This is a genomic window from Achromobacter sp. RW408 (genome assembly GCF_003184165.1).
GTDB lineage: Bacteria > Pseudomonadota > Gammaproteobacteria > Burkholderiales > Burkholderiaceae_B > Achromobacter > Achromobacter xylosoxidans.
The window spans coordinates 804,632-846,263 of sequence record NZ_QHHO01000022.1 but is presented as its reverse complement, the minus strand read 5'-3'; the positions used below and the strand labels follow the sequence as shown (position 1 = coordinate 846,263).

The window sequence follows — 41,632 nt, the reverse complement described above, 5'->3', positions numbered from 1 at the left end:
CCGTCCCTTCGCCCCCCCTGTCGCGCACGCCACCGCGTCGACGCTACGACTAGCGCGCGGTTGCCGGGCCTTGCGCCCCGTGGCCGCCCGGCAGCCACGGTCCCTCTGAAGGGTCCGTTCGCCACCTCCCTTGCCCGCCCGCCGCCGCAGACCGGCGGCCACAGACGCCGCGCGCCGCGCGGCCGGAGGTTTCCATGCTCGACCACCCCCAACACAAGTACCGCCCCGTCCAGCCCTTTTCGCGCGACTACGCCGAACGCCAGTGGCCCACGCGTCGTCCGAGCGCACCGCCGATCTGGATGAGCACCGACATGCGCGACGGCAACCAGGCGCTGATCGAACCCATGGACGCGGCCCGCAAGCTGCGCTTTTTCGAGCAATTGGTAGCGGTGGGCCTGAAAGAGATCGAAGTGGCGTTTCCCTCGGCGTCCGACACGGATTTCAATTTCGTGCGCAAGCTGATCGAGGAAAGCCGCATCCCCAGCGACGTCACCATCGAGGTCCTGACCCAGTCGCGGCCCGACCTGATCGCGCGCACCTTCGAATCGCTGCGCGGCGCGCCGCGCGCCATCGTGCACCTGTACAACCCGATAGCGCCGCAATGGCGCCGCATCGTGTTCGGCATGAGCCGCGCCGAGATCAAGGAGATCGCGCTGGCCGGCACCCGCCAGATCCGCGCGCTGGCCGACGCGCATCCGGAGACGGAGTGGATCTACGAATACTCGCCCGAGACCTTCAGCCTGGCCGAGCTGGATTTCGCGCTCGAGGTCTGCGATGCGGTCAGCGCCATCTGGCGGCCGAGTCCGGCCCGCAAGATGATCATCAACCTGCCGTCGACGGTGGAGTGCACGACCGCCAACGTGTACGCGGACCAGATCGAATGGATGCACCGCCGCCTGGCGCGGCGCGACAGCATCGTGCTGAGCGTGCATCCGCACAACGACCGCGGCACCGCCGTGGCCTCGGCGGAACTGGCGGTGCTGGCGGGCGCCGACCGCGTCGAAGGCTGCCTCTTCGGCAACGGCGAACGCACCGGCAATGTCGATCTGGTGACGTTGGCGCTGAACCTGGACCGGCAGGGCATCGCCAGCGGCCTGGACTTTTCCGACATGGCCGCCGTGCGCGACTGCGTGCAGGCATGCAACCAATTGCCGGTGGACGTGTTCCACCCCTACGCGTTCACGTCCGCAGCGCCAGCAATGCCTCCTGCAGGTGCCGCAGCCCGCGGCTGAGCGGCTTGTCGCGGCGCACCACCACCGCCAGGGTGCGCGCCAGGCGCGGCGCCAGCGAACGCAGCGCCAGGCTGCCGCGCTGGCCCGCGCCGCTCACCGCCATCCTGGGCAGCACCGCGCAGGCCAGGCCGGCGGCCACGATTTCCTTCATGGCCTCGGTGCTGCCCAGCTCCATGACCGGCTTGACCGCTACTCCGGCCTCTTCGAACCAGTCGTCCACCAGGCGGCGGGTGCGCGCGCCCGGCTCGAACAGCACCAGCGGCAATGCCGCCAACGCCTGCGGCGTCACCGCGTCGGGAATCGCCAGCGGCCCCCGCGCGGGGAAGATGGCCACGAACTCGTCTTCAAGCACCGGCGTGGCCTCGATCATGCGCCCCGGTGCGGGGAGGGTCACCAGGCCGATGTCCAGCGTGTTGTTCTCCAGCCCGCGCAGCATGTCGGCGGTATTGCCGGTGCTGGCCACCACGTCCAGCGCCGGAAAACGGCGCCGCAGATCGGCCAGCAGCGGCGGCAGCAGGTAGGTGCAGGCGGTGGCGCCGGTGCCCAGCCGCACGCGGCCCGTCACCTGTGAAGCATGCGCGGTCATGGCCTGCTCGGCCTGCGCCAGCGCCGCGTCGATGGCGCGGATGTGGGTCAGCAGTTCCAGTCCGGCGGCGGTGGGACCGGCGCGCCGGCCGACCCGCTCGACCAGCTTCAGGCCGAAGCGGCGCTCGAGCTGGCGCACCTGCAGGCTGACCGCGGGTTGGGTGATGCCGCCGCGTTCGGCGGCCGCCGAAAAACTGCCCAGTTCGATCACCTGCGCAAACGTGCGCAGGGCGTCCAGATTGAGGCCGCGCATGGGTCCGCCCGTCATCCAAAGTTTTGCTTATGTAAACCATAACAGACCAAAGCTTTATTTATGCATGGGGCTGCGCCACACTGGCGGCTGCTTTCCATCGATCCCCCACCGCCGAAAACACCGCCATGCCGCCCTCCGCCGCTCCCATCCTGATCCGCGACAGCGTCGACGCCGACCTGCCCGCGATCAAATCCATCTACGCGCATCACGTGCAGCACGGCACCGCGTCGTTCGAACTGGACCCGCCGTCGATCCAGGAAATGCGCCAGCGGCGCGCCGCCGTGCTGGAAAAGGACATGCCCTACCTGGTGGCCGAAATCGACGGCGAAGTCGTGGGCTATGCCTACGTGACCCCCTATCGTCCGCGTCCCGCCTACCGCCACACCGTCGAGGATTCGGTCTACGTCAAGGCCGGCCGCGCCGGCCAGGGCATCGGCGGCAGGTTGCTGGCGACGCTGGTCGAACGCTGCACCGCGGCCGGCTGGCGGCAGATGCTGGCGGTGGTGGGCGACAGCCGCAACGCCGCCTCGCTCGCGGTGCATGCGCGCCAGGGCTTCCATCCGGTCGGCACGCTGCGCTCGGTGGGTCACAAGCATGGCGAATGGCGCGACACCGTGCTGATGCAGCGCGCGCTTGGCGAAGGCGACGGCACGCCGCCGCAACGCCCGTGATCGCCGCCCGCGCGGTGGTCTGCCTGGGCCTGACCCAACTGGTCGGCTGGGGCGTGACGTTCTACCTGATCGGCGCGCTTGGACCGGACATGGCCGCCGACCTGGGCTGGAACCCCGCCACTATCTATGGCGGCTTCTCCTGTGCCATCGTCGTCATGGCGCTGGTTTCGCCGCTGGCTGGCCGGGCGGTGGACCGCTGGGGCGGCCACCGCATCATGCCGACCGGCGCCGTCGTGGCCGCGGCCGGCTGCATCCTGCTGGCCGCCGCGCACGGGCCGGTGGCGTACTTCGCCGCCTGGACGCTGTTGGGCCTGGGCATGCGGCTGTGCCTGTATGACGCCGCCTTCGCTTCGCTGGCGCGCGCCGCGGGTCCCGCCGCGCGCCGGCCGATGTCGCAGATCACCCTGTTCGGCGGACTCGCCTCGACGGTGATGTGGCCGGTGGGCCATGCGCTGTCGGATTGGCTGGGCTGGCGCGGCGCGGTGCTGGCGTACGCCGCGCTGGCGCTGGCGACGCTGCCGTTGTACCTGGCGCTGCCGCGCACGCGCTACGCCGCGCCGGCGCAGGCACCGGGCCAGGGCGGAGCCGGCCTGGCGCGCAATGCCCGCGAGCGCCGCCTGGCTGGCGCGCTGTACGCCACGATCGCCATGCTGACCAACTTCCTGGCGGCCGGCAACGCCGCCCACCTGATCCCCCTGCTGTCCGGCCTTGGCCTGGCCAAGGCCCTGGCCGTCAACGTCGCCGCGCTATGGGGCATTGGCCAGTTCGCCTCGCGGCTGGCCGATGTCGCGCTGGGATCTCGCCTGCATCCGCTGACCCTGACCCTGGCGGTGGCCGCCCTGCTGCCGCTGGGCTTCATGCTGGCGCTGTTCTCCGGCGGCCATCTCGCCGCCCTGGCCGCCTATGCCTCGCTGTACGGTGCCTGCAACGGCCTGCTGACCATCACGCGCGGCACGCTGCCGCTGGCACTGTTCGACTTCCGCAGTTACGGCGCGGTGACCGGCGCCCTGCTGATGCCCAGCTTCCTGCTGACGGCCGCCGCGCCGGTGGCGTACGCCTACGTCGTGCAACGGCATGGGGCGCATGCCGCGATGGGCATGTCCGCCGGCGTGGCCGGCGCCATCCTGGCCGCCGCATTGGCGCTGCGGTGGCGCTTCATTGCCCGGGCACGGGGCTGAACGGCGCGCCGCCGTCGCAGACCGCCGTGGCGGGCGCACCGCGGTCGCGCGCCCAGGCCACGTCGTCACGGCGTTGGCATTGCGCGTTCAACGCGGTGGCCAGTTCGTCGGCGGTGCCGGGCCGAAAGAACAGGAAGCCCTGCAACAGGTCGCAGCCGGCTTCCCGCGCGGCCCGGCAATGCGCCTCGGTTTCTACCCCTTCGGCCACGGTGACGATATCCAGATCCCGCGCCAGCTGGCAGATCGAGGCCAGCACTTTCTGCGCATCGGCCTGCCGCGCCGCGCTCCAGACGATGGACTTGTCGAGTTTCAAGCCCGCCAGCGGTAGCGTCGACAGCCATTCGAGGTTGTTGTAGCCCTTGCCGAAATCGTCCAGCCACACCTGGATGCCGCGGCTGGTGAACTCCTCCAGCATGCAACGGATGTCCGCGCTGGCCGCGTGCAAGGCCGCCTCTTCGGTAAGTTCGATACGGATATCGCGCGGCGCCAGTCCACACACGGCGATATCGCGCAGGATCACGCCGACGACGTCACGGCGGGCAAAGCTCTGGGGCGAGATATTGATATTGACCGCCGGTCCGCAGCCGCGCGCAGCCTGCCGCCAGCGCGCCTGGTCGCTCGCAATGGTGCGAATGCCCCAGCTGATCAGGGCTTGCGCGACCTCGGGCGCCCCGGCCTCGCGCAACAGGCCGTCGATGCCCAGCGTTTCGCCGCCGGCCGCCCGCCACCGCAACAGCGCCTCGGCGCCCACGATCTCCAGGTCCGAAGCGGCGACGATGGGCTGGTAGTGGAATTGCAGCCGGTCCCCTTGGATCGCGGCCAGCAACGGCGAGACGGGCCCGCCCTCTTTCCGGGGCGCCGCCGGTTCGCGGCCGTCGCCGGCGGCGCTATCCTGCGCCAACGCGGCGGAGAACGAATATCCCTTGCCGCGCAAGCTGCGGATCGGAATGCTCAGCCCGGCGGCTGCGCCCTTGCGCTTGAGGCGGCTGATGACCAGGTCCAGCGCGCGGCCGTTGCCGGGGATATCCAGGCTGGCGACCGCGAAATCGGCGCGGCGGATGAGCCGTTCGGCATGCGCGTGCATGCCTTTGAGCACCGCGCGCTCCATGGGCGTGAGGCTGACGCCCGGCCCCGCGGGCGAGACCAGCGTCCATTCGTTGTCGCACAGCCGCCAGCTTTTTTCGGCCGCGGTCGGATCGGGCGGCGCGTCCGGCCGCCGCGGCCCGACCGCCGCGGGCGGTTGGCACAGGGTCAGTTTGCGTTGCGCCGACTGGATCGCGGCCGCCACTTCGCTATAGCTGATGTTGGCGCCATAGCAGCTGTCGGCGCCGGCCAGCAGCGCATTGATCCGCACCGCCGGGCTTTCGATGTGGCGGATGGCGATGATCGTGGAATGGGCGAAGCGCGCGCGCAACTGGCCGATGGTGATGTCCAGATCTCGCGGCAGGCACAGGTGCACCTGGATTTCGCCGGCCTGGCACGCCGGCGCCGGTTCCTGGAGCGATACGGGATTCAGGACGAAACCGATCTGCTCGAGCGAATCGGAGATGCCCTGCTTGGCGAATTCGTTGTCGAAAATAAGGATAATGCGCGACCGATTCATGATGATTGAGCCCTGGGTGAAACCGCTTTCCATCGAACGGTATTGAAATGTTTGTTTGCATCTCCATACCGGGAACAGGGTCGCAAAAAAAGGGCGCTCAATCGTTCACGTCACTGCGCAAAGTCGAAAATAATTGAATTCCATTCACTTTTAAATGAATGGAATTCAATATATCGAAATAAAAATCACTGATCGGCGAAACGTAGCGACACGCGCCTGGCTACCGTCGCGCGAGTTCTGACGCCATTGCGGCGCAGGTCGACAATGCGCCGCGGCCTGTCGCCGGCGCAATGTGAAGCCAGGGGTTATCGGTGGGGGGACGGGCGGACGCCTCAGGCCCCGCCCTGCGCCTGCCATTTGTCCCAGCCGGCGCGGCGCAGCTTGCAGGCCGGGCATTCGCCGCAGCCATAGCCCCAGGCATGGCGCGCGCCGCGCTCGCCCAGGTAACAGGTGTGGCTTTCCTCGACGATGGTCTCGACCAGCGCGTCGCCGCCCAGGCTCCTGGCCAACGCCCAGGTTTCCGATTTGTCGATCCACATCAGCGGCGTCTCGATGGTGACGCGGCTGCCCAGGCCCAACCCCAGCGCCACCTGTTGCGCCTTGATGGTGTCGTCGCGGCAATCGGGATAGCCCGAAAAATCGGTTTCGCACATGCCGCCCACCAGCACGTCCAGCTGACGCCGGTAGCCCAGCGCGGCCGCCAGCGTCAGGAACAGCAGGTTGCGGCCGGGCACGAAGGTGTTGGGCAGGCCATTGGCCTGCATCTCGATGGCGCGGTCGCTGGTCATGGCGGTGTCGCCCACCTGGCCCAGCACCTTCAGGTCCAGCAGATGGTCTTCGCCCAGTCGCGGCGCCCATTGCGGAAAGCGCGCGCGGATGTCGCGCAGCACGTTCAGGCGCGCATCCAGCTCGATGCGGTGGCGCTGGCCGTAATCGAACGCCACGGTTTCCACATGGGCATAGCGGTCCAGCGCCCAGGCCAGGCAGGTGGTGGAATCCTGTCCGCCCGAAAACAGCACGAGCGCGCGACGTTGGTGATTCAGCATAAAAGGGGGTTTCTGCAAAGACTAAGGGATAGGCCAGACTTTACCGCAGCTGGCCGTCTTCCCCCGTAAGGAAGCCTGCGTAAAATCGGTGCCGTTCTCGTTTACGGTTTACCCGCAGTGCGCATCACCTGACCCTTCCCCTTTTCCAGCAGCCCGACGGATCTCCCGCCCGATGAATGCCAGCCGCCCGCAGTCCGATTCAGCAGAACCCTTGCGTCACGATATCCGGCTGTTAGGCCGATTGCTCGGCGAAGTCATCGCCGAATGCGAAGGCAAACGCGTCTTCGACACCATCGAGACCCTGCGCCGCACCGCCGTCAAATTCCGCCGCGAAGGCAATGCCGCCGACGGCAAGCTGCTGGAACAGCGCGTCAAGCACCTGCAGGGCAGCGACCCCAACTCGGTGGCGCGCGCCTTCAGCTATTTCCTGCACCTGTCCAACATCGCCGAGGACCGCGACCAGAACCGCAGCCAGCGCGCCCGCGCGCTGGCGGGCGACGCGCCGGCCCGCGGCAGCCTGCACGATGCCGTGCAGACCCTGGGCCGCCAGGGCGTGACGCCCGCGCGCATCCGCCGCCTGCTGGCCGAGGCCTGCGTCATGCCGGTGCTGACCGCCCACCCCACCGAGGTGCAGCGCAAGAGCACGCTGGACGTGCATCGCGAGATCGCCGCGGCATTGACCCAGCGCGACCAACCCCTGACTCCCGAGGAACTGGCCGAGCTCGACGCCGCGCTGCTCGGCCGCGTGGCCACGCTGTGGCAGACGCGCATGCTGCGCTACACCCGCCTGACGGTGGCCGACGAAATCGAGAACGCGCTGTCGTACTACCGCAGCACCTTCCTGCAGGTCATCCCGCGCGTCTACGGCGACCTGTCCAAGCTGCTCAACCGCGACGCCAAGCCCTTCGGCGCCCCGCCCGCGCCGCTGGAGCCGTTCCTGCGCATGGGCAGCTGGATCGGCGGCGACCGCGACGGCAACCCCAACGTCGACGCCGACACGCTGGAGCGGGCCCTGCTGCGCCAGGCCACGGTGCTGTTCGAGCACTATCTGCAGGAAGTCCACGCGCTGGGCGCCGAACTGTCCATCACCACGCTGCTGATCGCGGTCGACCCGGCGCTGCTGGCGCTGGCCGAACACAGCGGCGACGACTCGCCGCATCGCAGCGACGAGCCCTACCGCCGCGCGCTGGTCGGCGTCTATGCGCGCCTGGCCGCCACCGCGCTGCGCCTGACCGGCCAGAACCTGGCCCGCCGCAGCACCGTCGCGGCGCAACCCTACGACACGCCGCAGGAATTGTCGGCCGACCTGGCCGTCATCGCCGCGTCGCTGGCCGCGCACCATGGCGCGCCCATCGGCCGGCTGCGGCTGGCCGGCTTGCAGCAGGCGGTCGAAGTGTTCGGTTTCCACCTCGCCACGGTCGACCTGCGCCAGAGTTCCGACGTGCACGAGCGCGCGCTGGCCGAATTGTTCAGCCGCGCCGGCGTCACGCACGCGGGCCAGCCGCTGGACTATCTGGCGCTGGACGAGGACGCGCGCGTGGCCCTGCTGCGCGCCGAACTGGCGCAGGCGCGGCCGCTGGCCTCGCCCTGGATCGCCTACAGCGAGGACACCACGCGCGAGCTCGCGGTGCTGCGCGCCGCCGCCGCCGGCCGCCAGCGCTATGGCAGGCAGGCCGTGCGCCAGACCATCGTCTCGCACACCGAAACCCTCAGCGACCTGCTGGAAGTGATGGTGCTGCAGAAGGAAGCGGGCCTGATCGCGCCCGCCGGCCAGGACATCCCGCCGGAAGACGGCCTGATGGTGGTGCCGCTGTTCGAGACCATTCCCGACTTGCAGCGCGGCGCCGACATCATGGCTGCCTGGCTCGACCTGCCCGAGATCCGCGAGCGCGTGAAGCGCGCCCAGAACGGCGCCCAGGAAGTCATGCTGGGTTATTCCGACAGCAACAAGGACGGCGGTTTCCTCACCTCCAACTGGTCGCTGTACCAGGCCGAGCGCGCACTGGTCGACGTGTTCTCCAGCCGCCACGTGCGCCTGCGCCTGTTCCACGGCCGCGGCGGCTCGGTGGGCCGCGGCGGCGGTTCCAGCTTCGACGCCATCCTGGCGCAGCCGCCCGGCACCGTGGCCGGCCAGATCCGCCTGACCGAACAGGGCGAGGTCATCCAGAGCAAGTACAAGGACGCCGAGGTCGGCCGCTGGCACCTGGAGCTGCTGGTCGCCGCCACGCTCGAATCCAGCCTGGCGCCACGCGCCCAGGCCACCAGCGCCGAAGACGCGCACATGGCCCACCACGGCCCCGCCATGTCGTTCATGTCCGAGGCCGCGCAGCGCAGCTACCGCGGCCTGGTGTATGACACGCCGCGCTTTGCCGAGTACTTCTTCGCCGCCACGCCCATCGCCGAGATCGCCGGCCTGAACATCGGCTCGCGCCCGGCCTCGCGCAAGAAGGGCCAGCGCATCGAAGACCTGCGCGCCATCCCCTGGGGGTTTTCCTGGGCCCAATGCCGCCTGATGCTGACCGGCTGGTACGGCATGGGCTCGGCCATCGAGGCCTATCTGGAGACCGGCGCGCCGGGGGCGCCGCGCTCGCAGCGCGGCCGCCTGGCCCAGTTGCGCGAAATGGCGCGCGACTGGCCCGCCTTCCGCACCCTGCTGTCCAACATGGAGATGGTGCTGGCTAAGTCCGACCTGGCCATCGCCGCGCGCTATGCGCAGTTGGTGCCGCAGCGCGCGCTGCGCGAGAAGATCTTCGGCATGATCAGCGCCGAGCACGCCCGCACCCTGGCCATGCTCAAGCTGCTGACGCGGCGCGAGCTGCTGGCCGACAACCCCGCGCTGCAGGCCTCGCTGCGCGAGCGCTTCGCCTACATCGACCCGCTCAACTACCTGCAGGTCGACCTGATCCGCCGCCACCGCGCGGCGCAGAAGTCGCCCGCCGCCGAGGCCGACGAACGCGTGCAACGCGCCATCCACCTGACCATCAACGGCATCGCCGCCGGGTTGCGCAATTCGGGCTGAGGCGAAAGACCAACGCCGCGCCGGGGCCTCGCGCTCCGGCGCCCTCTTTGCCCCCATCCCCTCGAATCGGCCCTCCGTGCGGAACGCGACGACCCCGGCAGGCGGCCTGGTGGCGCCCCGCACTGTCCACCTGTCGAACACCGCAAAAAGGCCATTTGTCCACCCCCGGCAACTTTTAGTACTATCTTTTCCAGAAATTCTATATACGCACAAATGTTCGTATATAGAACACAACGATTTTTCTGGCCCGCGCACAGGAAGACACCGACGGAAGAGACAGATCGCAGTTCCCTGGTTCCGCCTGTGCCGCCCGCCGCGCGCGCCATGTAAGGCAAGCGAACCCTCATGGATACTCCCCTGCAGAATCTGGCCGTCATCGGCGCCGGCGCCATGGGCAGCGGCATCGCCGCGCTCTTCGCCTCGAAGGGATTGGACGTGGTCCTGGTCGATCCGATGGACGGCGCCCTGGATCGCGCCCGCGCCGTCATCGAACGCCAGTTGAACGTGTACGCGCCCGGCCAGGTCGACGCCGTGATGCAACGCATCCGCATGGCGCCCGGCCTGGACGCGGCCGCCAGCTGCGACCTGGTGATCGAGGCGGTGCCCGAGAACCTGGAGCTCAAGCGCGGCCTGTTCGCGCAGCTCGATGCGCTGTGCAAGCCCGCAGCGATCTTCGCCACCAACACCTCGGGCCTGTCGATCAACGCCATCGCCAGTGCTGTCGCGCGCCGCGACCGCTTTGTCGGCACGCACTTCTTCACCCCCGCCGACGTCATCCCGCTGGTCGAAGTGGTGCGCAACGACGCCACCTCAGAAGACACCGTGGCGCGCGTCATGGCGACGCTGCGCCTGGGCGGCAAGCGCCCGGTGCTGGTGCGCCAGGACATCCCCGGCTTCATCGCCAACCGCATCCAGCACGCCCTGGCGCGCGAGGCCATCTCGCTGCTGGAAAAGGGCGTGGCCAGCGCCGAGGACATCGACGAAGTGGTCAAGTGGAGCCTGGGCATCCGCCTGGCGCTGTCCGGTCCGCTGGAGCAGCGCGACATGAACGGCATCGACGTCCACTACGCCATCGCCAGCTATCTCTACAAAGACCTGGAAAATCGCACCGAGCCGTCCGAGCTGCTCAAGAGCAAGGTCGAGAACGGCCAGCTCGGCGCCAAGAGCGGCCAGGGGTTCTACACCTGGAGCGCCGAACGCCGCGAACGGGTGCTGCGCGACAAGAGCGCGGCGCTGGGCGAGCTGGCCGCGTGGCTCAATGCCAAGGCCGGCGATTCCTGACGCCGCCGCATCACCGAAACCCTACACCATAAGGCGCGCGGCGATCCCTCCGACGCGCCAGCGGGCCACGAGCCCAACCACACAAAGAAACCGACCGTCCCACCCGCGGCGCCGCCACATCCGGCGCGCCACGGCGCAAGACACAAGAGCAATACGCCTTACCGGAGTTCGTAGGAGGCACCATGAATAAATTGGCATCTTTTTTCACTGAGCTGATGCGCAAGTATCTGCCCGATCCCTTTGTCTTCGCGATCGCGCTGACCTTGCTCACCGTGCTGCTGGCCATGGGCATCGAAGGCCAGGGCATCGGCGACGTGACCCGCGCCTGGGGCAAGGGCTTCTGGAGCCTGCTGGCGTTCACCACCCAGATGGCCGTGATCCTGGCCATGGGCTACGTGCTGGCCACCGCGCCGCTGACCGACCGCCTGCTCAACCGCATCGTCAGCCACGTGCACAAGCCGCACACCGCCATCATCGTCGCCACGCTGGTGGGCGGCATCGGCAGCTACCTGAACTGGGGCTTCGGCCTGGTCATCGGCGGCATCGTCGCCAAGAAGCTGGCGCTGAAGGTCAAGGGCGTGCACTACCCGCTGATCATCGCCGCGGCCTACAGCGGTTTCACCATGTACGGCCTGGGCCTGTCGGCCAGCATCCCGGTGCTGGTGGCCACCCCCGGCCACCCCACCGCCAAGCAGATGGGCATCATCCCGCTGACGGAAACCATCTTCTCGGTGCCGATGCTGATCACCAGCCTGGTGATCATCGTGACGCTGCCGCTGCTGAACGCCTGGCTGCATCCGAAGAAGGGCGAGAAGATCGTCGAAGTGGATCCGGCCATCGACCGCGACGCCAACGCGTCCAACGCGGCCGAAGACATGCTGGAGAAAGGCACCCTCGCCTCCAAGCTGAACAACAGCCGCATCCTCAGCCTGCTGATCGGCGCGCTGGGCGTGGCCTACGTCGCCTTCCACTTCATCGATGGCGGCTCGCTCGACCTGAACCTGATCAACTTCATCATCCTGTTCCTGGGCATCATCCTGCTGGGCACGCCGGCCGCCTACGTGGCCAAGCTGACCGAAGGCATCAAGACGATCTCCGGGATCATCCTGCAGTACCCGTTCTACGCCGGCATCATGGCCATCATGGCCGCCTCGGGCCTGGTGACCACGATCTCCAAGGTGTTCGTCGACGTCGCCACGCCGGCCACGCTGCCGTTCTGGGGCCTGATCAGCTCGTTCGTCATCAACTTCTTCGCGCCCTCGGCCGGCGGCCACTGGGTCATCCAGGGTCCGTTCATGATCGACGCCGCCCGCGAAATCGGCAGCGCGCTCAACCAGACGACCATGGCCGTGATGCTGGGCAACGCCTGGAACGATCTGGTGCAGCCCTTCTGGATCCTGCCGGCGCTGGCGCTGTCCAAGCTCAAGCTGCGCGACGTGATGGGCTATACGGTCATCATGATGTTGTGGGTCGGCGTGATCCACATCACCGCCGTGCTGGCGTGGGGCTATCTGACCCATTGAGAGGGCCCCCCCGTACGCGCTGCGCGCGCCCCCCAGGGGGCGACACCTGCAGACCGGCAGAGCCGGATCTGGCGGTGTCCTCGATGGGGAGGCAGATGGAATGTTGAGAGGCGGTGTTCTTGAGGACGTCGCGATTGAGAACTGAATTGGGAGCTGAGATGAGCAAACCTACCGCGTATCTGGTGACCGGCGGCAGCGCCGGGATCGGCGCCGCCATCGTCCGCATGCTGCTGGATGCCGGGCACAAGGTGGTCAACATCGACTACCGCCTGCCCGAGCATCCGCCGACGGGGCTGGTGTCGTACCAGGCCGACCTGACCGACGAGGCGCGCACCAAGGAAGTGGCCGCCGAAGTGACCGCGGCCTACGACATCGTCGGCCTGGTCAACAACGCCGGCGCCACGCGCCCGGGCACCGCCGACACGGCCACCCTGGCCGACCTGGACTACGTGGTCAACCTGCATCTGCGCACCGCGCTGATCCTGGTGCAGGCCGCGCTGCCGGCGATGCGCGCCGCCGGCTTCGGCCGCATCGTCAACATGTCGTCGCGCGCCGCGCTGGGCAAGCCGGACCGCGTGGTCTATTCGGCCACCAAGGCCGGGCTGGTCGGCCTGACGCGCACGCTGGCGATGGAACTGGGCGGCGACGGCATCACGGTCAACGCCATCGGCCCCGGCCCCATCGCCACGGACCTGTTCACCAAGAGCAACCCCGCCGGCGCGCCGCAGACCGAGCGCATCATCAACAGCATCGTGGTCAAGCGCCTGGGCACGCCCGAGGACGTGGCGCGCGCCGCCATGTTCTTCCTGTCGCCCGACAACGGCTTCGTCACCGGCCAGATGCTGTACGTCTGCGGCGGCACGACGCTGGGCGTCGCCCCGATCTGAGGCCGGCCGCCATGTCCGCCCGCCTGCCCGACTCCGCCCGCCCGCGCCGCCTAGCGGCGCAGCAGCGCGTGGTTGATCTGGTCGGCGGCGTGGCGCAGCGGCGGCAGGAAGGTCGCCAGCATTTCCTCGCGCGAGAAGCGGTTGGCATGGCCGCTGACGTTCATCGCGGCGATCACGCGGCCGCTGCGGTCGACGATCGGCACCGCGACGGATTGCAGGCCCGGTTCCAGTTCCTGCGCCACGCAGGCGTAGCCGTCGGCGCGCACGCCGGCCAGGATGGCCTTGAGCGCGCCGATGTCGGTCACGGTGTCCTTGGTATAGGCCTGGATCTGGCTCATGGCCAGCACCCGGTCCAGTTCGGCCGCGGGCAGGCCCGCCAGCAACACGCGGCCCATCGACGTCACCCAGGCCGGCAGGCGGCTGCCCACCGCCAGGTTGATGGTCATGACCTTGTGCGTCGACAGACGCAGGATGTAGACGATGTCGGCGCCTTCCAGCACCGACACCGAGCACGACTCGCGCGTCTGCTCGGCCACTTCTTCCATGTAGGGCAGCGCCAGGTTCCACAACGGCGTGCCCGACAGGTAGGCGTAGCCCAGTTCGAGGATGCGCGGGGTCAGCGCGAACTTGCGGTCCTCGACCGTGACGTAGCCCAGGTGCTCCAGTGTCAGCAGGATGCGACGCGCGCCGGCGCGGGTCAGGCCGGTCACGGCCGCGACCTCGGACAGCGTCATCTGGGAACGATCGGGGCCAAACGCCCGGATCACGGACAGGCCGCGCGCAAAAGATTGAACGTAGCTGTCGCTGGGTTGCTGGGTTGCTTGCTCGGCCATCCGTCTACCGCGAGAAAAAACGTTGCCGCTGGCGGCAACCCTGGACGGGGAGGATCGGGCCGCGCCGGCTTGCCTTGACGGTCGACCATCCCCATGAAACGATGTTCTTCAGAAGAACGAAAGTTCTAATTAAGAACAAATTATGACACGCCACCTATGAGCGAACACCATGATTTCTAAGCTTGTTGCAAGCGCGGCGGCCGCCCTCGCCGACGTCCCCGACGGCGCCACCGTCATGATCGGCGGCTTCGGCACCGCCGGCCAGCCCATGGAACTGATCGACGCCCTGCTCGAGCAAGGCGCCAAGGACCTGGTCATCATCAACAACAACGCCGGCAACGGCACCACCGGCCTGGCCGCCCTGCTGGGCGCCAACCGCGTGCGCAAGATCATCTGCTCGTTCCCGCGCCAGGTGGACTCGCAGATCTTCGACGGCCTGTACCGCAGCGGCAAGATCGAGCTCGAACTTGTGCCCCAGGGCAACCTGGCCGAGCGCATCCGCGCCGCCGGCGCCGGCATCGGCGCGTTCTACTCGCCCACCGGCTACGGCACCCCGCTGGCCGACGGCAAGGAAACCCGCGAGATCAACGGCCGCCAATACGTGCTGGAATATCCGCTGCACGCCGACTACGCGCTCATCAAGGCCGAGCGCGGCGACCGCTGGGGCAACCTGGTGTACCGCAAGACCGCGCGCAACTTCGGCCCCATCATGGCCAGCGCCGCGCGCGTGGCCGTGGCGCAGGTGCGTGAAGTCGTCGAACTGGGCGCCCTCGATCCGGAAACCGTCGTCACCCCCGGCATCTTCGTGCAGCGCGTCGTGCAGATCGACGCCGCCCAGGCCGCCAAGGAGCAGCAATGAGCACCAAACTGACCCGCGACCAGATCGCCGCCCGCGTCGCCCAGGACATCCCTGAAGGCGCCTACGTCAACCTCGGCATCGGCCTGCCCACGCTGGTGGCCAACCACCTGCCGGCCGACCGCGAAGTCATCCTGCACACCGAGAACGGCATGCTGGGCATGGGCCCCGCGCCGGCCAAGGGCGAAGAAGACTACGACCTGATCAACGCCGGCAAGCAGCCCGTCACCGAACTGCCCGGCTGCTCGTTCTTCCATCACGCCGACTCGTTCGCGATGATGCGCGGCGGCCACCTGGACATCTGCGTGCTGGGCGCCTTCCAGGTGTCGCAGCACGGCGACCTGGCCAACTGGCACACCGGCGCGCCCGACGCCATCCCCGCCGTGGGCGGCGCGATGGACCTGGCCATCGGCGCCAAGGACGTCTTCGTCATGATGGAACTGCAGACCCGCGAAGGCCAGAGCAAGCTGGTCGACGCCTGCACCTATCCGCTGACCGGCGTGCGCTGCGTGTCGCGCGTGTACACCGACGTGGCCGTGTTCGACATCCGCGCCGACGGCGTCACGGTGATCGACATGTTCGGCGAAACCACCGCCGACGAACTGCTGCGCCTGACCGGCCTGCCGCTGAAGTTTTCCAACTGATCAATCCCCGCGCCCCGGCAACGCCGGGGCCGATTTCCTGGAGACACCCATCATGTTGTTCATGGTTCAAATGCAGGTCAATCTGCCCGTCGACATGCCGGCGGCCCAAGCCGACAAGCTCAAGGCCGACGAAAAGGCCCTGGCGCAGCAGCTGCAACGCGACGGCAAGTGGAAGAGCCTGTGGCGCGTCGTCGGCCGCTACGCCAACGTCAGCATCTTCGACGTGCAGGACAACGACGAACTGCACGCGCTGCTGTCGTCGCTGCCGCTGTTCCCGTACATGGACATCCAGGTGACGGCGCTGGCGCGCCATCCCTCGGCCATCTGAACGGAGCCGCCCATGCCCTACATCATCGAAACCTTCGACAAGCCCGACCACCAGGCCGTGCGCCAGCAGCATCGCGCCGCGCACCTCGAATACCTGGACGCCAACAAGCACCTGCTGCTGGCCTGCGGCGCCAAGCTGCAGGATGACGGCAAGGACCTGGGCGGCGGCCTGTACATCGTCGACCTGGACACGCGCGAGGCCGCGCAGCAGTTCATCGACGCCGATCCCTTCGCCCAGGCGCAGCTGTTCCAGCGCGTGACCATCACGCGCTGGCGCAAGGCCTACGTCGACGGCACCTGCCACCTGTAATCGCCACGCGGCCGCCTCCGGGGGGCCGCGCTTTCATTCCCCGAGGATTTTCCGCATGTCTTACGCCGATCTCAGCCAGGCACGGCTGTTCTACGTCATCGATGGCCCCGCCGACGCGCCGGTGCTGGTGCTCTCCAATTCGCTGGGCACCAACGCCGACATGTGGGCACGCCAGGTTCCCGCGCTGAGCAAGCACTTCCGCGTGCTGCGCTACGACACCCGCGGCCACGGCAAATCCTCGATCCCCGACGGCGAATACAGCTTCGCGCAGCTGGGCAACGACGTCGCCGAACTGCTGGCGCACCTGAACATCGAACGCGCCCACTTCTGCGGCCTGTCGATGGGCGGCCCCACCGGCCTGTGGCTGGCGCTGAACCGTCCCGAACTGATCGGCAAGCTGATCCTGTGCAACACCGCCGCGCGCATCGGCTCGGCCGAAGGCTGGAGCGCCCGCATCGCCGCCGTGGCCGAACAGACGCTGGAAAAGATGGCGCCGACGCTGGTCGAGCGCTGGCTCACCGACGGCTACCGCGCCGCCGAGCCGGGCCTGTCGCAGGTGCTGGTCGACATGCTGCGCCGCACCCCCGACGCCGGCTACTCGGGCAACTGCGCCGCGCTGCGCGACGCCGATTTCCGCGAACAGGTGTCGGCCATCACGGCGCCGACGCTGGTCATCAGCAGCACCCACGACCTGGCCGCCACGCCCGCGCAGGGCCAGGAACTGGCCGCCGCCATCAACGGCGCGCGCTACCTCGAACTGAACACCTCCCATATCTCCAACTGGGAACAACCGGAAGCCTTCACCCGCGCGGTGGTCGACTTCCTCACGGAGTAAACCATGCAGCGCTGGACCCATCGGCCCGAAGGCTCCAACTGGGGCGACTTCGGACCCGACGACCAACTCGGCCGCCTCAATCTCATCACCGAAGAACAGGTCCTGAAAGGCGCGCGTGAAATCCGCGCCGGCAAGACCTTCTGCCTGTCGCTGCCGCTGGACCTGCCCGGCGGCAACGTGCTCAACCCGCGGCGCCATCCGCCGCAACTGAGCCCGACCCGGCTGGCCGACACGCCCTACCTGAACTTCCCGCTGCGCAACGTCAACCCGGACGCGGTCGACGTGCTGAGCGACGACCAGGTGCTGCTGTCGATGCAGTACTCGACGCAATGGGACGCGCTGGCGCACGTCGGCGCGCTGTTCGACGCCGACGGCGACGGCACGCCCGAGCTGCGCTACTACAACGGCTACCAGGCCGGCGTCGACGTCATCGGCCCGGCCGACGGCGACCACACCGGCTGCGGCTGCAACAGCGGCGGCCCCTCGGCCGCGCTGAAGCTGGGCGTCGAGAACCTGGCGCAGAAAGGCATGCAGGGCCGCGGCGTGCTGCTGGACCTGGCGCGCCACTACGGCCCCGGCCGCACCCTGGTCGGCCACGCCGAGATCATGCACGTACTGAAAACCGACGGCATCGAGATCGAGCCCGGCGACATGCTGGTGCTGCGCACCGGCTACGCCGAAGCCGTGGTCGCCATGGCCGGCAAGCCCGACGCCGAGGTGCTGCACACCTACGGCGCCGCGCTCGACGGCACCGACGCCGCGCTGCTGCAGTGGATCACCGACAGCGGCATCGCCGCCATCTGCGCCGACAACTATGCTGTGGAAGCCTATCCCGCGCGCGAGAAAACCGGCCCGCGCGCCATGCTGCCGCTGCATCACCACTGCCTGTTCAAGCTGGGCCTGCCGCTGGCCGAGCTGTGGTACCTGAAGGACCTGGCCGACTGGCTTCGCGCCAACGGCCGCCACCGCTTCATGCTGACCGCCCCGCCGCTGCGCCTGCCGCACGCGATCGGCTCGCCGGTCACGCCGATCGCCACGGTGTAGGCGACGCCTGCGGTTGCGCCGGGCGTGGCGGGCATGCGCGCCTGGCAGGTACGCTCTTCAACGGCATCGTCGCCATCAGGGCTCGCCGCAACGGGCGACGCCCGACTTGGAGCACGCAGAAAAAAGCGCCGGTCCGTTCAACGGCCGGCGCTTTTCACCTGCGCGGAATCAACGCCGCGTTCAGCCCTTCAGGCAAGTGCTCATGAAGGTCTTGCGCTTGTCGCCGGTCAGCTTCTGCTCGCCGGCCTTGGCGTTGCAGTCCTTCATCTTCTGCTGCTGCGGCGTCAGCTGCTTGGCGGGCGGCGGCGCCTCGCCCTTCAGGCAGGCGCTCATGTACGTCTTGCGATCATCGCCCTTCTTGCCCTCGGCCGACTTGTTGCAATCGGCCATGCGCTGCTGCTGCGCGGTTGGCGTCTTGGCGGGCGTGGCGGCAGGCGCCGGGGTCTTGGCGGGTGCGGGCGTGGCGGCCGGCGTCTGGGCATGGACGGCGCCCAGGAAACAGGCGGACAACACGATGGCCGAAGCCAATTGGCTAGTACGGGAAAGCATGAGTTCCTCCCTTGAGCGCCCGCCGGCGCCATCCTGGCGCACACCCGGGCCGCAAGATCCGCCGGCCAAGTTGCCGGCGTGGTCATCATCGGACAAAGCCGCATGCTCCGCAAGCGCCGAAAGGACAACAAATGCTAACGCCGCCGCGATCGTTCAGCTTGCGGAAAGGCGCGGAAATACCCGCAAGTCGGAGACATTCCGATGCACTTGTGGCATCCACAGATGAATCTGCGGCCATCCCCTGCAACCTGTTACCCATTCATCCCTTTGGCCCGTTGTGCGCCCGGCGGGAAAGGTGTGAGATAGGCGCATGACCCCGACACGCGGCCCCAGAGTCCGCGGTTGGGTCGCCCGGCAACCGGGTCACAGGAGACCGCCATGAAAACCGTCCTCGCCTCCCTCGCATTGCTGGCCGGCCTGACCGGTGCCGCCCATGCCCAAAACCTGTACGGCGTCACGCTGGGCAATATCCAGGCGATCCGCGACGCCAACGAAAACGTCTCCACCATCACCGGCTCGCTGGCCAACCAATCGGCCCGCGCCGTCAACTACGTCATGCTCACTTTCGTGCTCTACGACGAACAGGGCCGCGAAATCGGCCGCGTGCGCGACGACGACATCGGCCCCCTGGCACCGGGCCAGATCAAGATGATCCGCGCCATCACGCCGCTGCAATTCGCCAAGGTCACCGCCCTGGATATCCGGGCCAGGTGAATGGTTGGCCCCCACGCTGCGCGCTGCGCGCTTGCTGCCCCCCGAGGGGGCTGTCCGGCCTTCGGGCGGCCGGGCGGCCGGACGGCTTTTCTTGCGCGACGGCCGCGCGTTTCCCACGCTGCGCGCTGCGCGCTTGCTGCCCCCCGAGGGGGCTGTCCGGCCTTCGGGCGGCCGGGCGGCCGGACGGCTTTTCTTGCGCGACGGCCGCGCGTTTCCCACGCTGCGTGCTGCGCGCTTGCTGCCCCCCGAGGGGGCTGTCCGGCCTTCGGGCGGCCGGGCGACCGGACGGCTTTTCTTGCGCGACGGCCGCGCGTTTCCCACGCTGCGCTCACTTGCCCGACGGATTGCTCCGGCAAAAAACCCTTATCGGGATAGGGTTTAGTCAAGCCGGCGCAAGTCCAATTGTGGGAAAATTCCGCAGCCGACTCGACAAAAGGGGCTTCCACACGAAGCCCCTTGTTGCGTCCGCCGGCACGCCGGCATGCCCGGCCCAGTTATCAAGGAAGTGAAAAGATCATGTTTCCCAAAAGACTCACCGAAGGCTATCAGTCCTTTCTCGCCGGCCGCTTCCACTCGGAACGCAGCCGCTACGAAAAACTGGCCGAAACTGGGCAAAGCCCGGAAATCCTGATCATCGGCTGTTGCGACTCGCGCGTCTCGCCCGAAGCCATCTTCGACGCCGGCCCCGGCGAAATGTTCGTCGTGCGCAACGTCGCCAACCTGGTCCCGCCCTGTGACCCCGACTCCGAATCCTCGTACCACGGCACCAGCGCCGCCATCGAATTCGCCGTCAACGGCCTGAACGTCAAGCACATCGTCGTCCTCGGCCACGCCTCCTGCGGCGGCATCCGCGCCTTCTTCGACGACGCCAAGCCCCTGACCAAGGGCGACTTCATCGGCAAGTGGATGTCCCAGATCGCCCCCGTCGCCGACGAACTCGGCCCCGGCGGCGACGACCGCGCCGCCAACCTCAAGCGCCTGGAACTCGCCGTCATCGGCCACAGCCTGAACAACCTGATGACCTTCCCCTCCATCCGCCGCCGCGTCGAAAAGGGCGACCTGGAGCTGCACGGCACCTACTTCGGCGTCGCCACCGGCGTCCTCTTCCTGCGCGACCCCGCCACCGGCGAATTCAGCCCCTGCCTGGAAACCGGCCTGCCCGGCTGACCGCTCCACAAACGCGGCGGCTCGGCCGCCGCGCGCATGTCGCCACGGGCAAATAGCGCAGGCGCATCCACGCCATGCAAACGCGGCAAGCACGCCAGACCGTCACAGCGTAGCCGCAACGCAGCGCCATCACCAGCGCGCAGCGTCATCCCGCCGACGCAACACACCCAAACGCCAAAGAAGGCCGCCCGCGCGGCCGCTTTTGGCGACCCCGCAAGATCCTCCCTCCACCCCAGATTGACGGCAAAAACGCCAAGCAAACAACTCGCCCCCCCGGCGCCCGCGGCTAAAGAACCCAACAACCGCCGCCAACAACGCCAGCAACCCCCTCAAACCCGATACGCCTGCGCCAACCTCTCATAATTATTCTTAAGAATGATCCCCGCATAGTAGACATGCTCACGCATCAGATCCTCAGCCCGCGCCCCATCCCGCGCAATGATGGCGTTGACGATCCGATGATGATCATCGTGCGACCGCAGAATGATCCCATGGTCCTCCCACAGGATGATCCGATCCGACGCATACGGAATCGCCTGCGCCTGCGTCGCGAACCGCTTCACCCACGGATTGCCCGCCGCCTCCAGGATCCCGTTGTGCAAGGTGATGTTGACCTGCTGGTAAGGCAGATGGTCCTCCGCCAGCAACACCCCCTTGCCGAGAATGCGGTCGCCTTCGTCCAGGCAATTCTTCAGCACCGCCACCGCGTCGTTCGACAGCCCGCGCAGCGCCGCCTGCCGACAGGCCAATCCTTCGAGCGCCGCCCGCACCTCGTAAGCCGCCACGATCTCGGCCAGGTCATACGCCCGCACCGTATAGCCGCGCTTGGGCAGGTGCTCCAGCAGCCCCTCGTTGCCCAGCGTCGCCAGGGCCGCCCGCACCGGCGTGCGCGACACCCCCAGCTTCTCGGCCAGCGGAATTTCCTCCAGGCGGGCGCCGGGGCTGAACTTGCCATGCAGCACCCAGTCCCGCAGCGTATCGGTCACGTGTTGAGATAGCGTATCCATGCCCGCATTGTATACATGAAGAATACATGCGACAGCGCCCCATACCATCACGCTAGGGCTTTCCCCAATGAGAACCATCAAGTTTCATGCGCAGCTACGGGAAACCCCCTATACCTGCCGCCCCTTCATGTATACATAATCGCCAAAAATTCAGATCAGCGGACGCCGTTTCCAAGGCGGGCGAATCCGCGCAACAGGAGGCAGCATGTCCAATGTATCCACGCCGGCCGCAGGCCCGGCTCCGCGGCTCGCGCTCGTCACCGGCGGTGGCGGGGGCATCGGCGCCACCATCTGCCAGGAGCTGGCCCGCGCCGGCTACCGCGTGGTGGTGTCGGACGTGGATGCCCAGCGCGCCCGCCGCGTGGCCGACGAACTCGGCGCGCCCCACAGCGCCCATGCCTTCGACGTCAGCGATGAAAGCGCCGTCGAAACGGCGTTCGACCAGATCGAGCAGGCCCACGGCCCCATCGCGGTGCTGGTCAGCGCCGCCGGCCTGCTGCTGTTCCAGCCCAACGGCGAACGGCCGCTCATCAAGGACACCACGCTCGACATCTGGGAACGCAGCTTCGCCGTCAACGCGCGCGGCGTGTTCCTGTGCGGCCGCGCCTACCTGCGCCGGCGCGAAGCCGCGCCGCTCAAGCATGGCCGCATCGTCACCTTCACGTCGGTCGCCGCGCAACTGGGCGGCTATCGCTCCAGCGCCTCGTACATCGCCGCCAAGTCGGCCGTGCTGGGCCTGACCAAGGCCATGGCCCGCGAATCCGCGCACCTGGGCATCACCGTCAACGGCATCGCGCCGGGGCTGATCGACACCGACATGCTGCGCAGCACCGTCACCAGCAGCGGCGCGCTCGCGGCGGCCGCCCAGGCGATTCCGCTGGGCCGCATCGGCACGGTGGACGATGTCGCCGCCGCGGTGCGTTTCCTGGCCTCGGAAGAAGCGGGCTACATCACCGGCAGCGTCATCGACGTCAACGGCGGCTACCGCATGCAGTGAACCCTGTGCAATGAACCCAATCCGGCGGCTTCGCCGCCAAGCAGCAACGCGCCATCGATAAAGGCGCGCACTCAAAAAACGGGAGACAAACCATGAAGCACCTCCGCCGCCACGCGGCCGCCGCGCTATGCGCCCTCGCCCTGGGCGCTTCCGCCCAGGCCCAGCAGGAACCCGGCATCACCGACAAGACCATCAGGATCGGCCTGTTCGCGCCCCTGTCGGGCAGCGGCATGGCCTATGGCTTTGACGTGCTGAACGCCGCCAAGATGTGGTACGCCAAGGTCAACAAGGAAGGCGGCATCAACGGCCGCCAGATCGAGCTGGTGATCGAGGACGACCGCTGCAACGCCAACGACCTGGTGGCGGCGGTCAAGAAGCTGACGGAGCAGGACAAGGTGTTCCTGCTGAACGGCGGCTCGTGCTCGGCCGCCGTGGTGGCCGCGCGCGAATACGTCGAGCGCGAGAAGGTGCCGCTGGTCATGCTCAACGCCTCGGGCGACGGCGCGCTGTATCCGCCGTCCAAGTACATCTACGGCGCGTTCTCGATCTCGCAGCACGCCGTGGGCGGCTCGATGGTGCAGTTCGCCGCCGAGCATCTCAAGGCCAAGAAGATCGGCTACATCAACCATGACGATGCCTACGGCGGCTGGAACCTGGAAGCCGCCCAGGCCCAGTCCAAGCAGCTGGGCGGCCTGAACCTGCAGGTGCAATCGGTCAATCCAAACATCACCGACGTGACCGCGCCGATGCTCAAGATCCGCGCCGGCAATCCCGACGTGCTACTGCTGACGACGTATGCCCGGCCCGCCGCGCTGATCATCAAGAAGGCGCAGGAACTGGGCTGGAACAAGCCCATCGTGCTGGCCGTCAACGGCACCGCCGACCTGAAGCAGCTGGTCGAGAACGTCGGCAACAAGGACGCCTTCAAGAACGTCTACATCCAGGAAGTGCTGGCCGACGTGCCCGGCGGCGCCAAGCTGACCTGGGTCTACGACATGTACAAGCAGGCCTATCCGGACCTGGCCGCCAAGCCCGGCCATCCGCAGACCTACATGCCCTACGGCCTGCCGCCCGCCATGGCGGTGGTCAATGCGCTCAAGGCCGCCGGCCCGCAGCCCACCCGCGAGAAGGTGCTGGCCGCGCTGGAGACCATGAAGTTCGATTCCGGCGTCATGGCCGGCCCGATCGAATTCGGCCCGAACGACCGCGCCGCGCAGGAATCGGCCATCTACATCAAGTTCGACGGCACCAACATGTCGCTCGTGCCGGGCGCCTTCAAGAGCGTCTGGCAGTACCAGCCGTAACCGCCGCCACAGGCCAGGTCCGCGCCGCGGCGCAGCGCCGCGCGGACCGCCGGAGACCATCATGAGCTTTGCCGATATCTGGTTGTTCCTGCAGCAGGGGGTGCTGTCGGGACTGGTGACGGGCAGCGTGTATGCGCTGCTGGCGGTCGCCGTTGTCATCATTTTCAAGACCACGGATGTGCCCAATTTCGCCCAGGGCGAGATCTTCATGGTCGGGGGCTACGTCGCCCTGTTCCTGACCCTGGTGATGGGCTGGCCCTACCTGGCCGTCATCCCGGTGACGCTGGCCGTGGTGGCCGTGGTCTCCGGCCTGTTCCAGCGCGTCGTCATGGAGCGCGTCATCGCCTCCAGGGGCGTGGGCGTGCAGATGGTGATCGCCACGCTGGGCCTGGCCTACGCCCTTAAAGGGCTGGTGCGCCAGACCGGGCTGGGCGACACGCCGCGCTCGCTGCCGCCGCTGGCCCCCACCGACGCCATCCTCATCGGCGATGCCGTGCTGACACAGCTGGACCTGGTGATCTTCGCCGTGGCCGTGGGCGTGATGCTGCTGCTGTACGTGATGTTCACCTACACCCGCGTGGGCAAGGCCATGCGCGCCGTCGGCATGAACCCCAAGGCCGCGCGCCTGGTGGGCGTGAACCTGACGCGCATCCGCATGATGGTGTGGGCGCTGTCCGGGCTGATCTCGGCCGTGGCCGCGCTGCTCATCACGCCCAAGATCCTGATCACGCCGGACATCGGCCACATCGCCATCCTGGCCTACGCGGCCGCCATCGTCGGCGGCATCACCAGCCTGCCCGGAGCGGTGGTCGGCGGCTTCGTGATCGGCGTGGCCGAGAACCTGGTGGGCCTGTTCATTTCGACCAACGCCATCGTGGTGGCGCCCTTCGTCGCCATCATGGTGGTGCTGCTGCTGCGTCCGCAAGGCCTGCTGGGCGGCAAACTGCAGGTGAAAAAAGTATGAAATCCAAGACCGACCGCGCCCTGCTGGCGCTGATGGCCGTGGCGCTGGCGGCCCTGCCGTTCGTCGCCAGCGGCTATGTGATCTACGTCGTCAACCTGCTGATGGTGTTCGTGGTGCTGGCCCTGGGCCTGCACATCGTCATCGGCGAGACCGGGCAGTTCGCCCTGTCGCACGCCGCGTTCTACGGCGTCGGCATCTACACCGCCGGGCTGATCAACAACCTGTGGCATCCGCCCTTCTTCGTCTCGATCGTGGCGGGCGGGCTGTTGGCGGCCGTGCTCGGCTACCTGATCGGCGCACTGGCGCTGCGCATGCGCGACATCTACCTGGCGCTATCCACGTTCGCCTTTGGCGAGGCGATGCAGTGGGTGTTCCTGAACTGGCAGTCGGTGACCAACGGCTCGAACGGCTTCCGCATTTCGCCGGCCACGCTGTTCGGCTATGAGCTGGTGTCCGACATCAAGGCCTATCCCTTCGTGGTAGCGATCGCCGCGCTGCTGCTGTGGGTCACCGTGGCGCTGTCGCGCTCGCAGCTGGGCTCGGCCTTTCGCGCCGTGCGCGAGAGCGACGTGGCGGCGCAGGCCATGGGCGTGAACGTCAACGCCATCAAGCGCACCGCCTTCACGCTGTCGGCGGCCTACGCCGGCATCGCCGGCGGCATGTACACCACCTTCGCCTCGTTCATCCATCCGGAGAGCCTGGGTTTCCAGACCACCATCCTGATCCTCACCATGGTGGTGGTGGGCGGCATCGGCTCGGTGCGCGGCGCCATCGCCGGCGCCATCGGCTTCGGCCTGATCTCGGAGCTGCTGCGCCAGGCGCTGTCGTTCCAGGAAATCATCTATGGCGTGATCCTGATGGGCTTCATGATGTTCGCGCCCAAGGGCCTGTTCGCCGGCCGCGAGGCGCGCCGCCGCGCGCCGCCGCCAGCCGCGCCGCTGCCCGCGCGCCGGGACGCCCAGGGCGCCACCGCCAAACCCACGCAAAGGAGCGCCGCATGAGCGCCCAACCCTACCTCGACGTCCAGGGCCTGACGGTGAAATTCGGCGGCCTGACCGCCATCAACGGCCTGTCGATGCAGGTCGAACGCGGCCGTATCCACGCGCTGATCGGCCCCAACGGCGCCGGCAAGTCCACCACCTTCAATTGCGTCTCGCGCTACTACCGGCCGACGCAGGGCCGCATCGTCTTCGACGGCATCGACGTCACGAAAAAGAAGCCGCACGAAATGGCGGCGCTGGGCGTGGCCCGCACCTTCCAGAACCTGGAGTTGTTCAGCGCACTGAGCGTGCGCGAGAACGCGCTGCTGGGCACCTATGCACACGGCGCCAGCACGGCCGCGCGCCTGCTGCGCCCGGCCACCGCCGAGGCGCGCGAACGCGTCGAGCACCTGCTCGAACGCGTCGGCCTGGCCGACTTCCTCGACACGCCCGCGTGCAGCCTGGACTTCGGCCGCCAGAAGATGCTGGAACTGGCGCGCGCGCTGGCCATCTCGCCCAAGCTACTGTTGCTGGACGAGCCCGCCGCCGGCCTGCGCAATCGCGAAATCGAGACGCTCGACCGCGTCCTCACCGAGCTGTGCGAACGCGACGGCATCACGGTGCTGCTGGTCGAGCACGTGATGCAGCTGGTGATGTCGATCTCGGATCGCATCACCGTCATGTCGTTCGGCGAGAAGATCGCCGAAGGCACGCCCGCGGAGGTGCGCAGCAACCCCCGCGTCATCGAAGCCTATCTGGGCAAGGGAGCCGCCGGTGGCTGAGAACCTGCTTGAAGTCGAATCGGTCAGCGCCGCCTACGGCAATATCCGCGCCCTGCAGGACGTGTCGCTGAAAGTGCCGCAGGGCGCCATCGTCGCGCTGCTGGGCGCCAACGGCGCCGGCAAGTCCACCACGCTCAACGTGATCTCGCGGCTGGTGACGCCCACCGCGGGCAGCGTGCGCTTTGCGGGCGAGGCCATCCATCGCCAGCCGGCCGACGCCATCGTCAGCCGCGGCATCGTGCAGGTGCCGGAGGGCCGCGAGATCTTCCGCGAAATGAGCGTGCGCGAGAACCTGGAGATGGGCGCCTACCTGCGCCAGGACCGCCAGGCGGTCAAGGCCGACCTGGACATGGTCTGCGATACCTTCCCGCGGCTGCGCGAGCGCTTCGAGCAGAAGGCCGCCACGCTGTCGGGCGGCGAACAGCAGATGCTGGCCACCGGCCGCGCCATGATGGCGCGCCCGCGCATGATCCTGCTGGACGAACCGTCCATGGGCCTGTCGCCGCTGGTGGTGGAACAGATATTCGACATCGTGCTGCGCCTGAACCGCGAACAGGGCATCACCATCCTGCTGGTGGAACAGAACGTGAAGCTGGCGCTGTCGGTGTCCAGCTATGCCTACATCCTGGAAAACGGCGAGATCGCGCTGGAAGGCGCATCGGCCGCGCTGGCCAGCGACGAAGGCGTGCAGCGCGCCTACCTGGGCGGCTAGGGCCTGTTCACGCTAAAAGGAGCCTCGCATGAGCACCCAAATGAGCGTCTATCAAGGCGCAAAGCGCAGCCGTGGCGGGACCACGGCGAGCATTTGCAACGCAGAGAGGCGCTCATTTGGGCGCTCACCCTTCGGGCAGGCCGGCAATCGGCCACCAGGCGTCGTTGCGCTCCCCTTGCGTGGCACAGCCACGCGGCGGAGACCGCGCCTAGCCTGGTGGCCGATTACCGGCCTGTGCGAGGCTCCTTTTAGCGTGAACAGGCCCTAGGAGCGAACCATGACCCTGATGATGCAAGACAAGCGGGTCCTCGTCACCGGCGCCGGGCGCGGCCTGGGCGCCACCATCGCGCAGGGCTTCGCGCGCGAAGGCGCCACCGTGATCGTGGCCGACCTCGATCCCGCCCTGGCCCGCGCCAGCGCCCAGGCCATCGCGGCCGCCGGCGGCCGCGCCATCGACGCCGCGCTGGACGTGACCGACGCCGAGGCGGTACGCGCCTTCGCCGCCGAATGCGAAGCGCGCCACGGTGCCATCGACGTGCTGGTCAACAACGCCGGCATCTCGGCGCGCGCGCCGTTCGACGATCCACAGACCCCGCAGATCTGGGAACGCGTGATGAACGTGAACCTGCAGGGCACCTTCAACGTCACCCACGCCTTCGTCGAACAGCTCAAGGCCCGCCGCGGCGCCATCGTCAACCTGTGCTCGATCGTGGCCTATGGCTGCGGCATCTCGACCGCCGGCTACGTGGTCTCCAAGGGCGGCGTGCGCTCGTTCACCGAAGTGCTGGCGCGCGACCTGGCGCCGCACGGGGTGCGCGTCAACGCCGTCGCCCCCGGCCTGATGGAAACCGAGATGACCGCCGGCCAGCGCGCCCAGGCCCACGGCACCGACTGGTACATGCGGCGCGCGCCGATGGCGCGGGCCGGACGCGCCGACGAGATCGTCGGCCCGGTGTTGTTCCTGGCCTCGGACATGGCCAGCTACGTCAATGGCGTGGTGCTGCCGGTGGACGGCGGCTACCTGGCCGTATAGGAATCGATATGGAACCCCTCAACTCCCTCGGCACCGCGCTGGTCACCGGCGGCGCCAGCGGCATGGGCCTGGCGATCGTCGAGCGGCTTGCGCGCGACGGCTTTCGCGTCGTCATCGCCGACCGCAACGCGGCCCTGGCCGACAAGGAAACCCAGGCCCTGCGGGCGCAAGGCCTGGACGTGGACTATCGCGCGGTCGACCTGGCCGACGAACACGCCACCCGCGCCCTGGTGCGCGAACTGGCGCCGCTGGCGGCGCTGGTCAACAACGCCGGCCTGTTCGATGAGCGCAAGTTCTTCGACGTCACCAGCGATGATTACCGGCGCATGTACGACGTCAACCTGCTGGCCGTCGCCACCCTGACGCAGGAAGCCGCGCGCGACATGGCCGCCGGCGGCAAGATCGTCAACATCGCCTCGCGCGCCTACCTGGGCGCGCGCAACCATCCGCACTACGTGGCCTCGAAGGCCGCGCTGGTGGGTTACACCCGCGCCTCGGCCATGGAACTGGCGCCACGCGGCATCCTGGTGAACGCCATCGCCCCCGGGCTGATCGACACGCCGCTGCTGCGCAATCTGAGCCCCGAGCGCCTGGCGGCGCAGTTGGCGCTGCAGCCCACGGGCCGCGCCGGCCAGCCGCGAGACGTGGCCAACGCGGTGTCGTTCCTGGCCTCGCCGCAAATGGACTTCATCACCGGCCAGGTGATTTTCGTGGACGGCGGCAAGTCGCTGGGCGGGTCGGGAGCATAGGCAGCATGGACAGCATCAAGTGGGACAAGGAAGTCGACGCGCTCGTGGTCGGCTCGGGCGCGGGCGGCATGAGCGCCGCGCTGACCGCCAGCGTGGCGGGCCTGGACGTATTGCTCATCGAGAAGACCGACCGCATCGGCGGCTCGACCGCCATTTCCGGCGGCGCGCTATGGATACCGCTGAACGCGCAGACCGAGGCCGCCGGCCATCCGGACAGCTTCGACAAGGTCTGGACCTATCTGCAGGAAACCGTCGGCGCCGCGGCCTCCGACGAGATGAAGCGCGCCTATCTGGACGCCGGCCCGCGCATGATGGATGACCTGGTCGCGCGCGGCTTCCTGCGCGTGGCCGCGCGCACCGCCTCGCCCGACTACTACCCCGACCTGCCCGGTGCCGCCATGGGCGGCCGCTCGCTCGATCCGGTGGAATTCGACGGCCGCAAGCTGGGCCGCCATTTCAAGACGCTGCGCGATCCGTTGAAGGAGTTCACGGTGCTGGGCGGCATGATGGTCAGCATCACCGACGTGCGCCACCTGCTGCGCGCCACCCGCGCGTTCGCCTCGTGGCGCCACGCCATGAAGCTGGTGCTGCGCTATGGCGCCGACCGCCTGCGCGGCTACCACCGCGGCACCCGCCTGCTGCTGGGCAACGCGCTGGCCGCCCAACTGTTCCACGCCATGCTGGCGCGCAAGGTGCCGTACTGGCTCAACACGCCGGCGCTGACGCTGCTGCGCGATGCCGACGGCGCGGTGCTGGGCGCCACCGTCGAGCATGAAGGCCGGCGCATGAACATCCGCGCCCGCCGTGGCGTGGTCATGGCCACCGGCGGCTTTCCGTGGGATTCGACGCGCCGCCGCCAGACCTACCCCCACCCCACCGACGACTGGTCGATGGCGCCGCGCGACAATACCGGCGACGGCATCCGCCTGGCCGAGGACGCCGGCGCGGCGCTGGGCCAGGGCCATTCCAGCCCCGCCTTCTGGGCGCCGGTCTCGATCCTGGAACAACCCGGCGGCAAGCGGCTGCACTATCCGCACCTGGTGTGGGACCGCGCCAAGCCCGGCCTCATCGCCGTCAACGGCGCCGGCCGCCGCTTCGTCAACGAATCGACTTCGTACCACGCCTTCGTGCAAGCCATGTACCGCAGCCACGAGCAGGTGCCGACGATGCCAGCCTTCCTGCTGTGCGACCAGCGCTTCATCGATACCTGGGGCCTGGGCCTGGCGCTGCCCGGCGGACGGCCGCGCCAGCATCTCATCGATGCCGGCTACCTGCTGCAAGGCGCAACGCTGGAGGCGCTGGCGCAGAAACTGGGCGTGCCGCCCGATGCGCTGCACGCGACCGTCGCGCGCTACAACGAATACGCGGCGCAAGGCCTGGACCCCGACTTCGGCAAGGGGAGCACCGCCTACAACCGCTACTTGGGCGACCCCGGGCACCAGCCCAACCCCTGCCTGGCCCCGCTCGGCACCGGCCCCTACTACGCGGTCAAGGTCTATGCCGGCGACATCGGCACCGCCCGCGGCATCGCCGCCAATGGCAACGCGCAGGCGCTGGACGCCACCGGCCAGCCGATTCCCGGCCTCTACGTGGCCGGCAACGACATGCATTCGGTCATGGGCGGCGCCTACCCGGCGCCCGGCATCACGCTCGGACCCGCCCTGACTTTCGGCTGGGTCGCTGGACAACACCTGGCCCGTGCCCAACACTGACGCACCACCACCGACAAGGACACCCATGAAGATCTACTTCTCGCCCGCCTCGCCCTTCGTGCGCAAATGCATGGTCATCGCCCACGAACTGGGCCTGGCCGACCGCATCGAGAAACTGCCCAGCGCCGCCGGCCCCGTGGCCCGCGACCAGAACATCATCCCGGACAATCCGCTGGGCCAGGTGCCGACGCTGATCACCGACGACGGCCAGCGCCTGTTCGACAGCCGCGTCATCTGCGAATACCTGAACGACCAGGGCAAGGGCGCGCTGTTCCCCACTGGCGCCACCCGCTGGGCCGCGCTGGCCGAACAATCCCTGGGCGACGGCATGCTGGGCGCCGCGCTGCTGGCGCGCTACGAAACCGTGCTGCGCCCCGAGCCGCTGCGCTGGGACGGCTGGTACGAAGGCCAGATGGGCAAGGTGCGCGACGGCCTGGCGCTGCTCGAGAAGACCGCCGCCCGCCTGGAAGGCCGCCTCGACATCGGCACCATCACCGTCGGCTGCGCCCTGGGCTACCTGGACTTCCGCTATCCCGATTTCGACTGGCGCGCCGGCCATCCCGCCGTCGCCGCCTGGTTCAAGGCGTTCAACCAGCGCCCCTCGATGCAGGCCACGCTGCCGCACGCCTGACCCGCTCGGTTTGGGTGGCCGCCAAGCCTGGAGAACCCGCCGGGCTCCCGGCGCAACGGCCGCCCGGTACGGCGCGCCCTCTTGGGCCCGCCGCTCGCCCCTGGCTTTTGCCAGGGGCTTTTTTTTCATCGCGAAATAGCCTCATCCGATCATCCGAGTTTTCAAAAAGATATCGGGGCGATCAACACTCGATTCATTGAAACCTATTGCTGCATTCTTTCCCACTTGCAGCATGACCCATCAGTATCAGACCGAGTGAAGGGCGAATATGGAACTCAGCCCTGTCATACATATTGATTTCACGATGCCCGATCGGTAACCATGTTGATCAAGCCGCGACGGACCAATGCGCTCATCGCCGCTGAACCAGATCAATCGTTTTGCTGTATGCGTGGCACCACTGATTCATGAGCAAGCCTGTTCCAAAGTTTCCCACCAGCGGCATCTATCCCTGGGTCAAGCAATACATCCAATCGCTGCCGACACTGCATGGAAAGGTTGCTCTTGATATCCCGTGCGGCGATGGTCGTGCAACCGCCGTTTTGCGCGAGTCCGGGGCCGACGTACTTGCCTACGATCTATTTCCAGAGAGTTTTCTACTGGATGGCCAAGCCCAATTCGCGGATTTGGCCGAACGCCTGCCTCTTCCAGACGACTCGATCGATATCGTTGTATGCCAGGAAGGCATCGAGCATCTGCCGAATCAATTGCTTGCCTTGCAGGAATTCCACCGTGTGCTGAAGCCCGGCGGCACGCTGGTGATCACGACGCCCAATATTTCCAATTTGGTCGGCAGATTGGCCAACTTGGTGTTTGAGTCCCAACTGCTGCGTGATACACCATATGCCGCCGAAGAATCCGCCTGGCGCATGGAGCATACCGGGCCCGGCGGGGCCTCCCAAACGCGGACATACTACGGCCACATCTTCCTGGCGGGCGTCCAACGCCTGCGCACGCTACATCGAGTGGCCGGTTTCACTGATATTCGCGAACTGTCCACACACAAGAGCACCTCTTCCCTGCTGCTTAGTCCATTTTTGCTTCCCATCATTGTTCTGCTCAATCTCAAATCCATGTGGAGAGCACGACGAAGACTGCGGAATAACCCCGTCCTCTGGACGGAAAAAAAAGCGCAGCTCCGAACCAACCTGTCTCGTCCGACATTGTTCAATCGGAATCTCTTTTTGGTGAGCCAGAAAAGTCCTTCGGCAGGCGTAGAGTCAGCTTGACTGCACAGGCTGATTCGAATCAGGTTCCTTTTCTTACAGATTGAAATACCAGCGGCGGCGGCCCGGCCTATATTGAACTTTCGAGATACCGGCCAGACCAACCTGTAACCTCATTGCACCGGGAGCCCACGCATGAACGTGACCGCCGTCTCCCCCATCGCCCGCGTCGCCCCGCCGTATGCCGCGCGCACCCCGCTGCTGGACGACACACGCCCCATCTGGGAAGCCGAATGGGCCGCCCGCAACGCCGCCACGCGCCAGGCGCAACGCAGCGCCCAGGCGCAGGCCGCCTGGCAGGCCCAGCGCGTCGCCCGCGCTGCCCCGCCACAGGCCGACGACGCCGATACCAGCCGCGTCGTCGCCAACACCCCATCCAAAGCGGTCGCCCTCGCGGCCGCCGCGCCCGCCGCCATCAATGTCGACCAGCTGCGCGACCTGTACGCCGATGCCCGCCTGCGCCGCGCCATCGATGAATTCTCGGCGCGCCCCGACCCGGTGGCGCTGCGCGCCGACAGCGCCAACGACCTTGGCACCATCGAAGGCCTGACGCCGCTGCAGCCTTATCGCGTGGCCATGGGCAACCCGCAAGTGCAGGAACTGCAGACCACCGTGGCCTTGAAGGCCGCGGGCCTGGGCATCCCCAAGGTCGAGAACATCGGCCCCACCGAGAACGTGACCGACCAAGCCCGCTACCGGCCCAACGCGCGCACCTGATTGAGCCGCGCAGGCGCAATCCGCGCCTGGCCCCCCGCTCGCGACACGAAGGCTTGGGTATAAACGCCTCGGATAACGCTCACGTGCACCGCTGCGCCGATCCAGGCAAGAAAAAAGCCGCCCACAGGGGCGGCTTGTCACTTGGCGGACGGCGACGTCCGATCAGTGGAAGAACTCGGCGATCATCGTTGCGCCCAGGAAGGTGCCGGCGTTGGCCGCCAGCGACACCACCACGATCTTCCAGCCCAGCTTGCGGAAGGCCGGCAGGTCCTTCAGGATCGACAGGCCGGCCATCGCCAGGATCACCGTGGTGAACGGCAGGAAGTTGACCTTGTTGACCGCGGCAATGATCTGGTCCGAGTACGGCACCGCGCCGGGGCAACCCACGGTCATGGCGATCAGCGACAGCACCGCCACGGCGGGCAGCTTGGGCACCACGCGCAGCAGCAGGTCGGCGATCACGACCAGCACGATGATGATCAGCATGCCGGGCAGCGCGTCCAGGATCGGCACCTTGTAGCCGAACTGGTTGCCGACCAGGGCGAACAGGCCGCACACGGCATAGGCCGTCAGGCGATCGCCGAAGCCCATCTTCACGGCGTGCGACGGCGCGTCGGTCGCGGCCGTGGTGTCGGCGGCGGTTTCGGCCTTGGCGCGCGAGAAGCGGCCCAGCACCGGCTCCAGCTTGCCGTACAGGAAGATGGTCGTCGGCAGCGAGATGAACAGCGTGAAGTACACGCCCACCACCGTGGTCAGCAGGTTGGCGGCGGCGGCCAGCGCGGCCACCTGGTGCGCCACTTCCGGCGTCTGCTGCGAGGCGATCGCGCCCACGCCCGCGGCCATCATGCTGCCCGAGCCCACGCCGGCGCCCATGGCGAGCGAGCGCGGATCGAAGATGTTCAGGCTGGTGATGAAGCCGGCCATCAGCGCCACGAACAGCGCGCCGATCACGGTGCCGGTGATGTACTCGGCCATCACGCCGCGGCCTTCGGGCGAATTCATGCCGTAGCGCTCGCCGATGATCGCCAGGCTGGGCTCGCGGCCCACCGAGAAGGTCGCGCCAATGGCTTCGCGCTTGATGCCCAGCAGCAGCGCCAGCGGCAGGCCGATGGCCATGGTGCCGAAAAAGTGGCCGAATTCCTGGAACACCAGGGCCCAGCCGGCCTCGCGCACCTGCGGCAGCGAACCGCCGACCATCAGGCCCAGCTTGGCCAGGAACGGCAGCAGCGCGTATTGCAGGTAGCCGCTGATGCGGGTCTGCATGGCGGTGTCGATACCCGCGTTGGCCGGCAGGCGCTGGCCGAAGGCGGCCACGACCGCGCCGATGAAGATGGCCCAGAGCATGGGCTGCAGAACGATCTTGCCCGGGCCCACCGCGAAGGTGACGCTGCCGATCGCTTCGGACACGAGCACCACCAGCAAGATGGCGACAAGCATGCGGATGCGGCTCGATAGCGACATGGCGGGCATGGCCAGGCTGGCGCTGGCATGAGACATCGGATTCCCCTGAGTACGTGAGTAGGTATGGCGCGGCACGATCGGCATGTCCGTGGCGGGCCAGCCCCGCTGAACGGCTGGCGCGGGACGGCGTGCACGGGGCGGTCCGTAGGGACGGCTCGCGATGCGAGCGGGCGGCAGCGGCGATTTTCGCCCGGGGGCCGGCGCGCCAACCATGACAGCGCCTGGGCTAATGTGTTGCGTAAAATGCAACGGATGCCCCTGGGCAGGGAATTTTTTGCAAGAACCGGCAACATATAAGGGTAAACCCTCAATATGTTGCAGACCGAACCGATGCCTTTGCGCCACGGAGCCGCCCCATGGACGAAAAACTCGACGCCCGCCGCACCCATTACTTCATGCAGGTCATGAGCCGCGGTTCGGTGCGCGGCGCCGCCGAAGTGCTGAACATGGATCCGTCCGCCGTCAGCCGCGCCATCGCCGCGCTGGAGCGCGACTGCGGCATGGCGCTGTTCGAACGGCGCGGCCGCGGCGTGGTGCCGACCGACGCCGGCCACATCCTGGCGCGCTACGTGAAGCGCCAGCAGAACATCCAGGAGAGCTTCTTCTCAGAGATCGACAGCCTGCGCAAGGCGGAGCGCGGCCACATCGACCTGGTGCTGGGCGAAGGCTTCGTCGAGCTGATGTTCGACCGCGTCCTGCCCGGCTACTGGCGCAATCATCCGGAAGTCACGCTGGACATCGACGTGGCCCGCACCTCGGAAATCGTGCAGCGCATCGTCGATGACCAGGCCTACATCGGCCTGGTGTTCCAGCCGCCCAACGATGCCCGGCTGCGCACGCACTATTCGCGCCCCGAGCCGATCCGCGCCATCGTGCGCCAGGAGCATCCGCTGACGCGCCTGCAGCGCCCGCTGCTACTGACCGACCTGGTCGACTACCCTGGCGCCGCGATGCAGGAAGGCTTCGGCGTGCGCCAGCACATCCAGGCCGCCGAGATCAGCGAGCAGGTGCGGCTGCGCAACGTGCTGACCACCTCGTCGTTCAAGGCGCTTTGGCAATTCGCCGCCACTGGCATCGGCTACGCCCTGACGCCGCCCATCGCTGTCACCGCCGACATGGCCGCGCTGCGCCTGGCCAGCCTGCCGCTGGCCAACCCCATTCTCAACCAGGGCAGCCTGCACGTGCTCAGCCGCGCCGGCCGCCACATCTCGCCGGCGGCGCGCGAACTGCTGGACCACATCGTGCGCGGCATCGGCACGCCCGCCGACGCCATCTGATACGGTCGCCTGGCGCGAATCTGCATCTGCCCCGCCCGCGCCGGGGCGGCTACATTGGCCTCATCCCCTGTCAGGAGACCTTTCCGATGCTCAGCTTCCTGCGCACGGTCAAATCCGTGCTGTGGGGCTTTTTCGGCGTGCGCCGCGGCCGCGGCTACGACGCCGACATCGCCCACAACAAGCCCGCCCCGCTGATCCTCACCGGCCTGTTGATGGCCGCCTGCCTGGTCGTGATCCTGGTGCTGGTGGCGCGCTGGGCGGTCAACGCCGCGCTGTAGACCGCCGCGCGATCTGCAATGACGCCATGGCGTCAATGGGCGGATCGCGTGCTGGCGTAGCCGCGAGCCAGCACGCTAGGGCAGCGCCAGCGCCGACATTTCCGTCAGCAACTGCCCGAACGCCCGCACCGCCGGCGCCTGCTGTTCCGCCTGGCGCGAAATCAGCCTGAATTCGGCATGGGTCAACGGCGGCAGGCCGTAGCGGCCGTCGATCACATCCATGCCGGGCCGCACGTCTTCCTGCGGCAGCGCCGTCACGGCGAGCCCCGCCAGCACGGCCGCGCGCAGGCCCTCCTGGCTGGGCGAGGTGAAAGCCACGCGCCATTCCAGGCCGGCCGCCTGTAGCGCGTCCACGCCGACCAGGCGATGCACGCAGGGCGACGGCGCGAAGGCCAGCGGTATGGGCTCGTCACCGGAAAAGTCGAACGCATGCGCGGCCGCCCACACGAAGCGCGTGCGCCGCAGCATCGCGCCGCGCTCGGGTTCGCTGGGCAGCGCCATCACCACCGCCAGATCCAGCATATCCGCCTCGACCTGGGTGCGCAGGTCCAGGTAGCTGCCGACCACCACGTCCAGGCGCACCGCCGGAAAGGCGCGCGCGAACCGCGCCAGCAGCAATGGCAGGCGTTCGCCCATGAAATTCTCGGGCACGCCCAGGCGCACCGCCCCCGCCACCGATGACCGCTGGAAACGCCGCGCCAGCGCGTCCTGGGCCCGCAGCACCTGCTCGGCGTAGCGCAGGAAGTCCTCGCCGTCCTCGGTCAGCGCCAGGCTGCGGGTGGTGCGGACCAGCAGCGCGGTGCCGGCCTGCGCTTCCAGGCGCCGGATCTGGTGGCTGACGGCCGACTGGCTCAGGTGCAGCCGTTCGGCGGCGCGGGTGAATCCGCCGGTTTCCTTGACCGCGACGTAGGTGCGCAACAAGGCGGTATCGAAGTCCATGGCGTCAACTCATGATGAATATTGATGAATCCGACGAAATTAAATCATTTCCATCATTTTTAACAGGCTCCCAGAATGAGGTCCCGCAGCGGATTCCCGCCGCCGACCTCTCGTGAGAATCCCGATGCCGCTTTCGATAGCGCAGAAAAATAGCTTTACGCTGGCCGCCGTCTGCCTGGCCGCCCTGATGTTCGGCCTGGAGATCTCCAGCGTGCCGGTGATCCTGCCCACGCTGGAACAGGCGCTGCACAGCGGCTTCCAGGAACTGCAATGGATCATGAACGCCTACACCATCGCCTGCACCACGGTGCTGATGGCAGCGGGCACGCTGGCCGACCGCTACGGCCGCAAGCGCCTGCTGCTGGCCAGCCTGGCGGTGTTCGGCCTGACCTCGCTGGTCTGCGGCTGGGCGCAGGACACCGGCGTGCTGATCGCCGGCCGCGCGTTGCAGGGCCTGTCCGGCGGCGCCATGCTGATCTGCCAGGTGGCGGTGCTGTCGCACCGCTTCCAGGACGGCGCCGCGCGCGGCCGGGCCTTTGGCGCCTGGGGCATCGCCTTCGGCGTCGGCCTGGGATTCGGCCCCGTCATCGGCTCGGCCATCGTGGCGGTAGCGAGCTGGCAATGGGTGTTCCTGGCGCACGGCCCGCTGGCGTTGATCGCACTGGGCCTGGCGTGGAAAGGCGTGGACGAATCGCGCGATCCGCGCCAGCGCAAGCTGGACGTGGCCGGCATCGTCTCGCTGTCGCTGGCGGTGTTCGGCCTGGCCTGGTTCATTACCCAGGGTCCCGCGGCTGGCTTCACCAGCGCGCCGACCCTCGCCAGCCTGGGCGCGGCCCTCCTGGCGCTGGTCGTCTTCGTGATCGCCGAACGCCGCTGCGCCGACCCGATGTTCGACTTCGCGGTGTTCCGCATCCGCCGCTTCTCCGGCGCGCTGCTGGCGTCGGCCGCGATGAACTTCAGCTTCTGGCCCTTCATGATCTACCTGCCACTGTATTTCCAGAACGGCCTGGGCTACGGCGGCCTGGGCACTGGCCTGTCGCTGCTGGCCTACACCCTGCCGACGCTGGTGGCGCCGCCGCTGGGCGAGAAACTGGCGCTGCGCTACCGCCCCGACACGGTGATCCCGGCCGGCCTGTTCGCCATCTGCCTGGGCTTCGCGCTGATGAAATGGGGCAGCGGCGTCGCGCACGCCAGCTGGCTGACGATGCTGCCCGGCTGCCTGCTGGCCGGCACCGGCCTGGGCCTGATCAATACGCCCGTCACCAACACCACCACGGGCGCGGTGCCCGGCGACCGCGCCGGCATGGCCTCGGGCATCGACATCAGCGTGCGCATGATCAGCCTGTCGATCAATATCGCCTTGATGGGGTTCCTGCTGGTCGAAAGCGTGCTGTCTTCCTTGCGCCGCCATTGGCCCCAGGCGCCCGCCGATGCCACGCTGCGCGCCATGGCCGAGGCCCTGTCGGCGGGCAACCTGGGCGATGGCGCCGGGCTCGCGATCCCCGCGGACGTGGCCCGGACCGCGCTGACGCAGGGGTTCGGCGACGTGATGCTGTACGGCGCGGCGGCCGTCGGCCTGCTGGCGCTGGCCAGCCTGGCCACCTTCCGGGGTGCCCAGGCGCGGCCCTGGACCGTAGCTGGCCCTGGCGACTGACGGCCCCCGCGCAGGCGTGCGCCGCAGGCATACGCTTATTACCAGAATGACTTAGACGGTCGAAGCGGCTGCCTGTTACGGTTATGAATCCCCCAGTCCCCGCCCAGGGCGGGCCACGCTTGCGGGGACCAGACCGAGAAGACCTCAAGGGCAGTAGACATGTACGTGTATGACCCCGTCGACCAGCAGCTCGTCGAGCAGCGCGTGGCGCAGTTCGCCGACCAGACGCGCCGCTTCCTCGATGGCCAGCTCACCGAAGATGAATTCCGCGTCCTGCGCCTGCAGAACGGCCTGTATATCCAGCGCCACGCGCCGATGCTGCGGGTGGCCATTCCCTATGGCATCCTGGCCTCGCGCCAGCTGCGCACCCTGGCGCACATCGCGCGCAAGTGGGACCGCGGCTACGGCCACTTCAGCACGCGCCAGAACATCCAGTTCAACTGGCCCAAGCTGGAAGACGTGCCGGACATCCTGGCCGAACTGGCCACGGTGCAGATGCACGCCATCCAGACCAGCGGCAACTGTATCCGCAACACCACCACCGACCACTTCGCCGGCGTCGCGCCGGACGAGCTGATCGACCCGCTGGTGTGGTGCGAGATCATCCGCCAGTGGTCCACGCTGCACCCCGAATTCGCGTTCCTGCCGCGCAAGTTCAAGATCGCGATCAGCGGCGCCGTGCAGGACCGCGCCGCGGTCGGCGTGCACGACATCGGCCTGCAGGCGGTCGAGCGCGACGGCAAGCTCGGTTTCCGCGTCTGGGTCGGCGGCGGCATGGGCCGCACGCCCATCGTCGGCAAGCTGATCAACCCCTTCGTCGAATGGCAGGACCTGCTGACCTATCTGCAGGCCGCGCTGCGGGTCTACAACCTGCATGGCCGCCGCGACAACAAGTACAAGGCGCGCATCAAGATCCTGGTGAAGGACCTGACGCCGGAAGTCTATGCGCAGCAGGTGGACGAACAGTGGCAGCTGATCAAGGGCGGCCCCGACACCATCACGCAGGAATTCGTCGACACCATCGCCGCGCGCTTCATCTGGCCGCAATACGATCCGGCCGCGGCCAACGACACCGACAACACGGCGGCGCTGGCCGCCGCCGACAAGCGCTTCGCGCGCTGGGTCCGCACCAACGTGCACGCCCACAAGACGCCGGGCTACGCCGCCGTCACCGTCTCGCTCAAGGCCACCGGCGTGCCGCCGGGCGACATCACCGCCGACCAGATGGACGCGGTGGCCGCGCTGGCCGATGAATACGGCTTCGGCGAACTGCGCGTGTCGCACGAGCAGAACCTGATCCTGGCCGACGTGCGCCGCGCGCGCCTGCACGAGTTGTGGGGCAAGCTCGAAGCGCTGAACCTGGCCACGCCCAACGTCGGCCTGCTGACCAACATCATCGCCTGTCCGGGCGGGGATTTCTGCGCGCTCGCCAATGCCGTGTCGATCCCCGTGGCCGAGGCCATCCAGCGCCAGTTCGACAACCTCGACTACCTGTTCGAGATCGGCGAACTGGACCTGAACATCTCCGGCTGCATCAACTCCTGCGGCCACCACCACGTCGGCCACATCGGCATCCTGGGTGTCGATAAGGCCGGCGAAGAGTGGTACCAGGTCACCATCGGCGGCCGCCAGAACGGCGCCGCCAAGCCGCTGCCCGACATCGAATCCACAAAGGGCGGCGGCGCCGCCATCGGCCGCATCATCGGGCCCTCGTTCGCCCGCGACCAGGTGCCGGGCGTGGTCGACCGCCTGATCCGCACCTACCTTGGCCTGCGCGACAGCGAGGAGGAACGCTTCATCGACGTGGTGGACCGCGTCGGCATCGATCCCTTCAAGCAGGACGTGTACGCAGATCCGGCCTTCGCCAAACCGCAAGCCCAGGAGGCCGCCCATGTCTGAGCCCTACGCCCACGACGCCCCCGGCCCGCACCTGATCCGCAACGGGCAACTCGAAAGCGACGCGGCCCGCCCCTTCGTGCCCGATCCCGAGGTGGCGGCCGACGGCCAGGTGCCGACCGACGAGCCCGGCTGGATCGTGCCGCTGGCCACCTGGAAGGCCTCGCGCGCCACGCTGCGACGCCATCGCCATCCGGTCGCGGTCCTGCTGGGACCCGACGCCGATCTGCGCGACCTGCTGGAAGCCGACGGCACGCTCGATCCCGCCGGCATCGCCTTCATCGCGGTGGACTTCCCCGTCTACACCGATGGCCGCGGCTATTCGCTGGCGCAACTGCTGCGCACCCGCTATCAATGGACCGGCGAACTGCGCGCGGTCGGCGACGTGATGATCGACACCATCCACTACCAGGCGCGCGTCGGCTTCGACAGCTTCCTGGTCAAGCCGGGCCACGACCCGCGCAAGGCGCTGGACGCGTTCAAGACCTTCACGGTGCACTACCAGAAGACCTACCGCGCGCCCGCGCCGGCGCAGGCCTGACACGCGCAGCCGGCCTCGATGCCATCGAGGCCGGACCGAACCCTTATCGTTCAATCCGCCTCGTCGACCACGCCGGGCAAGCTCCAGCGCTGGCGCCTGACCTCGTCCTGCCCCAACTGCGTGCGGATCAACTCGGCAATGGCGCGCTGGCGCGGCGCCTGCATGCGGTCGATCAGGCTCGAGACGCTGACCGCCAGCCGCGGATAGCCGCCCGC

The 41,632-nt window shown here is 68.0% G+C and carries 40 protein-coding genes and 1 pseudogene; 32 read left to right on the top strand and 9 right to left on the bottom strand.

The window, feature by feature from the left end:
* Positions 1–194 precede the first annotated feature (194 nt).
* Positions 195–1,232 carry a 2-isopropylmalate synthase gene (locus DK459_RS06210; protein ID WP_006384641.1) on the top strand — a complete coding sequence of 346 codons (1,038 nt, stop codon included), beginning with the start codon at positions 195–197 and terminating at the stop codon, positions 1,230–1,232.
* Here DK459_RS06210 and DK459_RS06205 read toward each other — a convergent pair.
* Positions 1,180–2,070, bottom strand: coding sequence for a LysR family transcriptional regulator (locus DK459_RS06205; protein WP_026382245.1), 891 nt, complete (start codon positions 2,068–2,070; stop codon positions 1,180–1,182). The genes DK459_RS06210 and DK459_RS06205 overlap by 53 nt on opposite strands.
* Positions 2,071–2,195: 125 nt before the next feature.
* On the opposite strand from DK459_RS06205, the gene DK459_RS06200 reads away from it, so the two are divergent.
* Both DK459_RS06200 and DK459_RS06195 read left to right on the top strand, forming a co-directional pair.
* Positions 2,196–2,741 (top strand): GNAT family N-acetyltransferase, encoded by a 546-nt coding sequence (locus DK459_RS06200; RefSeq protein WP_006390053.1) that lies wholly within the window; start codon positions 2,196–2,198, stop codon positions 2,739–2,741.
* Complete coding sequence (locus DK459_RS06195; protein ID WP_038504502.1) at positions 2,738–3,919, top strand: MFS transporter; 1,182 nt, start codon at positions 2,738–2,740, stop codon at positions 3,917–3,919. The genes DK459_RS06200 and DK459_RS06195 overlap by 4 nt, the downstream gene beginning before the upstream one ends.
* Here DK459_RS06195 and DK459_RS06190 read toward each other — a convergent pair.
* Entirely contained in the window at positions 3,897–5,522 is a 1,626-nt protein-coding gene (locus DK459_RS06190) for an EAL domain-containing protein (protein WP_223203262.1), read from the bottom strand. The two genes, DK459_RS06195 and DK459_RS06190, sit on opposite strands and share 23 nt — an antisense overlap.
* A 332-nt stretch (positions 5,523–5,854) precedes the next feature.
* The gene (gene queC, locus DK459_RS06185; protein WP_006390049.1) at positions 5,855–6,568 is read right to left on the bottom strand and encodes a 7-cyano-7-deazaguanine synthase QueC; all 714 of its coding nucleotides are present in this window, start codon (positions 6,566–6,568) and stop codon (positions 5,855–5,857) included.
* A 172-nt stretch (positions 6,569–6,740) separates the two neighbouring features.
* On the opposite strand from queC, the gene ppc reads away from it, so the two are divergent.
* From ppc to DK459_RS06165, 4 genes are all read left to right on the top strand, one after another.
* Positions 6,741–9,587, top strand: coding sequence for a phosphoenolpyruvate carboxylase (gene ppc / locus DK459_RS06180; RefSeq protein ID WP_054497868.1), 2,847 nt, complete (start codon positions 6,741–6,743; stop codon positions 9,585–9,587).
* A gap of 345 nt (positions 9,588–9,932) precedes the next feature.
* Positions 9,933–10,868: a 3-hydroxyacyl-CoA dehydrogenase family protein gene (locus DK459_RS06175; RefSeq protein WP_006390045.1), complete on the top strand. Its 936-nt coding sequence runs from the start codon at positions 9,933–9,935 to the stop codon at positions 10,866–10,868.
* 182 nt (positions 10,869–11,050) lie between these two features.
* Positions 11,051–12,391, top strand: coding sequence for a short-chain fatty acid transporter (locus DK459_RS06170; RefSeq protein WP_006390043.1), 1,341 nt, complete (start codon positions 11,051–11,053; stop codon positions 12,389–12,391).
* A gap of 158 nt (positions 12,392–12,549) precedes the next feature.
* The gene (locus DK459_RS06165; protein WP_006390042.1) at positions 12,550–13,278 is read left to right on the top strand and encodes an SDR family NAD(P)-dependent oxidoreductase; all 729 of its coding nucleotides are present in this window, start codon (positions 12,550–12,552) and stop codon (positions 13,276–13,278) included.
* Between the two features lie 50 nt (positions 13,279–13,328).
* On the opposite strand, the gene DK459_RS06160 is transcribed toward DK459_RS06165, so the two are convergent.
* Entirely contained in the window at positions 13,329–14,111 is a 783-nt protein-coding gene (locus tag DK459_RS06160; RefSeq protein ID WP_020926101.1) for an IclR family transcriptional regulator, read from the bottom strand.
* A gap of 169 nt (positions 14,112–14,280) precedes the next feature.
* Here DK459_RS06160 and DK459_RS06155 point away from each other — a divergent pair, with 169 nt between their 5' ends.
* The 6 genes from DK459_RS06155 to DK459_RS06130 are packed head-to-tail and all read left to right on the top strand — an operon-like array spanning position 14,281 to position 18,127.
* Positions 14,281–14,970 (top strand): 3-oxoacid CoA-transferase subunit A, encoded by a 690-nt coding sequence (locus DK459_RS06155; RefSeq protein ID WP_006390038.1) that lies wholly within the window; start codon positions 14,281–14,283, stop codon positions 14,968–14,970.
* Entirely contained in the window at positions 14,967–15,611 is a 645-nt protein-coding gene (locus DK459_RS06150; protein WP_020926099.1) for a 3-oxoacid CoA-transferase subunit B, read from the top strand. Before DK459_RS06155 ends, DK459_RS06150 begins: the two co-directional genes overlap by 4 nt.
* A 52-nt stretch (positions 15,612–15,663) precedes the next feature.
* Positions 15,664–15,939, top strand: coding sequence for a muconolactone Delta-isomerase (catC, locus tag DK459_RS06145; RefSeq protein WP_020926098.1), 276 nt, complete (start codon positions 15,664–15,666; stop codon positions 15,937–15,939).
* Between the two features lie 12 nt (positions 15,940–15,951).
* A complete protein-coding gene (locus DK459_RS06140) occupies positions 15,952–16,248 on the top strand; it encodes a YciI family protein (RefSeq protein ID WP_024070579.1) in 297 nt (98 codons plus the stop codon).
* A 55-nt stretch (positions 16,249–16,303) separates the two neighbouring features.
* Positions 16,304–17,083 (top strand): 3-oxoadipate enol-lactonase, encoded by a 780-nt coding sequence (gene pcaD, locus DK459_RS06135; protein ID WP_006390033.1) that lies wholly within the window; start codon positions 16,304–16,306, stop codon positions 17,081–17,083.
* 3 nt (positions 17,084–17,086) lie between these two features.
* Positions 17,087–18,127, top strand: a complete 1,041-nt coding sequence (locus tag DK459_RS06130) for a cyclase family protein (RefSeq protein ID WP_054439031.1) — start codon at positions 17,087–17,089, stop codon at positions 18,125–18,127.
* Positions 18,128–18,307: 180 nt separating this feature from the next.
* Here the strand turns inward: DK459_RS06130 and DK459_RS06125 are convergent, their stop codons facing one another.
* Positions 18,308–18,676 carry a PsiF family protein gene (locus DK459_RS06125; protein ID WP_024070582.1) on the bottom strand — a complete coding sequence of 123 codons (369 nt, stop codon included), beginning with the start codon at positions 18,674–18,676 and terminating at the stop codon, positions 18,308–18,310.
* Positions 18,677–19,054: 378 nt separating this feature from the next.
* Here DK459_RS06125 and DK459_RS06120 point away from each other — a divergent pair, with 378 nt between their 5' ends.
* Together DK459_RS06120 and DK459_RS06115 are read left to right on the top strand one after the other, a co-directional pair.
* Positions 19,055–19,390: an FxLYD domain-containing protein gene (locus DK459_RS06120; RefSeq protein WP_006390029.1), complete on the top strand. Its 336-nt coding sequence runs from the start codon at positions 19,055–19,057 to the stop codon at positions 19,388–19,390.
* Positions 19,391–19,906: 516 nt separating this feature from the next.
* On the top strand, positions 19,907–20,557 hold the full coding sequence (locus tag DK459_RS06115; RefSeq protein ID WP_006390028.1) for a carbonic anhydrase: 651 nt from the start codon (positions 19,907–19,909) through the stop codon (positions 20,555–20,557).
* A gap of 329 nt (positions 20,558–20,886) precedes the next feature.
* Here the strand turns inward: DK459_RS06115 and DK459_RS06110 are convergent, their stop codons facing one another.
* On the bottom strand, positions 20,887–21,543 hold the full coding sequence (locus DK459_RS06110; RefSeq protein ID WP_230846684.1) for a GntR family transcriptional regulator: 657 nt from the start codon (positions 21,541–21,543) through the stop codon (positions 20,887–20,889).
* 226 nt (positions 21,544–21,769) lie between these two features.
* Here DK459_RS06110 and DK459_RS06105 point away from each other — a divergent pair, with 226 nt between their 5' ends.
* The 12 genes from DK459_RS06105 (at position 21,770) to DK459_RS06050 (ending at position 33,371) form a co-directional block, all read left to right on the top strand.
* Positions 21,770–22,561, top strand: coding sequence for an SDR family NAD(P)-dependent oxidoreductase (locus DK459_RS06105; RefSeq protein WP_006390026.1), 792 nt, complete (start codon positions 21,770–21,772; stop codon positions 22,559–22,561).
* 92 nt (positions 22,562–22,653) lie between these two features.
* The gene (locus DK459_RS06100; protein ID WP_047992025.1) at positions 22,654–23,865 is read left to right on the top strand and encodes an ABC transporter substrate-binding protein; all 1,212 of its coding nucleotides are present in this window, start codon (positions 22,654–22,656) and stop codon (positions 23,863–23,865) included.
* Positions 23,866–23,926: 61 nt separating this feature from the next.
* Positions 23,927–24,829, top strand: coding sequence for a branched-chain amino acid ABC transporter permease (locus DK459_RS06095; protein WP_006390024.1), 903 nt, complete (start codon positions 23,927–23,929; stop codon positions 24,827–24,829).
* Positions 24,826–25,830, top strand: a complete 1,005-nt coding sequence (locus tag DK459_RS06090) for a branched-chain amino acid ABC transporter permease (protein WP_024070587.1) — start codon at positions 24,826–24,828, stop codon at positions 25,828–25,830. Before DK459_RS06095 ends, DK459_RS06090 begins: the two co-directional genes overlap by 4 nt.
* Entirely contained in the window at positions 25,827–26,591 is a 765-nt protein-coding gene (locus DK459_RS06085) for an ABC transporter ATP-binding protein (protein WP_110134547.1), read from the top strand. The genes DK459_RS06090 and DK459_RS06085 overlap by 4 nt, the downstream gene beginning before the upstream one ends.
* Positions 26,592–26,595: 4 nt before the next feature.
* On the top strand, positions 26,596–27,303 hold the full coding sequence (locus tag DK459_RS06080) for an ABC transporter ATP-binding protein (RefSeq protein ID WP_194957127.1): 708 nt from the start codon (positions 26,596–26,598) through the stop codon (positions 27,301–27,303).
* 277 nt (positions 27,304–27,580) lie between these two features.
* Entirely contained in the window at positions 27,581–28,336 is a 756-nt protein-coding gene (locus DK459_RS06075; RefSeq protein WP_006390020.1) for an SDR family NAD(P)-dependent oxidoreductase, read from the top strand.
* A gap of 8 nt (positions 28,337–28,344) precedes the next feature.
* Complete coding sequence (locus tag DK459_RS06070; protein ID WP_049054130.1) at positions 28,345–29,085, top strand: SDR family NAD(P)-dependent oxidoreductase; 741 nt, start codon at positions 28,345–28,347, stop codon at positions 29,083–29,085.
* A gap of 5 nt (positions 29,086–29,090) precedes the next feature.
* Complete coding sequence (locus DK459_RS06065) at positions 29,091–30,797, top strand: FAD-dependent oxidoreductase (protein WP_110134546.1); 1,707 nt, start codon at positions 29,091–29,093, stop codon at positions 30,795–30,797.
* A 25-nt stretch (positions 30,798–30,822) separates the two neighbouring features.
* Entirely contained in the window at positions 30,823–31,428 is a 606-nt protein-coding gene (locus DK459_RS06060; protein WP_054482064.1) for a glutathione S-transferase, read from the top strand.
* 407 nt (positions 31,429–31,835) lie between these two features.
* A complete protein-coding gene (locus tag DK459_RS06055) occupies positions 31,836–32,657 on the top strand; it encodes a class I SAM-dependent methyltransferase (protein ID WP_110134545.1) in 822 nt (273 codons plus the stop codon).
* A gap of 132 nt (positions 32,658–32,789) precedes the next feature.
* A complete protein-coding gene (locus tag DK459_RS06050; protein WP_110134544.1) occupies positions 32,790–33,371 on the top strand; it encodes a hypothetical protein in 582 nt (193 codons plus the stop codon).
* Between the two features lie 162 nt (positions 33,372–33,533).
* Here the strand turns inward: DK459_RS06050 and DK459_RS06045 are convergent, their stop codons facing one another.
* Complete coding sequence (locus DK459_RS06045; RefSeq protein WP_054448958.1) at positions 33,534–34,868, bottom strand: DUF3100 domain-containing protein; 1,335 nt, start codon at positions 34,866–34,868, stop codon at positions 33,534–33,536.
* Positions 34,869–35,188: 320 nt separating this feature from the next.
* Here DK459_RS06045 and DK459_RS06040 point away from each other — a divergent pair, with 320 nt between their 5' ends.
* Positions 35,189–36,109 (top strand): LysR family transcriptional regulator, encoded by a 921-nt coding sequence (locus tag DK459_RS06040; protein WP_053499701.1) that lies wholly within the window; start codon positions 35,189–35,191, stop codon positions 36,107–36,109.
* 86 nt (positions 36,110–36,195) lie between these two features.
* A complete protein-coding gene (locus DK459_RS06035) occupies positions 36,196–36,387 on the top strand; it encodes a DUF2970 domain-containing protein (RefSeq protein ID WP_006390012.1) in 192 nt (63 codons plus the stop codon).
* 75 nt (positions 36,388–36,462) lie between these two features.
* Here DK459_RS06035 and DK459_RS06030 read toward each other — a convergent pair whose 3' ends face one another.
* The gene (locus DK459_RS06030) at positions 36,463–37,326 is read right to left on the bottom strand and encodes a LysR substrate-binding domain-containing protein (protein WP_110134543.1); all 864 of its coding nucleotides are present in this window, start codon (positions 37,324–37,326) and stop codon (positions 36,463–36,465) included.
* 124 nt (positions 37,327–37,450) lie between these two features.
* On the opposite strand from DK459_RS06030, the gene DK459_RS06025 reads away from it, so the two are divergent.
* From DK459_RS06025 to DK459_RS06015, 3 genes are all read left to right on the top strand, one after another.
* Complete coding sequence (locus tag DK459_RS06025; RefSeq protein WP_110134542.1) at positions 37,451–38,980, top strand: MFS transporter; 1,530 nt, start codon at positions 37,451–37,453, stop codon at positions 38,978–38,980.
* A 159-nt stretch (positions 38,981–39,139) separates the two neighbouring features.
* Positions 39,140–40,879, top strand: coding sequence for a nitrite/sulfite reductase (locus tag DK459_RS06020; RefSeq protein WP_110134541.1), 1,740 nt, complete (start codon positions 39,140–39,142; stop codon positions 40,877–40,879).
* Positions 40,872–41,417: a DUF934 domain-containing protein gene (locus DK459_RS06015; protein WP_054497878.1), complete on the top strand. Its 546-nt coding sequence runs from the start codon at positions 40,872–40,874 to the stop codon at positions 41,415–41,417. The genes DK459_RS06020 and DK459_RS06015 overlap by 8 nt, the downstream gene beginning before the upstream one ends.
* Before the next feature lie 50 nt (positions 41,418–41,467).
* Here the strand turns inward: DK459_RS06015 and DK459_RS30725 are convergent.
* Positions 41,468–41,632 (bottom strand): annotated as a pseudogene (locus DK459_RS30725) (IclR family transcriptional regulator); the annotation flags it as partial.

Bases quoted from the DNA above. Each gene is read 5' to 3' on its own strand.
- DK459_RS06065 (WP_110134546.1), top strand. From the start codon at position 29,091: ATGGACAGCATCAAGTGGGACAAGGAAGTCGACGCGCTCGTGGTCGGC.
- DK459_RS06050 (WP_110134544.1), top strand. From the start codon at position 32,790: ATGAACGTGACCGCCGTCTCCCCCATCGCCCGCGTCGCCCCGCCGTAT.
- DK459_RS06200 (WP_006390053.1), top strand. From the start codon at position 2,196: ATGCCGCCCTCCGCCGCTCCCATCCTGATCCGCGACAGCGTCGACGCC.
- DK459_RS06090 (WP_024070587.1), top strand. From the start codon at position 24,826: ATGAAATCCAAGACCGACCGCGCCCTGCTGGCGCTGATGGCCGTGGCG.
- DK459_RS06085 (WP_110134547.1), top strand. From the start codon at position 25,827: ATGAGCGCCCAACCCTACCTCGACGTCCAGGGCCTGACGGTGAAATTC.
- ppc (WP_054497868.1), top strand. From the start codon at position 6,741: ATGAATGCCAGCCGCCCGCAGTCCGATTCAGCAGAACCCTTGCGTCAC.
- DK459_RS06095 (WP_006390024.1), top strand. From the start codon at position 23,927: ATGAGCTTTGCCGATATCTGGTTGTTCCTGCAGCAGGGGGTGCTGTCG.
- DK459_RS06075 (WP_006390020.1), top strand. From the start codon at position 27,581: ATGACCCTGATGATGCAAGACAAGCGGGTCCTCGTCACCGGCGCCGGG.
- DK459_RS06160 (WP_020926101.1), bottom strand. From the start codon at position 14,111: ATGGCCGAGCAAGCAACCCAGCAACCCAGCGACAGCTACGTTCAATCT.
- DK459_RS06190 (WP_223203262.1), bottom strand. From the start codon at position 5,522: ATGAATCGGTCGCGCATTATCCTTATTTTCGACAACGAATTCGCCAAG.
- DK459_RS06150 (WP_020926099.1), top strand. From the start codon at position 14,967: ATGAGCACCAAACTGACCCGCGACCAGATCGCCGCCCGCGTCGCCCAG.
- DK459_RS06125 (WP_024070582.1), bottom strand. From the start codon at position 18,676: ATGCTTTCCCGTACTAGCCAATTGGCTTCGGCCATCGTGTTGTCCGCC.
- pcaD (WP_006390033.1), top strand. From the start codon at position 16,304: ATGTCTTACGCCGATCTCAGCCAGGCACGGCTGTTCTACGTCATCGAT.
- DK459_RS06035 (WP_006390012.1), top strand. From the start codon at position 36,196: ATGCTCAGCTTCCTGCGCACGGTCAAATCCGTGCTGTGGGGCTTTTTC.
- DK459_RS06120 (WP_006390029.1), top strand. From the start codon at position 19,055: ATGAAAACCGTCCTCGCCTCCCTCGCATTGCTGGCCGGCCTGACCGGT.
- DK459_RS06055 (WP_110134545.1), top strand. From the start codon at position 31,836: ATGAGCAAGCCTGTTCCAAAGTTTCCCACCAGCGGCATCTATCCCTGG.
- DK459_RS06140 (WP_024070579.1), top strand. From the start codon at position 15,952: ATGCCCTACATCATCGAAACCTTCGACAAGCCCGACCACCAGGCCGTG.
- DK459_RS06130 (WP_054439031.1), top strand. From the start codon at position 17,087: ATGCAGCGCTGGACCCATCGGCCCGAAGGCTCCAACTGGGGCGACTTC.
- DK459_RS06165 (WP_006390042.1), top strand. From the start codon at position 12,550: ATGAGCAAACCTACCGCGTATCTGGTGACCGGCGGCAGCGCCGGGATC.
- DK459_RS06155 (WP_006390038.1), top strand. From the start codon at position 14,281: ATGATTTCTAAGCTTGTTGCAAGCGCGGCGGCCGCCCTCGCCGACGTC.
- DK459_RS06170 (WP_006390043.1), top strand. From the start codon at position 11,051: ATGAATAAATTGGCATCTTTTTTCACTGAGCTGATGCGCAAGTATCTG.
- DK459_RS06115 (WP_006390028.1), top strand. From the start codon at position 19,907: ATGTTTCCCAAAAGACTCACCGAAGGCTATCAGTCCTTTCTCGCCGGC.
- DK459_RS06100 (WP_047992025.1), top strand. From the start codon at position 22,654: ATGAAGCACCTCCGCCGCCACGCGGCCGCCGCGCTATGCGCCCTCGCC.
- DK459_RS06025 (WP_110134542.1), top strand. From the start codon at position 37,451: ATGCCGCTTTCGATAGCGCAGAAAAATAGCTTTACGCTGGCCGCCGTC.
- DK459_RS06020 (WP_110134541.1), top strand. From the start codon at position 39,140: ATGTACGTGTATGACCCCGTCGACCAGCAGCTCGTCGAGCAGCGCGTG.
- DK459_RS06175 (WP_006390045.1), top strand. From the start codon at position 9,933: ATGGATACTCCCCTGCAGAATCTGGCCGTCATCGGCGCCGGCGCCATG.
- DK459_RS06045 (WP_054448958.1), bottom strand. From the start codon at position 34,868: ATGTCTCATGCCAGCGCCAGCCTGGCCATGCCCGCCATGTCGCTATCG.
- DK459_RS06070 (WP_049054130.1), top strand. From the start codon at position 28,345: ATGGAACCCCTCAACTCCCTCGGCACCGCGCTGGTCACCGGCGGCGCC.
- DK459_RS06040 (WP_053499701.1), top strand. From the start codon at position 35,189: ATGGACGAAAAACTCGACGCCCGCCGCACCCATTACTTCATGCAGGTC.
- DK459_RS06060 (WP_054482064.1), top strand. From the start codon at position 30,823: ATGAAGATCTACTTCTCGCCCGCCTCGCCCTTCGTGCGCAAATGCATG.
- DK459_RS06210 (WP_006384641.1), top strand. From the start codon at position 195: ATGCTCGACCACCCCCAACACAAGTACCGCCCCGTCCAGCCCTTTTCG.
- DK459_RS06015 (WP_054497878.1), top strand. From the start codon at position 40,872: ATGTCTGAGCCCTACGCCCACGACGCCCCCGGCCCGCACCTGATCCGC.
- DK459_RS06205 (WP_026382245.1), bottom strand. From the start codon at position 2,070: ATGCGCGGCCTCAATCTGGACGCCCTGCGCACGTTTGCGCAGGTGATC.
- DK459_RS06105 (WP_006390026.1), top strand. From the start codon at position 21,770: ATGTCCAATGTATCCACGCCGGCCGCAGGCCCGGCTCCGCGGCTCGCG.
- DK459_RS06030 (WP_110134543.1), bottom strand. From the start codon at position 37,326: ATGGACTTCGATACCGCCTTGTTGCGCACCTACGTCGCGGTCAAGGAA.
- queC (WP_006390049.1), bottom strand. From the start codon at position 6,568: ATGCTGAATCACCAACGTCGCGCGCTCGTGCTGTTTTCGGGCGGACAG.
- catC (WP_020926098.1), top strand. From the start codon at position 15,664: ATGTTGTTCATGGTTCAAATGCAGGTCAATCTGCCCGTCGACATGCCG.